This window comes from Caecibacteroides pullorum (assembly GCF_019239235.1).
GTDB lineage: Bacteria > Bacteroidota > Bacteroidia > Bacteroidales > Bacteroidaceae > Bacteroides > Bacteroides pullorum.
Window position 1 is genome coordinate 1 of the sequence record NZ_JAAZTS010000016.1, and the last position, 57,671, is coordinate 57,671.

General features: G+C 44.8%; 55 protein-coding genes and 1 rRNA gene (1 of these 56 running past the window's edge). 52 read left to right on the forward strand and 4 right to left on the reverse strand.

From position 1 onward, the window contains the following. From rrf to HF894_RS10830, 45 genes are all read left to right on the forward strand, one after another. Positions 1–108: ribosomal RNA gene (rrf, locus tag HF894_RS10610) — 5S ribosomal RNA — on the forward strand; the annotation flags it as partial. Between the two features lie 196 nt (positions 109–304). Continuing rightward, positions 305–895, forward strand: coding sequence for a hypothetical protein (locus tag HF894_RS10615; RefSeq protein ID WP_204972256.1), 591 nt, complete (start codon positions 305–307; stop codon positions 893–895). A 14-nt stretch (positions 896–909) separates the two neighbouring features. Then, positions 910–1,752 (forward strand): DUF2764 family protein, encoded by an 843-nt coding sequence (locus tag HF894_RS10620; protein WP_204969757.1) that lies wholly within the window; start codon positions 910–912, stop codon positions 1,750–1,752. 19 nt (positions 1,753–1,771) lie between these two features. Beyond that, positions 1,772–3,526, forward strand: a complete 1,755-nt coding sequence (locus tag HF894_RS10625) for a V-type ATP synthase subunit A (RefSeq protein ID WP_075316677.1) — start codon at positions 1,772–1,774, stop codon at positions 3,524–3,526. A gap of 45 nt (positions 3,527–3,571) precedes the next feature. Continuing rightward, complete coding sequence (locus HF894_RS10630) at positions 3,572–4,903, forward strand: V-type ATP synthase subunit B (protein ID WP_021848156.1); 1,332 nt, start codon at positions 3,572–3,574, stop codon at positions 4,901–4,903. 13 nt (positions 4,904–4,916) lie between these two features. Then, positions 4,917–5,522, forward strand: a complete 606-nt coding sequence (locus HF894_RS10635; RefSeq protein ID WP_204969756.1) for a V-type ATP synthase subunit D — start codon at positions 4,917–4,919, stop codon at positions 5,520–5,522. After that, positions 5,519–7,351, forward strand: coding sequence for a V-type ATP synthase subunit I (locus HF894_RS10640; RefSeq protein ID WP_204972258.1), 1,833 nt, complete (start codon positions 5,519–5,521; stop codon positions 7,349–7,351). Before HF894_RS10635 ends, HF894_RS10640 begins: the two co-directional genes overlap by 4 nt. 29 nt (positions 7,352–7,380) lie before the next feature. Further along, positions 7,381–7,800, forward strand: a complete 420-nt coding sequence (locus tag HF894_RS10645; RefSeq protein ID WP_021848159.1) for a hypothetical protein — start codon at positions 7,381–7,383, stop codon at positions 7,798–7,800. A 257-nt stretch (positions 7,801–8,057) separates the two neighbouring features. Further along, positions 8,058–9,725, forward strand: coding sequence for a glycogen/starch synthase (locus HF894_RS10650; protein WP_204972260.1), 1,668 nt, complete (start codon positions 8,058–8,060; stop codon positions 9,723–9,725). A 42-nt stretch (positions 9,726–9,767) separates the two neighbouring features. Further along, complete coding sequence (locus tag HF894_RS10655; RefSeq protein WP_021848161.1) at positions 9,768–12,332, forward strand: glycosyltransferase family 1 protein; 2,565 nt, start codon at positions 9,768–9,770, stop codon at positions 12,330–12,332. 965 nt (positions 12,333–13,297) lie between these two features. Then, positions 13,298–14,032, forward strand: a complete 735-nt coding sequence (gene fabG, locus HF894_RS10660; protein ID WP_021848164.1) for a 3-oxoacyl-ACP reductase FabG — start codon at positions 13,298–13,300, stop codon at positions 14,030–14,032. Between the two features lie 9 nt (positions 14,033–14,041). After that, on the forward strand, positions 14,042–15,265 hold the full coding sequence (locus tag HF894_RS10665) for a beta-ketoacyl-[acyl-carrier-protein] synthase family protein (protein ID WP_021848165.1): 1,224 nt from the start codon (positions 14,042–14,044) through the stop codon (positions 15,263–15,265). A gap of 4 nt (positions 15,266–15,269) precedes the next feature. Then, positions 15,270–16,571 carry a hypothetical protein gene (locus HF894_RS10670; RefSeq protein WP_204972263.1) on the forward strand — a complete coding sequence of 434 codons (1,302 nt, stop codon included), beginning with the start codon at positions 15,270–15,272 and terminating at the stop codon, positions 16,569–16,571. A gap of 27 nt (positions 16,572–16,598) precedes the next feature. Then, positions 16,599–17,159, forward strand: coding sequence for a porin family protein (locus HF894_RS10675; RefSeq protein ID WP_204972265.1), 561 nt, complete (start codon positions 16,599–16,601; stop codon positions 17,157–17,159). A gap of 103 nt (positions 17,160–17,262) precedes the next feature. After that, complete coding sequence (locus tag HF894_RS10680; protein ID WP_204972268.1) at positions 17,263–18,369, forward strand: methyltransferase; 1,107 nt, start codon at positions 17,263–17,265, stop codon at positions 18,367–18,369. A gap of 5 nt (positions 18,370–18,374) precedes the next feature. Next, positions 18,375–18,617 carry an acyl carrier protein gene (locus tag HF894_RS10685; RefSeq protein ID WP_021848170.1) on the forward strand — a complete coding sequence of 81 codons (243 nt, stop codon included), beginning with the start codon at positions 18,375–18,377 and terminating at the stop codon, positions 18,615–18,617. Positions 18,618–18,644: 27 nt separating this feature from the next. After that, complete coding sequence (locus tag HF894_RS10690) at positions 18,645–19,535, forward strand: LpxL/LpxP family acyltransferase (protein ID WP_204969750.1); 891 nt, start codon at positions 18,645–18,647, stop codon at positions 19,533–19,535. Then, the gene (locus HF894_RS10695) at positions 19,523–19,969 is read left to right on the forward strand and encodes a pseudouridylate synthase (RefSeq protein WP_394369844.1); all 447 of its coding nucleotides are present in this window, start codon (positions 19,523–19,525) and stop codon (positions 19,967–19,969) included. Before HF894_RS10690 ends, HF894_RS10695 begins: the two co-directional genes overlap by 13 nt. 28 nt (positions 19,970–19,997) lie before the next feature. Continuing rightward, entirely contained in the window at positions 19,998–20,417 is a 420-nt protein-coding gene (locus tag HF894_RS10700; RefSeq protein ID WP_021848173.1) for an acyl-CoA thioesterase, read from the forward strand. Next, positions 20,390–21,547, forward strand: coding sequence for a beta-ketoacyl synthase N-terminal-like domain-containing protein (locus HF894_RS10705; RefSeq protein WP_246593220.1), 1,158 nt, complete (start codon positions 20,390–20,392; stop codon positions 21,545–21,547). The genes HF894_RS10700 and HF894_RS10705 overlap by 28 nt, the downstream gene beginning before the upstream one ends. Positions 21,548–21,579: 32 nt before the next feature. Next, entirely contained in the window at positions 21,580–22,098 is a 519-nt protein-coding gene (locus HF894_RS10710; RefSeq protein WP_204972270.1) for a hypothetical protein, read from the forward strand. 33 nt (positions 22,099–22,131) lie between these two features. Then, positions 22,132–22,389, forward strand: coding sequence for a phosphopantetheine-binding protein (locus HF894_RS10715; protein ID WP_021848176.1), 258 nt, complete (start codon positions 22,132–22,134; stop codon positions 22,387–22,389). 2 nt (positions 22,390–22,391) lie between these two features. After that, the gene (locus tag HF894_RS10720; RefSeq protein ID WP_204972271.1) at positions 22,392–24,209 is read left to right on the forward strand and encodes a beta-ketoacyl-[acyl-carrier-protein] synthase family protein; all 1,818 of its coding nucleotides are present in this window, start codon (positions 22,392–22,394) and stop codon (positions 24,207–24,209) included. 11 nt (positions 24,210–24,220) lie between these two features. Next, positions 24,221–24,574, forward strand: a complete 354-nt coding sequence (locus HF894_RS10725) for an EamA family transporter (protein ID WP_204969747.1) — start codon at positions 24,221–24,223, stop codon at positions 24,572–24,574. A gap of 13 nt (positions 24,575–24,587) precedes the next feature. Then, a complete protein-coding gene (locus tag HF894_RS10730) occupies positions 24,588–25,220 on the forward strand; it encodes a LolA family protein (protein ID WP_204972273.1) in 633 nt (210 codons plus the stop codon). After that, the gene (locus tag HF894_RS10735) at positions 25,195–25,638 is read left to right on the forward strand and encodes a hypothetical protein (protein ID WP_204972275.1); all 444 of its coding nucleotides are present in this window, start codon (positions 25,195–25,197) and stop codon (positions 25,636–25,638) included. Before HF894_RS10730 ends, HF894_RS10735 begins: the two co-directional genes overlap by 26 nt. Beyond that, positions 25,625–26,002 (forward strand): hotdog family protein, encoded by a 378-nt coding sequence (locus HF894_RS10740; protein WP_021848182.1) that lies wholly within the window; start codon positions 25,625–25,627, stop codon positions 26,000–26,002. Before HF894_RS10735 ends, HF894_RS10740 begins: the two co-directional genes overlap by 14 nt. Positions 26,003–26,004: 2 nt before the next feature. Then, complete coding sequence (locus tag HF894_RS10745; RefSeq protein ID WP_021848183.1) at positions 26,005–26,769, forward strand: glycosyltransferase family 2 protein; 765 nt, start codon at positions 26,005–26,007, stop codon at positions 26,767–26,769. A gap of 5 nt (positions 26,770–26,774) precedes the next feature. Further along, the gene (locus tag HF894_RS10750; protein WP_204972277.1) at positions 26,775–30,266 is read left to right on the forward strand and encodes a 1-acyl-sn-glycerol-3-phosphate acyltransferase; all 3,492 of its coding nucleotides are present in this window, start codon (positions 26,775–26,777) and stop codon (positions 30,264–30,266) included. Then, entirely contained in the window at positions 30,263–31,765 is a 1,503-nt protein-coding gene (locus tag HF894_RS10755) for a phytoene desaturase family protein (protein ID WP_204969742.1), read from the forward strand. Before HF894_RS10750 ends, HF894_RS10755 begins: the two co-directional genes overlap by 4 nt. Before the next feature lie 28 nt (positions 31,766–31,793). Then, positions 31,794–33,296, forward strand: a complete 1,503-nt coding sequence (locus tag HF894_RS10760; RefSeq protein ID WP_204972279.1) for a phytoene desaturase family protein — start codon at positions 31,794–31,796, stop codon at positions 33,294–33,296. Between the two features lie 8 nt (positions 33,297–33,304). Next, the gene (locus tag HF894_RS10765; protein ID WP_246593221.1) at positions 33,305–34,606 is read left to right on the forward strand and encodes a B12-binding domain-containing radical SAM protein; all 1,302 of its coding nucleotides are present in this window, start codon (positions 33,305–33,307) and stop codon (positions 34,604–34,606) included. A gap of 13 nt (positions 34,607–34,619) precedes the next feature. Continuing rightward, complete coding sequence (locus tag HF894_RS10770) at positions 34,620–34,997, forward strand: hypothetical protein (RefSeq protein ID WP_021848188.1); 378 nt, start codon at positions 34,620–34,622, stop codon at positions 34,995–34,997. A gap of 46 nt (positions 34,998–35,043) precedes the next feature. Continuing rightward, positions 35,044–35,901 carry an alpha/beta hydrolase gene (locus HF894_RS10775; RefSeq protein WP_317196547.1) on the forward strand — a complete coding sequence of 286 codons (858 nt, stop codon included), beginning with the start codon at positions 35,044–35,046 and terminating at the stop codon, positions 35,899–35,901. Between the two features lie 14 nt (positions 35,902–35,915). Beyond that, on the forward strand, positions 35,916–37,073 hold the full coding sequence (locus HF894_RS10780) for a 1-acyl-sn-glycerol-3-phosphate acyltransferase (RefSeq protein WP_204972283.1): 1,158 nt from the start codon (positions 35,916–35,918) through the stop codon (positions 37,071–37,073). After that, complete coding sequence (locus tag HF894_RS10785; RefSeq protein ID WP_204972285.1) at positions 37,054–38,232, forward strand: lysophospholipid acyltransferase family protein; 1,179 nt, start codon at positions 37,054–37,056, stop codon at positions 38,230–38,232. The genes HF894_RS10780 and HF894_RS10785 overlap by 20 nt, the downstream gene beginning before the upstream one ends. After that, entirely contained in the window at positions 38,213–38,440 is a 228-nt protein-coding gene (locus tag HF894_RS10790; RefSeq protein ID WP_021848192.1) for an acyl carrier protein, read from the forward strand. The genes HF894_RS10785 and HF894_RS10790 overlap by 20 nt, the downstream gene beginning before the upstream one ends. Beyond that, positions 38,437–39,753, forward strand: coding sequence for a class I adenylate-forming enzyme family protein (locus tag HF894_RS10795; protein ID WP_204972287.1), 1,317 nt, complete (start codon positions 38,437–38,439; stop codon positions 39,751–39,753). Before HF894_RS10790 ends, HF894_RS10795 begins: the two co-directional genes overlap by 4 nt. A gap of 79 nt (positions 39,754–39,832) precedes the next feature. Beyond that, a complete protein-coding gene (locus HF894_RS10800) occupies positions 39,833–41,632 on the forward strand; it encodes a C10 family peptidase (RefSeq protein ID WP_204972290.1) in 1,800 nt (599 codons plus the stop codon). Positions 41,633–41,667: 35 nt separating this feature from the next. Beyond that, positions 41,668–43,080, forward strand: coding sequence for a BACON domain-containing protein (locus tag HF894_RS10805; RefSeq protein WP_204972292.1), 1,413 nt, complete (start codon positions 41,668–41,670; stop codon positions 43,078–43,080). A gap of 110 nt (positions 43,081–43,190) precedes the next feature. Next, complete coding sequence (locus HF894_RS10810; protein WP_075318808.1) at positions 43,191–44,537, forward strand: threonine/serine exporter family protein; 1,347 nt, start codon at positions 43,191–43,193, stop codon at positions 44,535–44,537. A gap of 68 nt (positions 44,538–44,605) precedes the next feature. Then, the gene (locus HF894_RS10815) at positions 44,606–45,577 is read left to right on the forward strand and encodes a tyrosine-type recombinase/integrase (protein ID WP_204972295.1); all 972 of its coding nucleotides are present in this window, start codon (positions 44,606–44,608) and stop codon (positions 45,575–45,577) included. A 570-nt stretch (positions 45,578–46,147) separates the two neighbouring features. Beyond that, complete coding sequence (locus HF894_RS10820) at positions 46,148–47,224, forward strand: transcriptional regulator (protein ID WP_204972297.1); 1,077 nt, start codon at positions 46,148–46,150, stop codon at positions 47,222–47,224. An 84-nt stretch (positions 47,225–47,308) separates the two neighbouring features. Then, positions 47,309–47,677 carry a hypothetical protein gene (locus tag HF894_RS10825; protein ID WP_204972298.1) on the forward strand — a complete coding sequence of 123 codons (369 nt, stop codon included), beginning with the start codon at positions 47,309–47,311 and terminating at the stop codon, positions 47,675–47,677. A 214-nt stretch (positions 47,678–47,891) separates the two neighbouring features. Further along, positions 47,892–48,536, forward strand: coding sequence for a sugar transferase (locus tag HF894_RS10830; protein WP_204972300.1), 645 nt, complete (start codon positions 47,892–47,894; stop codon positions 48,534–48,536). A gap of 146 nt (positions 48,537–48,682) precedes the next feature. On the opposite strand, the gene HF894_RS10835 is transcribed toward HF894_RS10830, so the two are convergent. From HF894_RS10835 to HF894_RS10845, 3 genes are all read right to left on the reverse strand, one after another. After that, positions 48,683–49,093 (reverse strand): N-acetylmuramoyl-L-alanine amidase, encoded by a 411-nt coding sequence (locus tag HF894_RS10835; RefSeq protein WP_204972303.1) that lies wholly within the window; start codon positions 49,091–49,093, stop codon positions 48,683–48,685. Continuing rightward, complete coding sequence (locus HF894_RS10840) at positions 49,090–49,191, reverse strand: smalltalk protein (RefSeq protein ID WP_159436178.1); 102 nt, start codon at positions 49,189–49,191, stop codon at positions 49,090–49,092. Before HF894_RS10840 ends, HF894_RS10835 begins: the two co-directional genes overlap by 4 nt. A gap of 95 nt (positions 49,192–49,286) precedes the next feature. Next, positions 49,287–49,763: an HU family DNA-binding protein gene (locus HF894_RS10845; protein ID WP_204972305.1), complete on the reverse strand. Its 477-nt coding sequence runs from the start codon at positions 49,761–49,763 to the stop codon at positions 49,287–49,289. Between the two features lie 306 nt (positions 49,764–50,069). On the opposite strand from HF894_RS10845, the gene HF894_RS10850 reads away from it, so the two are divergent. Then, entirely contained in the window at positions 50,070–50,288 is a 219-nt protein-coding gene (locus HF894_RS10850; RefSeq protein WP_021848213.1) for a DUF4248 domain-containing protein, read from the forward strand. Positions 50,289–50,471: 183 nt separating this feature from the next. Here the strand turns inward: HF894_RS10850 and HF894_RS10855 are convergent, their stop codons facing one another. Further along, positions 50,472–52,556, reverse strand: a complete 2,085-nt coding sequence (locus HF894_RS10855; RefSeq protein ID WP_204972307.1) for a BT4734/BF3469 family protein — start codon at positions 52,554–52,556, stop codon at positions 50,472–50,474. Between the two features lie 224 nt (positions 52,557–52,780). Here HF894_RS10855 and HF894_RS10860 point away from each other — a divergent pair, with 224 nt between their 5' ends. The 6 genes from HF894_RS10860 to HF894_RS10885 form a co-directional block, all read left to right on the forward strand. Further along, the gene (locus tag HF894_RS10860; RefSeq protein WP_021848211.1) at positions 52,781–52,936 is read left to right on the forward strand and encodes a hypothetical protein; all 156 of its coding nucleotides are present in this window, start codon (positions 52,781–52,783) and stop codon (positions 52,934–52,936) included. Between the two features lie 460 nt (positions 52,937–53,396). Next, complete coding sequence (locus HF894_RS10865; RefSeq protein WP_075316699.1) at positions 53,397–53,780, forward strand: hypothetical protein; 384 nt, start codon at positions 53,397–53,399, stop codon at positions 53,778–53,780. Between the two features lie 237 nt (positions 53,781–54,017). Continuing rightward, entirely contained in the window at positions 54,018–55,454 is a 1,437-nt protein-coding gene (locus HF894_RS10870; RefSeq protein WP_204972309.1) for a flippase, read from the forward strand. A gap of 32 nt (positions 55,455–55,486) precedes the next feature. Next, entirely contained in the window at positions 55,487–56,614 is a 1,128-nt protein-coding gene (locus HF894_RS10875; protein ID WP_204972311.1) for an EpsG family protein, read from the forward strand. Between the two features lie 8 nt (positions 56,615–56,622). Next, entirely contained in the window at positions 56,623–57,510 is an 888-nt protein-coding gene (locus tag HF894_RS10880; RefSeq protein ID WP_204972313.1) for a glycosyltransferase family 2 protein, read from the forward strand. A 2-nt stretch (positions 57,511–57,512) separates the two neighbouring features. Then, positions 57,513–57,671 carry the start of a glycosyltransferase family 4 protein gene (locus HF894_RS10885; protein ID WP_204972315.1) on the forward strand. 900 nt of this gene lie beyond the right edge of the window, so only the first 159 of its 1,059 coding nucleotides appear in the window; it begins with the start codon at positions 57,513–57,515; its stop codon lies beyond the right edge, outside the window.

Sequence of the window (57,671 nt, forward strand, 5' to 3'; positions counted from 1 at the left end):
GGTGGCTATAGCACCGGGGTTCCACCTCTTCCCATTCCGAACAGAGAAGTTAAGCCCGGTCACGCCGATGGTACTGCGTAACAGTGGGAGAGTAGGTCGCCGCCGTTTTTCTTCAGAAGTCCTCCGCAACAATTCTGTTGTGGGGGACTCTTTTTTTGTTCATTATCCCCCTTTTTTAAACCTCTCTGCATTTTTCTTTCATTCTTTTTATTTTATATCCAAGCAAATTTTGTAATTTTGGCCAAAATCTAATGAGGAGAAAAATCACGTATAGAAAATAAATTAACATATAACTCCTATAAATATGGAAAACAAAATTCAAGAGCTGACCGACAAGATTTATCGTGAAGGGGTCGAGAAAGGGAATGAAGAAGCCCGTAAATTAGTATTGGAGGCCCAAGCGGAAGCGAAGAAAATTGTAGACGAAGCTCATAAAGAGGCCGAGCAGATTTTGGCCAATGCTCGTAAGTCTGCTGATGAATTGTCAGAGAATACGAAGTCTGAATTGAAGCTGTTTGCAGGACAGGCTGTAAATGCTTTGAAGTCTGAAATCACTTCCGTCGTAAGTGGATCAATTGTTGATACAGACGTAAAAGCTTTTGCTGCAAATAAGGACTATCTGAATGCCTTTATTGTTGCATTAGCTGAAAAATGGAGCGTGGACGAGCCTATTGTCATCTCTACGGCAGATGCAGAAGGACTAAAGAAATATTTCGCATCAAAAGCTAAAGCTTTTTTGGACAAAGGCGTCAGAATTGAGCAAGTGAACGGTATCAAGACGTTGTTCACTGTGTCACCGGCAAGTGGTGCCTATAAGGTGAACTTTGGCGAGGAAGAGTTTATGAACTACTTCAAGGAATTTTTGCGTCCACAACTGGTGGAAATGTTATTTTAAATCCCTGTCAGGATATGAGTAAATACTATTACTTGGTAGCTGGTTTGCCCGATTTGGCTTTGGATGACAGCAAACTGAGTTATACGGTAGCAGATTTCAAGACAGAGTTTTATCCTTATTTGTCAGATGCGGATAAAAAGTTAATAGACCTGTTCTATTTGAAGTTTGATAATGCGAATGTATTGAAACTTTTGAAAGACAGGGATGCGGTGATTGATACCTGCGGATTGTATTCAGTAGACGAACTGTCTGGTTTTATAGCTATGCTGAAGGACGGTGACGAGGTACCTGACCGTGTATTTCCTTCTTACCTTTCTGCGTTTATCTCCGACTATTTCAATCAACCAACCGAGGAGATGAATTCTTTGCCAGAGAATCGTCTGGCCGGATTGTATTATGCTTATGCAATGAAGTGTAAGAATCGGTTCGTTTCCGATTGGTTTAGCTTCAATCTCACAGTCAACAATATTTTGGTTGCACTTACAGCCCGTAAGTATAAGTTTGAAGTCGCTCCTCTGATTGTGGGCGACACCAGTATCTGCGAAGCATTGCGTACGTCGACTGCACGCGATTTCGGTTTGGGTACTGAGGTCGATTATTTGGATCAGCTGATGAAGATCAGTGAGGTAGAAGAGTTGGTTGAACGTGAGAAAAAGATAGATCAGTTGCGTTGGAACTGGATGGAAGAAGCTACTTTCTTCAATTATTTTACCATTGAACGTTTGTTTGTATTTCTGTTGCAGCTTGAGATGATTGAACGTTGGCTTTCTTTGGACAAAGAACGTGGAAGTCAGTTGTTCCGCAGTATGATTGATGCATTGAAAAACGAAGTACAGATACCCGCGGAATTCAGATAAATAAAATTGTTAATATTATATGGCAACAAAAGGAACTGTTAGTGGCGTAATCGCCAACATGGTGACGCTTGTCGTTGACGGCCCGGTGGCACAGAATGAGATTTGTTACATCTCTACCGGGGGCGACCGTCTGATGGCAGAGGTTATCAAGGTTGTAGGTGCCCAAGTATATGTTCAGGTGTTCGAAAGTACGCGTGGACTGAAGGTAGGTGCTGAAGCCGAATTTACCGGACACATGCTCGAAGTGACGTTAGGACCGGGTATGTTGTCCAAAAACTACGATGGTTTGCAGAACGACCTGGACAAGATGGAGGGTGTTTTCCTGAAGCGAGGTCAGTATACTTATCCTTTGGACAAGGAAAAGAAGTGGCATTTTGTTCCCTTGGTAAAGCCCGGTGATAAGGTGGAAGCCGCTGCCTGGCTTGGAAAGGTGGAAGAGAATTTTCAGCCGCTTAAAATCATGGTGCCTTTCGCACAGAAGGGCATTTGTACTGTGAAGTCGATAGTTTCGGAAGGTGATTATACCATCGAGGATACTGTCGCTGTGCTGACAGCAGAAGATGGTAGTGAAGTGGAAGTCAACATGATTCAGAAATGGCCGGTGAAGCGTGCCATGACCAACTACAAGGAGAAACCCCGTCCTTTCAAATTGCTGGAAACGGGTGTTCGTGTGATTGATACGGTGAACCCCATTGTAGAAGGTGGTACAGGATTTATTCCTGGTCCGTTTGGTACCGGTAAGACGGTGCTTCAGCATGCCATTTCCAAGCAGGCGGAAGCAGATATCGTAATCATAGCTGCCTGTGGTGAACGTGCTAATGAGGTCGTGGAAATCTTTACAGAATTCCCTGAACTGGTAGACCCGCATACAGGTCGTAAATTGATGGAACGTACCATCATCATTGCCAATACTTCAAACATGCCGGTGGCTGCCCGTGAAGCTTCTGTATACACGGCTATGACCATTGCCGAATACTATCGCAGTATGGGCTTGAAGGTATTGTTGATGGCCGACTCTACTTCCCGTTGGGCACAGGCTTTGCGTGAGATGTCCAACCGTATGGAGGAACTGCCGGGTCCCGATGCATTCCCTATGGATTTGTCTTCCATTATCTCCAACTTCTATGGTCGTGCCGGTTATGTCGTATTGAACAATGGTGAGACCGGTTCTATTACCTTTATTGGTACCGTATCTCCTGCCGGTGGTAACCTGAAGGAACCTGTAACTGAAAATACGAAGAAGGTGGCCCGTTGCTTCTATGCCCTTGAGCAGGACCGTGCAGACAAGAAGCGTTACCCTGCCGTAAATCCTATTGATTCATATTCCAAATATATTGAATATCCTGAATTTGAAGATTATATCAGCAAACGTATCAATGGAGAGTGGATCGGAAAGGTAAATGAAATCAAAACTCGTCTCCAGCGTGGTAAGGAAATTGCCGAACAGATCAATATCTTGGGTGATGACGGTGTACCCGTAGATTACCACGTCATTTTCTGGAAATCGGAATTGATTGACTTTGTGATTTTGCAGCAGGATGCTTTCGACGAAATTGATGCCGTGACTCCGATGGAACGTCAGGAAGAAATTCTGAATATGGTTATCGAAATCTGCCATACGGACTTCACTTTCGACAACTTCAACGAAGTAATGGATTACTTTAAGAAAATGATCAATATCTGCAAGCAGATGAACTACTCGAAGTTCAAATCTCCCGAATACGAAGCATTCCGTCAGCAATTGCAGGCGTTGATCGAAGAGCGGAAGGCATGATTGAATTTTGAGAACACGAATATTAAATTGCTAAGTATTTGAACAATGGCAACAAAAGCATTTCAAAAAATATATACCAAAATAACTCAGATTACGAAGGCTACCTGTTCGTTGAAAGCTACGGGAGTAGGGTATGACGAGTTGGCAACCGTAAACGGCAAGCTTGCACAGGTAGTGAAGATTGCCGGGGATGAAGTGACCTTGCAGGTATTCGAAGGTACCGAAGGTATTCCCACCAATGCCGAAGTGGTATTCTTGGGTAAGGCACCTACGTTGAAGGTGAGCGAGCAGCTTGCCGGACGTTTCTTTAACGCTTTCGGTGATCCCATTGACGGAGGACCGGAAATTGAAGGACAGGAAGTGGAAATCGGCGGTCCGTCGGTAAATCCCGTTCGTCGTAAGCAACCGTCTGAATTGATTGCGACCGGTATTGCTGGTATCGACTTGAATAATACGCTGGTGTCCGGTCAGAAGATTCCTTTCTTTGCTGATCCTGACCAGCCTTTCAATCAGGTAATGGCCAATGTGGCCCTCCGTGCCGAGACCGATAAGATTATCTTGGGTGGTATGGGTATGACGAACGATGACTACCTTTATTTTAAAAATGTATTCTCCAATGCTGGTGCTCTTAGCCGAATTGTCAGCTTTGTGAATACGACAGAAAATCCGCCGGTAGAACGTCTGCTTGTTCCTGATATGGCTCTGACAGCTGCCGAATATTTTGCTGTGCAGCACAACGAGAAGGTGTTGGTACTTCTGACTGATATGACTTCTTATTCCGACGCGTTGGCCATTGTGTCCAATCGTATGGACCAGATTCCGTCGAAGGACTCTATGCCGGGTTCGCTGTATTCTGACTTGGCCAAGATCTATGAGAAGGCCGTACAGTTCCCTAGTGGAGGTTCCATCACGATTATCGCAGTGACCACCCTTTCGGGAGGTGACATTACGCACGCTGTGCCCGATAATACCGGTTATATCACTGAAGGTCAGCTTTTCCTGCGTCGTGACAGTGATATTGGTAAGGTTATCGTAGACCCCTTCCGTTCTTTGTCTCGTCTGAAACAGTTGGTTACCGGTAAGAAGACTCGTAAGGACCATCCGCAAGTGATGAATGCTGCTGTCCGTCTGTATGCCGATGCTGCCAACGCCAAGACCAAGTTGGAGAATGGTTTCGACCTGACAAACTATGATGAGCGTACGCTTGCTTTCGCCAAGGATTACTCCAACCAGTTGCTGGCCATCGATGTCAATCTCGATACGACCGAGATGCTTGATGTGGCCTGGAGCTTGTTCGGCAAGTATTTCAAGCCGGAAGAAGTGAACATAAAGAAGGAACTGGTCGATCAGTATTGGCCGGCCGGCAAGGCAAATTAAAGAATCATAAAGAATGGCTATTAAGTTTCAATATAACAAGACCTCGCTCCAGCAGCTTGAAAAGCAACTGAAAGTGCGGGTGCGTACCCTTCCTATTATTAAGAATAAGGAGAGTGCACTGCGCATGGAGGTGAAGCGTTGCAAGACCGACGCTCAGGCACTGGAACAACGGTTGGAAAAGGAAATACAAGCTTACGAAGCCATGTTCGCTCTATGGAATGAGTTCGACAGCTCGCTGATTAAGGTCAGTGATGTACATTTGGGAGTTCGCAAGATTGCCGGTGTACGGGTGCCCCAGTTAGAGAATATCGATTTTGATATCCGTCCGTACAGTCTGTTCAATGCCCCCAAATGGTATGCTGACGGTCTGAATCTGCTGAAAGAGCTGGCTCATACTGCTATTGAGCGTGAGTTCACGGTTGCCAAGCTGAACTTGCTCGAACATGCCCGTAAGAAGACTACACAGAAAGTGAACCTTTTCGAAAAAGTACAAATTCCCGGCTATCAGGATGCCCTGCGTAAGATCAAACGGTTCATGGAAGATGAAGAGAACCTGTCCAAGTCTTCGCAGAAGATCATGAAGTCCCATCAGGAAAAAAGGAAGGAGGCAGAGGCATGATTACAAAAATGAAGAAGCTCACATTCCTTATTTATCATAAGGAGTATGAACAGTTCCTTGAGCAGATCCGTGGGTTGGGAGTCGTACACATTGTAGAGAAGCAGTGTGGCGAGATGGACGATCGGTTGCAGCGTTTCATGCAGAAGCGTGCGCTGTACAAGAATACGCTGAATGCCATGAATAATCTGGCCGGTAAAGACCTGTCTGCAACGGTGCGTACAGGTGTTTCAGCCGACGAAGTGGTCAGCGCATACGAAGATTTGCAGTCCCATATTCAGGAACTGGGGCAGAAACTTCCCCAGCTTGACAAGGATATTGCACAGATGCAGGTTTGGGGTGATTTCGACTGGACCGCTGTCCGTAAACTTCGTGATGCTGGCTGGTACGTTCAGTTTTATTCCTGTACAGAGAAAGAATACGACGAAGCTTGGGAGTCCGATTATAACGCCGTTCGTATTCAGGAACAGGGTGGACACATTTATTTTGTGACCGTTACGCCTGGTCCGTTGGAAGGGCTGGATATGGAACCCCTCCGTCTGCCTTCTGCCAGCTTGTCTGAGTTATTAGCTCGGAAAGCCGATACAGAATTGCAGATAGAACAGGCACAAGCCGATTTGAAAGCATTTTGTCAGGCCAACTGCAAGACGCTCGAGCATGGCAACCTATTGCTTCAAGGGGATATAGACCTGCTGAAGGTAAAACTCAACAGCGAACACATGGCTGATGGTGCTGTTGTCCTGTTGGAAGGATGGATTCCTGTCGATAATGAACCCGAAGTAAAGCAGCTGCTGGACAACAGTGGTGTCTATTATGAGATCCGGAATGCTACGAAAGAAGACAATGCGCCCATCAAGTTGCGTAACAACGCTTTTGCCCGCATGTACGAGGTGCTTACCAAGATGTACGGTATGCCCGACTATGCTGAGTTCGATCCGACTCCCATTTTGGCTCCCTTCTTCTCTCTGTTTTTCGCCTTTTGTATGGGTGATGCAGGTTATGGAGTTGTGCTGATTATTCTGGGTTTTATTCTGAAGAAGAAACTTTCCAAGTCGCTGAGCGGTATGATGAATTTGGTCATTACGTTGGGTGTCTTTACGACAGTCATCGGTACGATTCTTGGTACTTGTTTCGGCGTTAGTCTGTTCGACCTCGAACTGCCTGAGTTTATCAAGCAATTTATGATTGTCGGTAAGATAGGTGAAACCACTTACGATAAGCAGATGTTGCTTGCTCTCATCATCGGTGTGGTACATATCAGTATTGCCATGACGGTGAAGGCTATAGGCGAAACTGTCCGTTACGGTTTCAAGGAGTCGCTCAGCTCGTGGGGCTGGCTGCTGTTGGTTGTCGGTGGTGTATGCGTCGGTAGCCTTTCGTTCTTCGAAGTCATTTCGGAGCACGTATCTACTTGGGCATTCATCATTATCGGTGGTGTATCGGCCATAGGTATTTATCTGTTGAACAATCTTCATCGCAATGTGCTGGTCAACATTGGTGCTGGCATCTGGGATACGTACAATATGGCTACAGGCCTTATGGGTGATATACTTTCCTATATTCGTTTGTATGCTCTTGGATTGGCCGGTGGTATGCTGGGTGGTGTGTTCAACCAGCTTGCTTTTATGGTCAACGATGCAGCCGGACCTGCTTTAGGATGGTTGTTCTGTGGTCTCATTCTGGTGTTCGGTCATACACTGAACATTGCGATGTCCTGTTTGAGTGCGTTTGTTCATCCACTCCGCCTGACATTCGTCGAATATTTCAAAAATTCCGGTTACAATGGAAAAGGAGAGGAATATGCTCCTTTTACTACGGTTGAAAACAAATAAAATTAGAAACAAATAAAAACAAAAACATTATGAATGAAATTTTAGGTTATCTCGGTTTGGGCCTGATGTTGGCCCTGGCAGGTATTGGTAGTTGCTTTGGTACGACAATCGCAGGAAATGCGGCAGAAGGTGCATTGAAGAAAGATCCTTCCAAGTCTGCCAGCTACATGATTTTGTCAGCTCTTCCTGCCACGCAGGGTTTGTATGGTTTCGTGGCATTTTTGATGTCCATGGGACGTGATTTTACGACAGAAGGTCCTTTGATGCTGGGTATTGGTTTGGGTGTCGGTCTGGTATGTTTGTTCTCTGCCATCCGTCAGGGACAGATTTGTGCCAATGGTATCGTGGGTATTTCCCAGGGTCATGACGTGCAAACCAATACCATGATTTATGCGGCTTTGCCTGAATTCTATGCAATTCTTGCTTTGGTAGCTGCTTTGATGGTATAATCGACGTTTTTTTTCAAAAAACAGGCTACCCCTGCCTCTGTTGTCTTCCCAGGACAGCATGGAGGCGGGGGTTGTCTTTTTGCATACGTTTGCTTGTTTCCTTTTCTTCATTTTTTTCGGTTAAAAGGTTATTTTTCAAAGAATAATATGTACTTTTGCATCCGTTTTTGAGAGCAACGTAATTATGTTACTGGAGTTGCGTCAGTCGATTTGTTTATTACAGGGAGGCTGTACGCTATCAGAATAATATTAGAGATATGAGTAAAGAATTGTTGACCCCCGACTATATTTTCGAAGCAAGTTGGGAAGTTTGTAATAAAGTGGGGGGCATATACACGGTGTTATCTACACGGGCCAAAACATTGCAGGAGCAATTCCGTGATAGAATATTCTTTATAGGACCGGATTTCTGGAAGGGGAAAGAAAATCCTCTTTTCACAGAATACGATAACCTTTGTGCAGCGTGGAAGGAATATGCTGCTTCACACGATAATTTGTCTGTCAGAGTAGGCCGTTGGAATGTTCCGGGTGAACCGATTGTCATTCTGGTTGATTTCCAGCCTTTCTTCGCGCAGAAGAACGACATTTATACAGAAATGTGGAATCGTTATCAGGTTGATTCGTTGCATGCTTACGGCGACTACGATGAAGCTTCCATGTTTGCTTTTGCTGCTGGAAAAGTGGTTGAAAGTTTCTATCGCTACAATCTGACAGATACGGACAAGGTCGTTTTTCAGGCACACGAATGGATGACGGGCATGGGAGCTCTTTATTTGCAGGCAGCTGTACCCGAAATCGCAACTATTTTCACCACACATGCCACGTCGATTGGACGTTCCATTGCCGGTAATGGGAAACCTTTGTATGACTATCTTTTTGCATACAATGGAGATCAGATGGCTCAGGAACTGAATATGCAGTCCAAGCATTCCATCGAAAAGCAGACAGCTCACTATGTAGACTGCTTCACAACGGTGAGTGAAATTACCAATAATGAATGTAAGGAATTACTCGACAAACCTGCCGATGTCATTTTGGTCAATGGTTTTGAGGATGGATTCGTTCCGAAAGGATCCACGTATACAGGTAAGCGTAAGCGTGCTCGTGCTTTGAAGCTCCGCTTGGCCAGTTGCCTGGTCGGCGAGATTTTTTCTGACGAAGATACGCTTATCATTTCTACCAGTGGTCGCTATGAGTTTAAAAACAAGGGTATCAATGTCTTCTTGGAGGCCCTGAACCGTTTGAACCGCGATAAAAACCTGAAGAAAAAAGTGCTGGCTTTTGTCAATGTACCCAGTTGGGTGGGAGAGCCTCGTGAGGAATTGCAGCAGCGAATGAAAAGTAAGGAAACTTTCGATACGCCTTTGCAATGTCCTTTCATTACCCACTGGCTTCATAATATGACTCACGACCAGGTACTCGACATGCTGAAATATCTGGGTATGGGCAACCGCCCCGAGGATAAGGTGAAGGTCATCTTCGTTCCTTGTTACTTGGATGGTAAGGATGGTATCCTTAACAAGCTCTACTACGATCTTGTGTTGGGTAGCGACCTTAGTGTCTATCCGTCCTATTACGAACCTTGGGGATATACTCCGTTGGAGAGCATTGCTTTCCATGTACCTACTATTACGACAGATTTGGCCGGCTTTGGCCTCTGGATCAAGAGCCTGAAGAATGTCCATGGCATCGACGATGGTGTGGAAGTGCTTCACCGTTCGGACTACAACTATTCCGAAGTGGCTGACGGCATCAAGGACACTATCACAGCTTTCTCGGCCAAGACTCCTGCCGAAGTTCGTGAGATCCGCAAGCGGGCTGCTGCCGTATCCGAACTGGCATTGTGGAAGCATTTTATCACGCACTATTACGAAGCCTACGATTTCGCTTTGCGTCGTGCAAAAGAGCGTCTGTTGAACCTGTAAACTGAATTGAATAGAAATTATTAATCAAACTTATCATATACAATGAAGATTAAAGTTAGTAATGTAAACACTCCGAACTGGAAAGATGTGAATGTAAAGTCGCACATTCCGGCTGAGTTGGAGAAATTGTCTGAATTGGCACGCAACATCTGGTGGTCTTGGAATTATGAGGCTACCGAACTGTTCAGAGACCTTGACCCTGCTTTGTGGAAAGAGGTAGGACAGAATCCCGTGCTTTTGTTGGAACGTATGAGCTATGCTAAACTTGAAGCGCTTGCGAATGATAAGGTTATCCTGCGCAGAATGGATGATGTATACTCTAAGTTCCGTACATATATGGATGTGGAGCCCGACAAGAAGCGTCCCTCCGTGGCCTATTTCAGTATGGAATATGGTTTGAATCACGTTCTGAAAATATATTCTGGTGGTCTGGGCGTATTGGCCGGCGATTACCTGAAGGAAGCTTCGGACAGCAATGTTGACTTGTGTGCGGTAGGTTTCCTCTATCGTTACGGTTACTTCACGCAAACCCTGTCGATGGATGGTCAGCAGATTGCCAACTACGAAGCTCAGAACTTCGGCCAGTTGCCTATCGACCGTGTACTCGACGAGAACGGCAATCAGGTGATCGTGGATGTTCCCTATCTGGACTACTATGTACATGCTTATATATGGAGAGTCAATGTAGGCCGTATCTCTCTCTATTTGCTCGATACGGATAATGAGCTGAACAGCGAATTTGACCGTTCTATTACCCATGTTCTTTACGGTGGTGACTGGGAAAACCGTCTGAAGCAGGAGATTCTGCTCGGTATCGGTGGTATGTTGACTCTGAAGAAACTGGGCATCAAGAAAGATGTTTATCACTGCAATGAAGGACACGCAGCCCTCATCAACGTACAGCGTATCTGCGATTACGTAGCTGAAGGCCTTACTTACGATCAGGCCATTGAGTTGGTTCGTGCCTCTTCACTTTATACTGTACACACTCCTGTACCTGCCGGTCACGACTACTTCGACGAAGGTCTTTTCGGTAAATACATGGGCGGTTATCCTTCTCGTATGGGTATTTCCTGGGATGATCTGATGGACTTGGGTCGTAACAATCCGGGTGACAAGGGCGAACGCTTCTGTATGTCAGTGTTTGCTTGCAACACATCTCAGGAAGTCAACGGTGTAAGCTGGCTGCACGGTAAAGTATCTCAGGAAATGTTCTCCAGCATTTGGAAGGGTTATTTCCCTGAAGAAAACCACGTAGGCTACGTTACCAATGGTGTACACTTCCCTACTTGGAGCGCTACCGAGTGGAAACAGCTTTATGCTCAGTATTTCGATGAGAACTTCTGGTATGACCAGTCAAACGAGAAGATTTGGAAGGCTATCTACGATGTGCCCGATGAAGTGATTTGGAAGACTCGCATGGCGTTGAAGAACAAACTTATCGACTATGTACGCAAGCAGTATCGCGAAACTTGGTTGAAGAATCAGGGTGATCCTTCTCGCATTGTGTCTTTGCTTGACAAGATCAATCCTAATGCACTGCTTATCGGTTTCGGTCGTCGTTTTGCTACTTACAAGCGTGCCCACCTGCTGTTCACCGACCTTGATCGTCTGTCCAAGATCGTGAACAACCCCGACTATCCGGTACAGTTCCTCTTCACCGGTAAGGCTCACCCGCACGATGGTGCCGGTCAGGGACTTATCAAGAAGATCATTGAGATCTCACGTCGTCCCGAGTTCCTCGGCAAGATTATCTTCCTCGAGAATTACGACATGCAGCTCGCACGCCGTCTTGTTTCCGGTGTAGATATCTGGTTGAACACGCCGACCCGTCCGCTCGAAGCTTCCGGTACGTCCGGCGAAAAAGCTTTGATGAACGGTGTTGTCAACTTCTCCGTACTCGACGGCTGGTGGCTCGAAGGCTACCGTGAAGGTGCCGGTTGGGCTTTGACTGAGAAACGTACTTATCAGAATCAGGAACATCAGGATCAGCTGGATGCTGCTACTATCTATAGCATCCTTGAGACCGAGATCCTGCCGCTCTACTATGCACGCAACAAGAAGGGCTATTCCGAAGGCTGGATCAAGACGATCAAGAATTCTATCGCCCAGATTGCTCCTCACTATACGATGAAGCGTCAGCTTGACGACTACTTCGAGAAGTTCTACAACAAGGAAGCCAAGCGTTTCCATCTGTTGGCTGCCAACAACTACGCCAAGGCCAAAGAAATTGCCGCTTGGAAGGAACAGGTAGTTGAAAAGTGGGATAGTATCGAAATCGTATCCTGCGAGAAGACCGAAGAGCTTGTTAAGGGTTCTATCGAGAGCGGTAAGGAATATACCATTACTTACGTTATCGACGAGAAAGGTCTGAACGATGCCATCGGACTCGAACTGGTGACTACTTACACTTCTGCCGACGGTAAGCAGCATGTTTACTCTGTCGAGCCGTTCGAAGTAGTGAAGAAAGAGGGTAATCTTTATACTTTCCAGGCTAAGCACAAGCTGGAGAATGCCGGTAGCTTTAAAGTTTCCTACCGTATGTTCCCCAAGAATTCCGACTTGCCTCATCGTCAGGACTTCTGCTATGTGCGTTGGTTCGTGTAATAAGGTTTTGTCTTATTCATTATTATATAAATAAAAAAGAGAGTGTACTCTGTAGTGCACTCTCTTTTTTTATGCCTTTCATCTGGTTTATTAAATGGTTGCAAACTTCTATGCTGATTCATAGGAAATGCTGATTTTTTTATATTCTTTCAGCTTTTGTCGTTGTTTGTTTTTTTAAAATATTTCTTTAGGCAAATTTGTCGTGTAATGTCTGTTCTGAAATGCCTATCTGTGATACCTTGATTTCTTTCTGTTTCTTTGTTAATGCCTTTCATCTTTTATTTCGTGGAAAAATAATGTGACTTCTCGTAAAGTCCCTCTTTATGCCCGTAAAGTGCCTCTTTATACTCGTAAAGTGCCACTTTGTGAGTGTAAAGAGCCTATTGGCGTTTGGTAAATCCTTATTTTAGTAGTATGAAAAAATTATAAATATGATGATTCTGATTTGGTATAATTATTTTTTGCATATATTCAATATTCTCAAAAAATATTGTATCTTTGCCAATGAAATATTATTGATTGTTTGATGTAAATATATCTATTTTTTACTAGTTGTTACATTGAATTTTGATAATAAAGATATGATGATAATATGGCTTAAAAGTAGAATAAGATATATTAGATGGATAAAAAAAGTGCTTATTCAGTTTTTGCTATTAAGGTGTGGATAGTGTTTTGAAGAATAGAAAGTTTGTATTTGTGGCTTTTTGTTGGTTGAAATTTGATATAATTAAAATTTTCTATTGCTGGTGAAAATGCTTCTAAAAGTGTAGATGGTGTATAAATATGGTATATATATCGATTATTGATTTGGAAGCAAAGTGTGGTGCTTGTAAATGATGCGAAGGAATTTTTGCAAGATATTAGTAAGATTGGCGCGGGTAATTCTAACTAAAGGATAGTCCGCTCGATTTAAATTTGCTGAGGATTTCATTCATGGATATAATAAAATATAAAATGGATTTATGAAGAAATATGCTTTAGTAACAGGTGGCTCCAGAGGATTGGGACGCGCAATTTGTCAGATGTTTGCGCAAAGGAATATCCCAGTGCTTATCAATTATCAAACGAATCAGCAAGCAGCTGAAGAAGTTCGTGATTCGATTATTGCTTGTGGAGGAGAGGCTGATTTGTTACAATTCAATGTTGGTAATGAAGAAGAGGTGAGCAGGGCTCTTGATGCATGGGAACAGGCTCATCCAGATGACTATATTGCGTACCTTGTCAACAATGCCGGTATTCGTCGAGACAACGTGTTGTTTATGATGCCTGAGCAAGATTGGCACGATGTAATAAATACCTCTTTGAACGGCTTTTATTACGTTACGCGTAAATTGTTGCCTAAAATGATGATGCGTAAACATGGTGGACGTATTGTGAATATGGCTTCACTTTCCGGTATAAAGGGAATGCCTGGGCAAACTAATTATAGTGCGGCTAAGGCTGCTTTAATTGGTGCAACAAAAGCTTTAGCACAAGAAGTCGCTTCAAGAAATGTAACAGTGAATGCAGTGGCACCGGGATTTATTGAAACAGATATGACAAAAGATCTCCCTCAAGAACAGTTGAAAGATCTTGTGCCCATGAAACGTTTTGGTAAACCGGCAGAAGTTGCTGCTCTCGTAGGTTTTATTTGTTCGGAAGAGGCCAGTTATATTACAGGCGAGGTGATTTCAATTAATGGAGGACTATATACATAATTTATACATATGTCAAGAAGAGTAGTTATTACTGGCATGGGCATTTGGTCATGCATAGGAACAAGTATTGAAGCAGTAAAAGAATCTTTATATCAAGGAAAATCAGGGATTGGTCTGGATCCTCAAAGATTGGAATATGGTTATCGGTCTGGTCTGAAAGGGATTGTTGAGAAGCCTGTTTTGACAAAGAAAGATTTGGATAGACATATACGTGCGGGATTGTCCGAAGAAGCAGAATACGCCTTTATGGCAAGTCGCCAGGCTTTTAAGCAGGCAGGCATCGATGACCAATATTTATTGAATAATGAAGTTGGTTGTATTTTTGGAAACGATTCTTCTGCAAAGCCTGTTGTTGAGTCGGCTAAAATCATGGAGGAAAAACATGATACCGCAATGTTAGGCTATGGATTGATTTTTCAGTCCATGAATTCTACCGTTAATATGAATTTGAGTACAATATTTCATCTTCGCGGTGTGAATTTTACAATAAGTGCAGCATGTGCTAGTGGAAGTCATTCTATAGGTTTGGGATATATGCTGATAAAGCAAGGACTTCAAGATATGGTGTTGTGTGGAGGCGCACAAGAAACGAATTATTATTCAATGGCTTCTTTTGACGCTTTGTCTGCTTTCTCAGTGCGGATGGATAGTCCTACGGAAGCTTCTCGTCCATTTGATCGCGATCGTGATGGCTTGATTCCTAGTGGAGGTGCAGCGGCTTTGGTTCTTGAAGATTATGATCATGCATTGGCTCGTGGAGCAAATATATTATGTGAAGTAGTGGGGTATGGATTTTCTAGCAATGGCGGTGGCATTTCACAGCCTAGTGATGATGGATGTGCGATTGCTATGAGTCGGGCGATGAGTGATGCTGGCGTAGGACCTGATGATATTGATTATATCAATGCGCATGCGACATCAACTCTGCAAGGGGATATGTATGAAGCAAAAGCTCTGACACGTCTGTTTGATGGAAAGCATGCTCTGATTTCGAGTACAAAATCAATGACAGGACATGAATGCTGGATGGCGGGTGCGAGTGAAATCGTTTATTCCATTATTATGATGCAAAATAATTTTGTGGCACCTAATATTAATTTGCAAACTCCTGATGAGCATGCTGCATCGCTTAATCTTGTTAGGAATACGGTTGATGTGGAAATTAATACGGTGTTATCAAATTCTTTCGGTTTCGGGGGAACTAATAGTGCATTGGTAATTAAAAAAATATAAGGACATGAAAGAGAGAGTTTTTATTGTTGTTTTGATGGCATTAATGTCGATGCCGATAATGGCTCGCGATGCTATAAAGGTTGTTAATGGCGATTTGTCTGTATTCAATAATCCGAGCATTGTTGCTACAGTAAAATTTGATTATACTGATTTGCAGATAGAAGGAAAGCCTTACATGGAACATTTGAAATCACGGGGTAGTGATTTTGTGAGAGACTGGCCTTCGGAATCACAGACTAGTGAGAATTATTTTGTGAAGTGCTGGAATCATGATAATGAGGATGGTATGCAGCTGACCACTGCTAGTGGTAAAGAATATACGATGGTGTTTGTGGTAACAGAAATGGATATGGGTAGCGGTGCCGCTTCCATGTTGGTAGGCTTTGGCGCTGGTGGTGCGAAGATGTCTGGCATGATGTACATTCTGAAAGGGAACAGTGACGTACCAGTATTAACAGTCAGCATTGATGGACAAAGCGGTAGGAGTGGCATGACTGAAATAGCCCGTCGTGTTGATCTTTATGGTGAATTGGCGGAGGACATGGTAGAAAAATTGCAAAAAACGAAGCAATCGAAAGTGCCGGCATCAACTGAAGCTGTAGTAATACCTTCGAAAGGAGGAAAAAGTACAACTAAGGCGACAGCATCGTCTTCAAAATCTGTTTCAAAAGTTGAAGCAAAGAAGAGTGAAACCAGCAACGGGAAACAAAAGAAGGCTGTTAGCGCATCCAAAAAAAATGCAGCAGTGTCAAAAAGCAGTAATGCTCGTCTCAAAATATTGAAAGAAGCTAAAGGCGAAATAATACCTCGCAGAAGGAAACCGATCTTGGGAGATTTTGAGTTGTTTGAGAAGGAAGACAAGATTGGACTCTATTTTGATTTTTCGGCTGCTCAGATTATGGAACGCTCAGAAGAAGAATTTATTAGCTATATGTCGTCGCCTGCCAGTGGAAAAGATCGTGATCCTCAGTTCTCTGAAACATGGGAAAATACGATAAAGCCAGAGCTGGAATCTCTATTCTGCGAGATTGTAAACAGCGAATTGCGGGAAGAAGATTGCGGCATACGATTTGTTTCGGATATAAATTGTGATTATGTACTTAAGGTAGAAGTTTTGGAATTGGATGATGACGCGAATAATATCATTAATTTCTTGTTTGTCAATATGCAGACAGGAAATGTTGACGCTCAAATCAAGTGTGAATCAAAAGGTGGCCGTATGGGGCGCTATGTAGGACTTCTGAATCAAGGATTTGAGAGTGCTGGAGAAAATTTTGCAGAGATGTTTTTAGACCAGATAGATTAATGAATTGTTAATTTAAATGATGTTATTATGAAAAAAGTTATTTTAGCTTCGTTGTTGTGCTTTTTCTCTTTATTATCGCAAGCACAGATCGTGGAGAATTTAGAGTATCCCAGTTTCCACTTTGGTATTAGAGGTGCCTATACATCTAATCGGGCCTTTTTTAGTGGAGATGGAACTTCCGATTCTAAGATCTTCGGTTCTTTAGGTTTGGCAATGGATTTTCGTATTGCCTCTATTCCACTTTATTTGGAGACTGGTTGGTATTATATGAATAAAGGATGGGAGGGTTCTGAAGATTGTGATTATGATGGAGGATATGATACAGACAACCATTCAGTTATAATGCCTATGTTGGCAAGCTATCATTTGTATTTGACAGATAATATGTCTATTCAACCCTTTGCAGGTCCTTATATCGGCTATGGAGTTGATCGAGAACGTTTTGATTATGGACTTCGTACTGGTATAGGATGGAATTTGGGTCGTCTTTACGTAAATACAGGATATGATTTCGGATTTGAAAGAGAAGGTTATAGAACTGGAACATACTTCTGCACGGTTGGATTTAATTTTTGTGGAGGTTATTGATATTTTGATATAATTTAAGTAGTTCATATAGAATAAGGAAATAGGAAGAAAAAGGCTCCTGAAAGCCTTATTCTATATGATTTTTGTTATTTAATTGAAAGTTATGAAGTTATTTCCCGATTTGGAGAAACTGTATACTCGAGAACGCTTTACGGCGCGTGAAGCTCAAGATAGGGCAGAGTTTATAGCGTGGGGACCTATTGTGTTTCAGGTGTCACGTCTGATGATAAAGTTCGGTATATTGGAAATGCTTCGAGAATCGGACGAAGGAATGACACGTGAAGAAATCTGTCAAGCAACAGGTTTGTCTGATTATGCTGTGAAATGTATGACTGAAGCTTCGTTGTGCATAGGTACGATACTTGTTGATACAGAAACTGATCGCTTTACTTTGTCTAAGACTGGTTGGTTTTTATTAAATGATCATGCCACGAGGGTAAATGTCGATTTTAATCATGATGTGAATTATGAAGGCTGGTTCCGTTTGGAAGAGTCGTTCAAGGAAAACAGACCTGTAGGACTTGAACATTTTGGTAATTGGCCAACTGTTTATGAGGGTTTGTCGGAATTGCCGTCACAAGTTCAGAAGTCGTGGTTCGGCTTTGATCATTTTTATAGCGATTCATCTTTCCCGGAAGCATTAGAAATAATCTTTAAAAAGCATAACACCCGCTCTTTGTATGATGTTGGTGGAAATACGGGTAAATGGGCATTGCAATGTGTGAATTATGACAAGGATGTTGAAGTGACCATTTTGGATCTTCCTCAACAAATTCAGATGATGGAGGAAAATGTGAAAGGAAAGAATGGATGCGAACGAATAAAAGGGTTCGGTATAGATCTTCTTGACAAAAATCGTAATTTTCCACAACGTGTAGGGGGGATCGATGCAATATGGATGTCGCAGTTCTTGGATTGTTTTTCGATGGATGAGATTGTAAGCATCCTTACGAGAGCAAAAACTGCCATGACTGACTCGACCCGGCTTTATATAATGGAAACCTTATGGGATAGACAGAGATTTGGTACAGCAGCTTTCTGCCTTACAATGACTTCGTTATATTTTACTGCTATAGCCAATGGCAATAGTAAAATGTATAATACAGAAGATATGGAGAAATGCATTCATGATGCAGGACTCACTATAGAGCAAATCTATGACGGACTCGGACAAGGACATAGTATAATTGTTTGTAAATTAATAAATTAATTAAAATGGAAAGAAGCGAAATTGAAGAAAAAGTGAGAAATTTTCTTATTGAGGATTTGGAAATTGATGAAGACAAGATTGCAGATGATGCCCGTTTAAAGGATGATATGGGGATTGATAGTTTGGACTTTGTTGATATCGTAGTGATAGTGGAGAAGACTTTTGGCTTTAAAATAAAGCCCGAAGAAATGCAAGGTGTGCAAACATTGCGTCAGTTTTGTGATTATATTGAGAGCAAGGTAGCGTAATTTATATATAAGCAAGGGGCTGGAATATTGGAAGGACTAAATCATAAGGATTGGAAAGGCGTCACAGGAGGAACACCATGGATGCAACGTATGCTTGTTGCATGGTTTCGTTTTTCACCACTTATTATACCATATTTCTGTATGGCGTGGGTTGTGCCTTTCTATATGATATTTAATCATAATGGTTATTTAGCAATCTATCGCTATTTTCGTAATCGTCATGGTTATGGCAGGTTGAAAGCCTTTATATACGTATATATTAATCATTTTCGATTTGGGCAAATTATCATTGACCGTTTTACCATGTATGCTGGAAAGCATTTTGAAATGGAGATTGAGGGACAAGATATGTTTGACGAATTGGATAATTCAGACGATGGCTTCATTCAGCTCAGTTCCCATGTCGGTAATTATGAATTGGCGGGATATTCATTGAAACCACAAAAAAAATCATTCAATGTGTTAGTGTTTGCCGGTGAAACTAAACAAGTTATGAATGGAAGACATTCAATGTTTGCAGGTAAACGTATACAAATGATACCTATATCAGAGGACATGTCACATATTTTTCTGATAAATAACGCATTGTCTGAGAGAAATATTGTTAGTATTCCTGGGGATAGAGTATTTGGATCTCCTCGCTCTGTGAAATGTAATTTTATGGGAGGAGAAGCCTCTTTCCCATTGGGCCCTTTTGCTATGGCTACTCAACGTGGTATAAATATGCTGGCCGTATTTGTCATGAAAAAGAGTATTCATAAGTATTGTATTTATGTAAAAAGAATATCCGTGCCAGCTGACGTTGATAGAAAGATGAAAGCGCACGCTTTAGCTCAGGTTTATGCAGACGAACTGGAGATGATGATGCGAAAATATCCTGCGCAATGGTTTAACTATTTTGACTTTTGGAAGCAATGAGTTGTAGTGATATAAGCAGTGTAAATGTCTTGGATTTAATACCGCAACGACCTCCATTTATTATGATTGATTGTTTGACGCATTTTGATCCGGTTATAACATCTTCTAGGTTTACGGTGCGTGACAACAATCTTTTTTTTAGTGAAGGTCGTCTATTGGCTTCGGGATTAATTGAAAATATAGCTCAAACATGTGCAGCACGCATTGGCTACATTAATAGGTTGAGTAATGAAGTTATAAAATTAGGTTTTATTGGGGCTGTTCGTAATTTGAAGATCTATAAAACCCCACTTGCTGGTGATACCATATATACAACAATTACGGTAAAGGAAGAGGTCTTCCAAATGACTTTGGTAGATGCAGTTGTGAAATTAAACGACGAAACGATTGCGGAAGCTGAGATGAAGATTGCTTTGAGTGATATTGAATCTTAAAGATATGGATTGTAAAAGATTAGAGGATATGAATGAATTGACTGCAGAGTTGGAATTTGATGTTCGTTTTAGTGAAGTTGATTCGATGAACGTAGTATGGCATGGATCATATCCACTATATTTTGAAGATGCGCGTGAAGCCTTTGGCAAAAAATACGATTTTGGATATTTGCTTATTTTTGGAAATGGTTATTATGCTCCATTAGTAGACTTGGAGTTTCATTATCGAAAACCGATAGTCTATGGTATGCATCCAAAGATTAAAATAACTTATCGACCTACAGATGCAGCCAAAATAATTTTTGATTATGAAATACGGGATACTTTAGATGGGAGTTTACTTGCATCGGGGCGTTCTACGCAAGTCTTTATGGATAAGCAGTATCAATTGGTATTATATAATCCTCCTTTTTACGAAGAATGGAAGCAAAAATGGTTGTCAAAGTAGCAGATAGTATTCTTTCTCCTTTAGGACTTGGTTCCACAGAAAATTATAATGCTGTGAAATCAGGTCGTAGTGCTTTGAAGAGATATGAGGGTAAGTGGGGATTAGCAGAACCTTTTGTTGCCTCATGTTTTGATGAAGATGTGCTGGCTAATATATTTGATCGATCAGGTTTGGGAGAGGACTATACTCGTTTTGAGAAAATGGCAATAGTTGCTACGGCTCATGCTTTGGGACAAAAAGCAATTGATGTTTCCGGTTGTGATACGAAGTTTATTATTGCTTCAACCAAGGGGAATGTACATTTGCTTGCTGATACTCAAAAGAAGCATACTGATGATGATCGTTTATCTTTATTGACTGCAGCTCGTAAGATTGCAAAGTGGTTTGGAAATAGTACTACTCCTCTTGTGATAAGCAATGCTTGTGTTTCAGGGCTTTATGCCCAAATAGAGGCGATGAGAATTTTACAGGCAGGCAGAGCAGAGACTGTTGTTGTGATAGCTGCAGACATGTTGTCTCCTTTTATTGTTAGCGGTTTTCAGGCTTTTAAATCTGTCAGTGATGAGTGTTGCAGGCCTTTTGATTGTGAGCGTCTAGGATTAAACCTGGGAGAGGCTGCAGCCTGCATGGTTTTTCAGAACAAATCCAAGAGTGAAGTAGGAGAATCAGATTGGGTAGCGGTGTCGAGTGCCGTATTTAATGATGCGTATCATATTTCACATCCTTCTAAAAGCGCAGAAGGCAGTTATCGGGCATTGACTAAGGTAATGGAAGGAATCGATCCGGAGCTGATTTCCATGGTGAATCTGCATGGAACGGCAACGATGTTCAATGATGAGATGGAGGCTGTGGCACTAGAACGTGCAGGTTTGTCGAATATACCTGTTAACTCATTGAAAGGTTATTTGGGGCATACTTTAGGTGCAGCAGGATTGTTAGAAACTTTGGTGACAATGTCTGCTTTGGAAGATGGTATTGTTTTAGGAACTAGGGGATTTTCTGAACTTGGTGTAAGTCGTAAAATAAATATTTCTGCGGAAAACCGAAAAGCTGTAGGGAAAAGGTTTATAAAATTGATTTCAGGATTTGGTGGCTGTAATGCTGCAATGATGTATGAAATGATAGGATGATGAGAAAAACGCATGAAGTTATAATTAGCCCTATGGGTATAGAAGTAGATAGCCAGAAATTGGAACTGTCTAATACAGGCATTAAACTTCTGAAAGAAGTGTATTGTACTGCTATAGGGAATTATCCTAAATTTTATAAGATGGATATTTTATCTCAATTGGGGTTTGTTGCATCAGAACTGCTTCTTATGGCTGAGGGGAAAGAGAGATTTGTGGCCTGTGATGACCGTGCAATTATTTTGTTCGGGCGCAATTCATCAATTTGTGCAGATATTGATTATCAGGAAACTATTTCTAAGGTAGAGGAGTTTTTCCCTAGTCCGTCCTTATTTGTTTACACGTTGCCCAATATTGTGACAGGGGAAATAGCTCTTAGAAATAAGTACCACGGTGAGACTTCTTATATGCTTGTCGATAACATAATGTTGGCGGAAGAGCAGATTGAGATAATTTTGCAAACATCTGTGCATCTGAAGAGTGCTTTATGTGGTTGGATTGATGCAAAAAGTGATGATGATTTTGAAGCGAAGATTTGGATTGTAGAGAAATGAATATATAACTTAAATAATAAATAATTATTGATTATGGAAGAATTGGTTTTGAAACTGAAAAAAGAAATTATTGAAGTTCTTAATTTGGAAGAAGTTAAGCCTGAGGATATTGATAATGATGCTCCTCTTTTTGGCGACGGACTTGGTCTGGATTCCATTGATGCATTGGAGCTGATTGTTCTTATCGAGAAAAACTATGGCATTAAGCTTAAAGATCCTGCAAAAGGAAAGGAAATTTTTAAGTCTATTAATGTGATGGCTGATTATATTGCAAAGAACCGTACAAAGTAAGAATGGACGAACCAATCTACATCACGGGAGCGGGTATTATATCTGCAATTGGGAACGATAAGCAGGAAGTCTTGTGTTCACTACAAAATAAATGTAGCGGAATAGGAACTATGCGCTATTTGCAGAGTGAACACACAGAACTGCCTGTTGGCGAGGTGAAGCTTAGTGACGACCAAATGCGTAAAAAACTATCATTGGGTAGTAATATTCCGGCCAATCGTACTTCTCTCATGGGGACTATTGCCATGAAAGAAGCTTTGTCCGATGCAGGTCTTTTATCTCCCGATACAAATCTTTTGGCTGATGCATCAAATCTTTTGCTATTGTCCGGTACAACGGTCGGAGGCATGGACTATACAGAGCGTTGTTTCTTAGATTTGCAACGGAGTGATGAGAACTTGCAGATACTTGCAACTCATGATTGTGGGTCGACTACATTACTGCAGGCTGATTATTTTGGCATTCCCCATGATAATGTAATGACTATTTCTACAGCCTGTTCATCGGCTGCGAATGCGATGATTGTGGGTGCAAATCTTATAAAGACAGGTAAGGCGGATATTGTTATAGCAGGTGGAAGTGAGGCTATTACAAAATTTCATTTAAATGGTTTTAATAGCCTGCTCATCCTGGATCATGATCAATGCCGCCCATTCGATGCTACACGTGTTGGCTTAAATCTAGGGGAAGGTGCAGCATATCTGATTTTGGAAAGTGCCCGGTCTGTTTGCAGACGTGGTGTTACACCTATCGGTGAACTTTTAGGGTATGGTAACGCTTGTGATGCATTTCATCAGACAGCATCATCACCCAATGGAGAAGGAGCGTATCTTGCCATGGCTGAAGCGCTGAAGATGGCAGGTTTGACAGCCGATGATATTCAGTATGTGAATGCTCATGGAACGGGAACACCAAACAATGATGTGTCGGAGAGTGTTGCATTAACACGTATATTTAATGATCGGTTGCCACTGGTTTCGAGTACGAAATCGTTTACAGGACACACCACGAGTGCTTCAGGAGCTGTAGAAGCGGTGATCTGTTTGCTGGCTTTAAATCATCAGTTCGTTCCCGGAAATTTAGGGTGGAAGCATCAGATGCCAGATGGGATCACGCCTACTCTTGGAGAAAGCCATTTTGAGCTTACCAATGTAATGTGCAATAGCTTTGGATTTGGAGGAAATGATTCCTCTATAATCTTGACGCGTTATTGCGGCAATTTGGCTCCTGCATATGAACGAAAGTTACGACCTGTATATATTCGTGCTGTTTGTAAATATACCCCTGATGGTGTATTGGAAGATCTGCGTAACTTTATTTCTCCAATAGAAGCACGTAGAATGTGTCGTTTGCTTAAAACAGCATTGGTTACATCCATGTCTGTGCTTCGAGATGCAGAAATAGAAACGCCTGATGGTATTTTTATCGGTACAAAATTTGGAATGCTTAGCAATAGTGAGAAGTTTCTACAGCAAATGTGTGCTGAGGGTGAAAATTCATTAGGCCCCACTTTGTTTATGCAGAGCACTCATAATACGATTGCGGGCATGCTGGCTTTGCGCACAAAATGTCATGGGTATAACATTACTTATACACAGGGGGATAAATCACTTTCTTGTTCATTGCGTGATGCTGCTATGCAGATTGCTCTTGGCAATATCGACAATGCACTTGTCGGTTGTCATGATGAATCAACGCCCTTGTTTAGTGATATGTTTAAGCGTCTTACCGGGGAGTATATTGTGCCGGGCGAATATTCGACAAGCATAGTGCTTACTTCTTCAGCAGATGGTGCAATTGAAGAATTTAAAGATTTCTAAATGTTAGTGGAATGTTTAATTTGATAGGATTAGCTGTTTTACAAAGTGCATTGCTTGCGATAGGGCAGGTCCTGTTGAAATTTGGGCTTGCCAGGATGCTTCCATTTGATTGGAGTTTTGCATTTTGGCGTTCTGTGTTTTGGAATTGGCAATTTGCATTCTGTGGCGTTTGCTTTGGATTGAGCAGTTTATTATGGATGTACATAATAAAAAAATATCCTTTAAGCATGGCCTATCCAATGATATCTTTAAGTTACGTTTTTGGACTTATTGCAGCTGTTGTCTTTTTCCACGAACAGGTCGGATTGAGCAAATGGTTAGGTACCTTATTGATAATAACAGGATGTTGTATAATCGCGAAATAATATATTTAATAATATGAAAAGGCTGATTTGGATTCTGTCGGCATTCGTTTATAGTTTATATGCGATGCCTCAAAAAGGAGTAGATGCAGTAGAACAATCTTCTATGATTCAAAAATTTGAGAAGGTTGCGGGGGAAGTACGATCTATGCAATGTTCCTTTCGGCAAGTAAAGACATTGAATATGCTCAATGAAGAGCTCATTAGTACTGGTGTTATGTTTTATCACCAACCGGCACTTTTACGATGGCAGTATTTGAAACCCTATGAATATACATTCGTCATAAGCGATTCGCAGGTGATGATTAAGAATACTGATCGTCTGGATGTTATAGATATCAATCAAAGTAAGATCTTTAAGGAAATAACACAAATAATGGTAAACAGTGTAACCGGACGGTGTTTGACTGAAAAGAAAGATTTTGATGTGACGATGTACAACGATAAAGATGAATGGATTGCTGATTTACGTCCTTTAAAAAAAGAACTCAAATCGCTGTTTAAGACTATCAAGCTGCATATAAATCCTCAAAAGTGTATGATATCACAAGTAGAGCTGATAGAACAAACGGGTGATATGACACATATTTATTTGTATGATTATAAGATAAATGTGGATATCGATGAGAAAATGTTTACTGTTGATTAGCGTTTTATTCTTTTCTGTAGTTTGTCAGGCACAAGCATTGCAAGCCCAGTCTGTTCAATCTCAGAAATATAGCGTCAGCATTGATATGGACCGTGCTCATATAACGGGTATATGTGTGTTGCGTGATAAGGGTGATGAGATTGTTGGTAGCTTGATAAATGAATTTGGAATTAAGGCATTCGATTTTGTTTATGATAAGAGAAAAGATAAGACAAAGTTGAAGAATGTTATAAAAATGCTGAATAAATGGTATATAAAAAAGGTTTTATGTACAGATTTGTCTGTCTTGTTTCGGGAAAAGAATAACTCCAAGCAACTTCGCAAACGCAGGTTGTCTTGCGAAGATGCAATCGTGGAATTGGAAAATATAAAATATAATATAACCTATAAATTTCAATCGATCAATGCTATTGAGTGACGGTTTTTTTTCTGTTGATGGTGTGAAATGTGAAAATGATTTGCTTACATTCTTGATAAGATTAAATCCTGATCATACAATTTTTAAAGCTCATTTTCCAGGTTCACCTATTTTGCCTGGAGTATGCCAGGTTCAGATTCTTACAGAATTGTTGGAACAGCATTTGGATAGAAAACTGTATCTTAGTGAAATAAAAAATCTAAAGTTTCTATCAGTGCTGAACCCGATGGAAAATACAACGCTTGAAGTTTCAATTCAAAAGTTGTCGATTAGTGAATGTAATTTGAAAGTGACAGCTCTTTTGTTAACATCGGAAAAGTTATTTGCTAAGATTTCGTTGACCTATATATATACGCCGATATAAAAATGCAAGTCAAGGAGCAAATGAAGAATTTAGGAATTTGTGTGATTGTACCAACATACAATAATTCCGGAACATTGCAGTCTGTTATTGATAGTTGTTTGGAATGGACTCCCTTTCTTGTGATTGTTAATGACGGGAGTACAGACAATACAGGCCACTTGTTATCCTTTTATGCTGATAATGAAGCTGTGGAAGTTGTAGGCTATAGTCAGAATAAAGGTAAAGGACATGCTCTGAGAGTAGGCTTTGCTTATGCTCGATCAAAGGGCTTTCGGTATGCAATCACTATTGATGCAGACGGACAACATTTTGCTTCAGATATTCCGGTTTTTGTAAAGGCTATTATGGATACCCCTGATGCACTTGTTATCGGGAGTCGCGATATAACTGCTAAAAACATGCCTGCGGGCAATACTTTTGCGAATAAGTTTTCCAATTTCTGGTTTAAGGTACAGACATGTAAGTCGCTTCCCGATACTCAGACTGGATATCGATTATACCCCCTTAAGCAGATGGGGACCATGTGGTGGGTTACCTCTCGTTATGAGGCTGAATTGGAGATGTTGGTTTTTGCCGCATGGCATGGCATTAAACTGGTACCGGTGTCCATCAATGTCTATTATCCTCCAGTTGGTGAACGGGTAAGCCATTTCAGGCCAGGAATGGATTTTTTTCGTATAAGTGTATTGAATACGGTATTGTGTGTGCTTGCCGTTTTATATGGGGGGCCTCGAATGCTAATAAGTAGGATTTTCTTTAAGAAATAATAGATATGATTCGGTTCTTTCTTCGGATATATGATAAAATGACTCGTCATCGTTGGGTGCCTGTCATGCTCTTATTGGTCTTGTTGACGCTAAGTTTGGTTTTTGCTTCTCAGATAAAGTATCAGGAGGATATATCTGCATTCCTTCCTGTTGATCCAGAAACTGAAGAGTATACAACTGTATATACAAAATTGGGAGGACAAGATCGAGTTGCGATAATATTCAGGGGCGACACGACTCAATTGATATCTGCAATGGACTACTATGAGGAGGTTCTTACAGCTTCCGATACGGTAGGCATGGTAAAAGATCTGTTGGTGACGGTCGATGAAGAACGCATGTTGGGCGTTTTCAAGTATGTCTGGCAGATGTATCCTTTATTGCTTTCAGATAAAGACTTGTGTCATCTTGACAGCATGGTCACTTCCGAAGGGTTTGTCCAGCGACAAATGGAAGAGAACCGGCGTTTGCTGATGTTGCCTTTGGGGAGCATGCTGACCCAATCGTTACCTTTTGATCCGTTGCATTTGAGTGCTTTCGTGACAAAAGACTTGCAGAGCAATGAAGTGAGTGACCATTATAAAATTGTTGATGCACATATTTTCAGTAAGGATGGCAAGTGTGGAATAGCGTTGCTGTCCAGTCCCTATGGCATAAGCGAATCTAAACAGAACGAGAAGCTGGTTTCTTTGATAGATGAAGTTGCCAATAAAGTGATGGACCGTTATCCCGATATTAAAGTTTCAAGCATTGGTGCGCCGGTTATTGCAGTAGGCAACGCTTCTCAAATTAAGAACGATAGTTTATTGGCTGTCAGCTTGAGCGTCCTGTTGATATTTGCTGTCTTGTTTTACTCTTTCCGCCGTTGGAGTGATATTTTCTGGATAGGGATTTCCATAGTCTTTGGATGGCTGGTCGCATTGGGAGTCATATCTGTTTTTTACGACAATATATCCATTATTGTATTGGGCATCGGCTCGGTGATTATCGGCATTGCAGTAAACTATCCTCTTCATTTTTTAGATCATTTACGGCATGAAGTCAATTGTCGGAATGCATTAAAGGAAATGGTTACGCCGTTGCTTATAGGAAATGTGACGACGGTGAGTGCTTTCCTTTGTCTGGTTTTCATTGATGCGGATGCAATGCGGGATTTGGGCATATTCGGTTCGTTGATGCTGATAGCGACAATTGCCTTTGTATTGATAATTCTTCCGGCTCTTGTTTCCCGTCGGACAGAGGGTGGTAAGGTTTACTTCATCCTCCCTGACGTAAAGTTTAGGATGCCTCATGCATTCCGGAAATTGCTGTTGCCTGTGGTAATAGTGCTTACTATTATCTTGGGCTATCTTAGTTTGGGCACTTCCTTTGATTCCAATGTTCAGCATATCAACTATATGACGCCGGAACAACAGGAAAACTTGAAACTTTTATTTACCAGTGTCCAGTCGAATGATTCCCTTACAAGTGTTTTTGCTGTTTCGAAAGGTGAAAATCTGGATGAAGCCTTGCACGCCAACGAAAGATTACAAGCATTGATAGACGACGTTCCTCATGTTCATAAGGTTTATGGAATAAATGGTCTGGTTCCATCCTCCGAGAGGCTACACGATCGTATGGATAAATGGACAGCCTTTTGGGAATGTCATTCCGATGTTATCGATCATACCAAACAAGAGGCTGAACGGCTTGGATTTTCTTCTGTAGCTTTTTCTCCATTTTTTGATTTATGTGAAGGTAAAGTTCAAGACCTTGATAGTCAAAATCCATTATTGGATCTTATAGGACGTAACTATATTCTGCACAATGCAGACGGTAGTGTACGTATTGTGAATATCCTGCAAATAGAAAAGAACCAGGTAGACGCTGTCAAACAATTGCTGAGAACGGACATAAAAGAAAAATCGATGGATGCATTTGTGTTTGACAGCACGGATGTAAGCAGTAGTTTGGTAACTGTCCTTTCCGATTCGTTCAACTACATTGGGTTTGTGTGTGGATTTGTCGTATTCGCTTTCTTATGGTTGTCTTTTGGCCGGTTAGAATTGAGTATTATCTCGTTTTTACCCTTGGCTGTAAGTTGGCTGTGGATATTGGGCTTTATGGATATATTCAGCATACAGTTCAATATCGTAAACATTATTCTTGCCACCTTCATTTTCGGTCAGGGAGATGATTATTCGATATTTATTACAGAAGGGTTGACCTACGAATATGCATATGGGAGAGCTCGTTTGAAATCCTATAAAAACAGTGTGATGCTTTCTGCCGTACTGATGTTTATTGGTATTGGTACTTTGATTTTGGCTCAGCATCCTGCATTGCGCAGTTTGGCGGAGGTCGCCATTATAGGCATGGTAACGGTAGTGCTTATGACGTTCTATTTGCCTCCGCTTGTTTTCCGATGGTTGACGACTAAACGTGGCGTCTTCCGTGAAATCCCGATAACCATTGACAGACTTTTATGCTCCATTTGGGCTATGTCTTTCTTCCTGGTGTTTAGTTTGCTGGTGTTTGAGCCTTATGCGTTGTTCCAGCGTTATGTTTTGTATCGTTCCAAACGTTGTCGGGAGTTTTTCCATAAAGTGTTGCAGGCTATTTCCCGTTACGTGATATATCGTGTGCCAGGTGTTAAATTCCAGTATATAAATGAGGTGAAGGAGACTTTTGACAAGCCGGCCGTTATTATATGCAATCATCAGTCTCATCTGGATGTCATGTGCCTGCTCATGATGTCTCCCAAGATAGTCATTCTTACCAATGATTGGGTTTGGCATAATCCGTTTTATGGCGCTATCATCCGTGCAGCGGAGTTCTACCCGATTTCCGATGGTGTAGATAAGAATTTGCCCCGGTTGGCCGATTTGGTCAGTCGCGGATATTCAGTCGTGGTTTTCCCGGAAGGGACTCGCGAAACCGGGCATGAGATAATGCGTTTCCACAAGGGGGCTTTCTTCTTGGCAAAGACGTTGAAAGTAGACATCTTGCCCGTTATGCTACATGGACTTTCAGATGTTCTGCCCAAGCGCGATTTCATGCTTCGCCGTGGCAAGATAACTGTCGAAGTCCATAAGCGGATGACGTTTGACGAAATGGCGGGTTACGACGATCGTGCTTTAAGGACTCATTGGTACAACTGGTATGTCGAACATTATCGTGCAATGAGAAACAAGTGTGAAGATGTAGAATATTGTCTTCCTTTGGTAAAATATAAATATGTGTATAAGGGAGTTGATGTGGAGCACCGTTGCAAGCGGATGTTGAAGACTGTTGCAGACAATCCGGCCATCATCCGGCAATATGTAGCTGGTGATAAGACAATTGTGATACCGGATAGCGGTCAGGGTGAAATTGCGTGGATAGCTGCGCTTACCCATCCGGATCATGAAGTATACGCATATGAATCCGATGAAGATTTGCATGCAATAGCGATAAATACCTATGGCATACCTTCTAATTTGCATTTCATTAATCAGCAATATATAGCAAAGGGATGAACGGGAAAGATGTGATCATAATAGGAAGCGGATTGGGTGGACTTTCGTCTGGCGTTTTTCTTGCGAAAGCGGGTTACCGTGTTGTCGTATTGGAGCAATCTACCCAAATAGGAGGTTGCTTGCAGTGCTTTAAGCGGAAAGGCGTAAAGTTCGAAACCGGAATGCATTTCATTGGGAGTGCTGACAAGGGGCAGATTCTCTATAAACTGATGCGAAATCTGGAGATTGAGGATAAGGTTCAGTTGTCCCGGCTCGATCCCGACGGTTATGATGTCATATCCCTTTGTGGAAAGAAGTATAAGTTTGCCAATGGAAGGGAAGCTTTCATTAAGCAGATGGCGGACTATTTTCCTGACCAACAAACGAATCTGGAGCGCTATTGGGATCTGATTGAAAATGTAGCCAATTCCTCGTCTGTACATACGCTCAGGCTGGAAGAAGATAATACCGTCACCAATCTGGAGTACCAGATGCGCTCTATGGATGAAGTGATAGACAGCGTGATAACAGATCCGTTGTTGGCCAAGGTCCTGGCGGGTAATTTGCCTCTTTATGGTGCTGAAAAAGGGAAAACTCCATTTAGCATGCATGCCTTTATCATGGATTTCTATAATCAGAGTGCTTTCCGTGTGGTTGGAGGAAGCGATTCGATAGCCCAGGCATTGCAGACTGTATTAAATAAATATGGAGGTCGTGTTTTGCTGCGTCATAAGGTGACTGAGATTATGTGCGATGACCAGAATGCCGTGGGAGTTTTATGTGAAAATGGAGAGGTTTATCGTGCCGATATCGTCATCTCCAGTGCCCATCCATTCCGTACCCTTGAGATGCTGGGTAATACCCCTCTTATCCGTAATGCCTATCGCAGAAGGATCTTGAATATTGGTCAGACAATAGGTGGTTTTGCTGTTTATTTCCATTTCAAGAAAGATACAGTCCCCTATATGAACTATAACTATTATGTTTACAATCAGGATACTCCATGGGATTGCGAACACTATTCGTGTGAGGATTGGCCTAAGGGATATTTGTATATGCATTTTTGCCATGAACCCAATCCGCAGTATGCTAAAGCTGGAGTTGTGCTTTCGTATATGAGGATGGAGGATGTGAACCAATGGCAAGGGACCCAAATAGGCAAGCGGGGTGCCGATTATGAAGCATTTAAAAAGAAGCATGCCGAGACCTTGATCAACTCTTTGGAAAAGGAATTTCCGGGTATCCGTTCGTGTATAGAGGATTATTATACGTCCACTCCTTTGACCTATTTGGATTATACAGGGACTGAAGCCGGTTCGATGTATGGTGTGGCCAAAGATGTGAATAAAGGTATTGGTGGGCGTGTGTCGCATCGGACACGCATTCCTAATTTGCTGCTGGCAGGACAAAATGTCAACTCACATGGAATGTTGGGCACGTTGGTCGGCTCAATCATAACCTGTAGCGAGATTTTGGATAAGCAGCAACTTTACAATGATATATCAAACGCTGATTTATAAGAGTACTCACTAATTTAATTGCAGGAAGATGAAACAAAAAGCGGTTATTATAGGTGGAGGATTAGGCGGACTGTTTACCGGTGCTTTTCTTAGTAAGGAAGGCGTGGAAGTGACAGTCCTCGAAAAGAACAATGTCATTGGAGGAGGTTTACAGTGTTTTAAGCGTAACGGGACATGTTTCGAAACGGGTATGCATATACTGGGTGGCTTTCATCCCGGTGGCAGTCTGAATCGTATTTGCGCCTATCTGGGTATCTTGGACAAGCTTGAAATACGGCATACGGATGCGGACGCCATGGATGCCATTTTGTATGGAGAGGATGGTTCCTTCTATACTTTGCCTACCGGTAAGGATGCATTTACGCGTTACCTTCAGCAGCAGTTTCCTGCCGACTCAGAGGGTATAAAGCGCTATATGGATGCGATGTATGCTTTGTCTTATGAGGTCGATGCCTTTTATTTGCGCAGTAGTGAGATGAGTTTATTTTCACACAGCGATGATTTCTTCATGCCGGCCGATGAGTTCATTGCACAATATGTTTCCGATCGTAGATTGCGCGACCTGTTGGCATATATGAGTCCGATGTATGGAGGTATTGCTGGTCATACTCCCGCTTATGTTCATGCGTTGATAAATGTATTGTATATAAACGGTTCAAGCCAGTTTGTAGATGGAAGCCAGCAGCTGGCCGATCGGTTGGCAGAGGTTATCGAATCTTGCGGCGGACATGTGATTGCCGGTGATGCGGTAGAGTCTGTAAAAGTGGTCGACCGAGTTGTCGAATCTGTCATGACCAAGAGCAAAAAGCAATATGTTGGCGACTGGTACATCAGCGATGTCCATCCTGCTACACTTTTTGCGTTGACGGGTGATGGGGCATTTCCCCGTATTTATGTGAATCGGATAAAAGAGATTCCCAACAGCTATTCGGCTTTTAGTGTTTACATAAAGTTCAAGCCGGAGTCCTATCCTTATGTCAATCATCCCTGTTATTTCCAGGAGAACTACGAAACCGTTTGGAACCTGGGCGAGTATACCGAAGACAGTTTTCCTCAAGGGTTTATGTTTATCACTCCTCCTACCCACAATCAGGGCCCGTGGGCGAACCGCATGATTATAAATTGTGTCATGCCTTTCGATGCCGTTCGTCAATGGGAACATACGACCATCGGTCACCGGGGAAATGATTATGTGGAGTGGAAAGAACGTTTGACAAACAAGGTGATTGCTAAAATGGACATGCTGAAACCGGGATTCAGGGATGCCATTGATGTTTCCTTTGCTTCCTCTCCACTGACCATTCGCGATTATTATGGAGTAAAGGAAGGTAGTTTGTACGGTCATCGGTGTGATTGTAAAAACATGCTTCAGTCCCAGATGCCCATTGCGACCAAAGTTCGCAACCTTTTGCTTACAGGTCAGAATGTGAATCTCCATGGCATTTGTGGGGTCCCTTTGACAGCGATTGAAACGGCCGAGGCGATTGTTGGCCGTGGAGTAATATTGGATAAGATAAATAATCATAAATAAACACAGTTATGGACACTAGTACTATTAAATTAAAATTGATTTATCCGAAATGGAAGAAATTACCGGGGCAAACAACGTTCAACTTACCGCCTCACGGTCCGGTTGCTTTTGCGGCTACGTTACCGGAGTATGTGGATATTTCTTTTACAGACGAGAACGTCGAAGATATTGATTTCGACGAGCCTTGCGATCTTGTTGCTTTGTCTATGATGCTTTCTACCCAGGTAAAACGTGGGTGGGAAATTGCGGCCGAGTATCAGAAACGTGGTAAGAAAGTGCTTGCCGGAGGTATTGCAACCATGCTCCATGCCGATGAGATGGTGGAACATCTTGATAGCGTTTTCTTAGGCGAGGCCGAGGGACGCAGTGAGCAGATGCTGCAAGACTGGCGTAATGGTTGCCTTAAGAAAGTCTATAATTACATGCTTCAATTTCCTCCCATCGAGGATGTAGGTCCTTGTCGTAGAGATCTCTATAAGCGCGAACTTTACAACCATAAAGGTGTGCCTATGGTCGATCTGTTCCATGCTTCGCGTGGCTGCCGTTTCTCATGCTATCCCTGTGCGGTCAGCTACCTTGGTGGACGTGTCTTCCGCCCCAGACCCATAGATAAGGTTGTGGAGGATATGGCAAGCATCGACAATAACAGATTGTTTATTGTAGATAATTCCTTGGCTCAGAACAAACAGTGGGAGAAGGAATTGTTTACAGCAATAGCTCCTCTTAAGAAGAAGTGGATCAGCCATACGATCGAAGACGATCCCGAGATTCTTGATCTTGCGGCTAAGGCTGGTGCATGGTACGTATACCAGGCTGTATACGATACGTCCGATTATATTAAGGAACGTGTAAAGCGTTATCACGATTATGGCATCGGTGTAGAGGGTACCATCCTTTTGGGACTCGACAATCAGACGGAGGACGATTGTAAACGTTTGATCGATTTCTTGGGAGAAATTGATTTGGATTTAGCTGAATTTACCGTAATGACTCCTTTCCCTCATACCAAGGGTTATGACGATCTGTTGCGTCAAGGTCGAATTTTTGATTTTGACTGGAATCATTACAATGCCGGACAAGTGGTATTCCAACCCAAGCACATGTCGCCGGAGAAATTGCAGGATCTGTACGATTATGCTTGGAAGACATTCTATAAGGATGAAAGCCAGGAGCAGAAGATGTTCCGTTTGTTCTGCAATGTAGCTTTGCGCGAAATGGAAGAGGGAACTTATCGTCCGCGTGACAGACGTCTCATAAATAAGTCTTTTGGACGTGATGTCGATAGAAAAGTAAGGAATGTGAATAAATGAGATAATAGCAATTATGAAAGTATCACCCAATTATTACGATGAAATCTTTAATTATAAAGGTGAGTGGGATATGCCTTCCCTTTGCGGTTTGAAGATCCGTCAGGTGGAAGGCCATACCTATATTATTGTGACAGAGTTGTATCAGGACAATCCTGGTACAAGTGTGACATATGCCGGCGAGAAGCTTGCCAAACAGATCTGTGAGGCAAAAGGGCTTGTGCTCGATGAGTGTACCTATATAGAATGTACTCCCGATACAAACTCGAAATTGTCATTTTACGATGAAGAATATTTTGTCGTCGATTTCAAGGCAGATCTGCAGCATCGGTACCGTCAGTTGAGTCTGGAGGAAATAAAACATATACTGGATCATAAGGTAGTCGAAAGATAAGAAGTTGAAACGTATTATTTTTATTGTTGCTCTTCTTGTTGGTTGCGTGCGGCAGTTGGTGTTGGCACAGGAGATCATTCATATTTGGGATGGGACCGATGTCGGCAGTAGTCGTGTGACCCTTCAGTCGTTTCTCCCTCAGACGAATCAGTATGCCGGTTTGGCGGTGATCGTCTGCCCGGGTGGCAGCTATTGCTGGCACGATTATGAGGTCGAAGGAACGGATGTAGCCCGTTGGCTTCAGAAAGAAGGCATTGCGGCGTTCGTGTTGAAATACAGGGTTCAAGGCATATTCCCCTATATTTTCCACAGCCGGGCGATATTTGGAGGCCATAAGCATCCCGATATGATTGAGGATCTCCAACGCACCATTCAGTTGCTCCGTGAGCAGGCCGACCGCTATGACATCGATCCCTCCAGGATAGGAGCGATGGGCTTTTCGGCGGGTGGTCATTTGGTCATGTCCGCAGCCTGTTTTCATGCGACAGACTTTCTGGCAAGCCAGGGCATTTCCCATGCCGAGTCGTTGCGTCCCGATTTTGTGGCGCCCATCTATCCTGTGGTTTCCATGTCCCATCCGGTCACGCATAAGCGTTCGCGCAGGGCGTTGCTTGGAGAATGGGGAAAGTTCAGTCGCAGGATGCGCGATTCCTTGTCGGTCGAGCGTCATATTCCGGAAGACTGTCCTCCTGTATTTCTGGTGAACTGCAAGGACGATCCAGTCGTGAAGTACCATAATTCAGAGCTGCTTGATTCGGCTTTGACGAGTAAAGGTATCCCTCACCGATACATCCAGTATCAGACAGGGGGGCATGGATTTGGAGCATCCAATGTTCGGGGAACGGCAGAGTGCAGGCAGTGGCGCAGTGAGTTTATGAAATGGATAAAAGAATTGTATAAATAAAACGAGTAAGAAATATGGTTGAAAGAGATGCTAAGTTTGACGATATCCGTCCCTATTATGAAGAGGAGATACCGGCAGCGATGCAGCGCATTGCCGATAGCGGGTCCTTTCCGTTGCTGGCCTCTTATGTTTATCCGCATGAGCATATCGAAGATATTCGCGATCAGATACGTTCCTATCGCACCGTGCGCGATTTTCAGCTCGAGGTTATGCGTTGTGTCAACGAGCAGGTGATTGCCCGCAGCATTACTGAGTTTTCTTATGGTGGAATCGAGAAGCTGGATCCGGCCAAGAAATATCTTTTTGTGTCAAACCATCGTGATATCATGCTCGATGCCTGTCTGTTGCAGTATATTCTTTACATGAACGGGCACGAGACTTCCGAGATTACGTTTGGCGCGAATCTCATGCAGGGCCAGTTGGTTACCGATATCGGTAAGTCGAACAAGATGTTCAAGGTAGAACGTCCGGGCAACAATCCGCGCGATTTTTATCGTGCTTCGCTTCATTTGAGCGAATATATTCGTTATACGCTGACGCAAAAGAAAGAGTCTGTATGGATTGCCCAGCGCAATGGACGTACCAAAGACGGGATCGACCGTACCGATCAGGGCATCATTAAGATGTTTGGCATGAGCCGGACGGATAATAAGGTCGATTCGTTGGCCGAGCTGAACATCGTGCCGGTTGCTGTCAGCTACGAGTGGGAGTCATGCGACATTTTGAAGACGCTCGAATTGTATGCTTCTCAGAATACCAAGTATGTGAAGAAGCCGGGTGAAGATCTGAACAGTATCTTGACAGGCATCATGCAGCCCAAAGGCCGGGTACATATTGAGTTTTGCGATATGGTGACGAAAGACGATTTGATGCAGTTCAGCGAGGCTACGACCAGCGACTTCAACCGTCAGGTAGCTTCTCTTCTCGATGAACGCATCTGTCGTGCCTATCGCCTTACTCCCAATAACTACATTGCCCACGACTTGAGGTTTGGCAATACGATGTATGGTTCATATTATACCAGTGAACAGAAAGATGCCTACATGAAGCATTTGCTCAAGCTTCAGAATTACGCTGAATCGTGCGAGATGGATTTGCTTTATGACATTTTCTTGGGAATATATTCCAATCCTGTAGATTCAAAGAATAAATATGGTAAACAATCGGTGTAACCCGTTTCTTGATGCACCGTTGACCGTTCGTCGGGTGGTACTGATGGCGATAGCTGCCGTCGTATTTATCCTGGGAGTGATTTATGGTACGGTAAGAGGGGCGTTTTGGACTTGGTGTGGAAGAACGCGCGAAAGGAGGCTTGATGACTTTCATCGGATCATGCATAAGGTCTTCAAGCTCGATCTGCGCCTTCATCCGTGGTTGTTTTGTGACATCCATAATCCATACAACGAGACTTTCGAGCGTGGCTCTATTGCCATTTGCAATCATCAGTCTCTGATCGATCCGTTGTGCCTGCTCATTCTTTCTCCTAAACTGCTGATCGTTACGGGCAAGCGGGTATGGGAGAACCCGATCGTCAAGCCGGTATTGCGTTTGGCGGAGTTTACCTGTACCAGCTATACGATGGACGAAATGATAGAATATTGCAGGTATCATATCGACCGTGGCTATACAGTCGTTTTTTTCCCGGAAGGCGAGCGTTCGCAGAATGGGCGCATCTTGCGTTTCCATTCCGGAGCATTCCATATTGCCAAAATATTGCAGGCAGACATCCTTCCTTTGTACATTCATGGGACAGGCCATGTGCTGCCTACACATAAGGCTTTCCAGAATCGGGCCAAGTTGTATGTCGAGATCGGTCAGCGCGTATTGTGTGATGACAAGTCCATATATACAGATACCCGTAAACAGGCCAATGCGTTCCGCCGCCATTACCGGTTGTACTACGAAGAGTTATGCCGGAAACTGGAGGATACGGACTACTTTGCCGAGCTTGTAGCCGGCTTGTTTGGCCGGGTCGGGAAAAGAGGATATGCCTTGGATTTGTTGAGGCGTTACCACAATTTCTCAGCTTGGATTGACACCTCTTTCGATGACTATTCGTATGTCCTGATAGACGATCATACCGAAGGCGTTTTTACGTTGCTGTTTGCATTGGTCCATCCCTATGTGCCGGTCTATGCCATTGGTGCCGATAGTCTGAAGATGCTTTATCAGCAATGTACGAACTTGCCTGTCAATATTAATTTTGTAGCTGGAGCCAATGCTGCGAAGGTCAGTGCATACAAGCCTTTGTTCAGTGTGGAAGATGTGGTGAAGGTGCAAGTTTCAACTGTAAATAATAAAAAGAACAATTATGAAACAGCGTATTCGTGAACTTCTTGAGGGGATTCTTCCTCTTATCGATTTGGATTCTGATTTTTTGTTTAGTGAGCTGGACTCGCTGGGTGTTACCCTCATTTTGATGACATTGTCCCAGGAGTATGACATCGAGTTGGAAGCCCGGGATGCTACTCCCAAAAATCTCAAGAATCTGGATGCAATTGTCAAGATGGTAGAAGATAAACTGGCGGCGAAACAATGAGACGGATTGAGGATTATCTGTTACAGCATGCCACGACGGCTGGCGATCGTCTGGCTGTGGTCTGTGGTAGCGAGCATATCACGTATGCCCGGCTCTGTACGCTGGTCCAGGAGCGTGCCCGGACGTTGGCCGGTTGTGGACAGAAGGGGCTGGTGCTCAGGTCTTCCCAGTCGATCGATTTTCTCGTTACGTATTTTGCGGCTCACATGGCCGACAGGGCGATTGTTCCTTTGGAAAAAGACATTCCGGAAATCCGTTTCTCCGAGATCGAGTCTGTGGTTGCCGGGAATCCCATCCCCGACGACATTGCCGATATCCTGTTCACCACAGGCACTACCGGAAACCAGAAGGGAGTGATGCTGAGCCACACTGCCATCTTGGCCAATGCCGAGAATTTGATAGGTGCTCAGGGTTTTGACCAGGATGTAACGTTTGTCATCAGCGGTCCGCTCAATCATATCGGAAGTCTTTCCAAAATATGGCCTATGATTGTAGTGGGCGGAACCATCCTTATCACCGAAGGCATCAAGGATATCAACGCCTTTTTCTCTGCGCTCGATTATCCGTGTCGTAAGTTTGCTACCTTTTTGGTTCCCGCAAGTCTGCGTATACTGATGCAGTTTGGAAAGAACAAGTTGCATGAGTATGCTTCCAAAATCGATTTTATTGAGACGGGAGCGGCTCCGATGGCACAGAGCGACATGGAGCAGCTGTGCGGCATCCTGCCTTCGACCCGGCTTTACAACACCTATGCGTCTACCGAGACAGGCATTATTTCGACGCACGATTATTGCCATGACGGGTGCATACCCGGCTGTTTGGGAAAGCCCATGCGCCATGCATCTGTTGTCATTACGCCGGAGGGGACGATTGCCTGTCGCGGTCCGATGCTGATGAGCGGATACTTGGGCGATCCGTCGCTGACGGGTACCGTCTTGCGCGATCATACGCTCTATACCTCCGATTTAGGATACGTGGACGAGCAGGGTCGTCTCAGGCTGGAAGGTCGTGCAGACGATGTCATCAATGTGGGTGGTTACAAGATCTCGCCGATTGAAGTCGAAAATGTGGCGATGGCCTATCCGGATATTACCGATTGCATTTGTGTCTGTGCCTACCATCCTGTGGTGGGCAATGTATTAAAGCTCATCTATGTCACACAGGCCGGTCGCCCTCTCGATCAGAAAGCCCTGGTCAAGTATCTGAAAACCCGTTTGGAATCCTATAAAATTCCCTTTTTGTATGCGCAGGCCGATCGGGTAGAACGCACCTATAACGGAAAATTAAACAGGAAGTTCTACAAAAACAAATAGTTTCCTGGGAATTTCCAGATTTTTTACTACCTTTGTAGTAAGGATATTTTTGTGAAACCTTATTAATACAAGTCATTCTATGAAACGCTTTTTTTTCTTGTGGTTCCTATTCTTCTCAGGGATCGTGCTGGCCGGGAATGTCTCCGAAGACCAGGCCCGGCAGATAGCTGTTTCGTTCTGGCAGTCGGCGCCCGTTACCCGTGGCGGCATTCCGTCGTTGCAGATGGTTTTTCATAGCGAAGACCTGGTTACCCGGTCGTCTGTCCAGAGTCCGGCGTACTATGTTTTCGACAATACCGGAGGCCCTGGTTTTGTCATTGTGGCGGGCGACGATGTAGCCATGCCTGTCTTGGGCTATTCTTTCGAACACGAGTTTTCGAAAGACAATCTTCCGGCCAACCTGAAGGCATGGCTGGAGTACATGCGTGACGAGGTGAACGAAGCGCGGCGTAGCGGAGCAAAGGCCGAGTCTGTTGTTACCCGTGCCTGGAGCCAGGTTGAAGCTGGCACTCCGGTGGTCGAATTGGGGACTGCCAAGTGGAATCAGACCGATCCTTACAATATGTTGTGTCCCAAAGTAAATATGCAGTTCGCTTATACCGGATGTACGATAACGGCTCTTGCCATCGTGATGCGCTATCATCAGTGGCCCGAAAAAGGGGTAGGAACTTTGCCCGGATACCAGACCGATACGTATAGAGTAACCGTACCCGATCTGCCGTTGGGCCACACTTACGATTGGAAGAACATGTTGTTGGAATATCCATATTTCGGCTATTCACAGGCTGAAGCCACTGCCGTAGCTACGCTGATGCGCGATTGTGGTGTCATGCTGCAAGCCGATTTTGGCCCTGTCGGCAGTTCCGGGACTGGTGCTTTTACTCATCTTATTCCTGATAAACTGACAAACTATATGGGATATAGTAAGAAGGCGCGTTCTATTTCGCGCAACGGTTATAGTACGTCTGAGTGGAATACCCTGATGCAAGGTGAACTGGACAGCAACCGGCCGGTCATCTATTCGGGATTCAATGATAATGCCGGACATGCTTTCGTACTGGATGGCTATACCGATCAGAACTACTACCGTGTCAACTGGGGTTGGGGCGGCTATTGCGACGGATATTTTCTTTTGACGGCTCTCGATCCCGAAGGACAGGGGTCTGGTGGCTCAGAAGGCGGTTACAACATGTCTCAGGATGCAGTGATTGGCATTCAAAAAGATGACGGAGGCGCATGTCTTGAGGAGTTGCGATATGGTGAAAGATTTTACGAATACGAAGTCTATGGGTTGTCTGTAGATGAACCTGTTGTGTCGGGTAAACCTTTTGAACTATATGTAGGAAATTTGAAAAATACGGGCTCAGGGACGTTTACGGGTGAACTTCTTTTTGCAGTAGTGGACAAGGAGGGAAATATCGTAGAAGAGTTGTATGTCGTAAGTCTTTCTGATTTGTTGTCATCATATTATTATTATCCTTATGTGGGAACTGTCACCATCAACACCCCCATTCTCCCCGGTTACCGCATCCGGGGCTACTATCGCAGTGCGAACACTCCCGAATGGACGCTCATCAAGGGAAACGAAGAAGATGGTTGCGTATGGGATCTGCTGATTGCCGATGAATACTCCATCGAGGAGACCACCCAGCTCACCTATAACAAGAAGAGCCGTCTGTTGAGGCTTCTGGTAAAAGACGGTGTCTCTGTTTCCTTGCGTTCCTCCGGTGGCAGCGACTGTAGCGACAAGTGCCAGATCCAGGGAAATGAAATAACCGTCGACACCTCCTTGCTTCGCGACGGTACCTATTCCCTGACGCTGCAGAAGGGAGACGACCGTAAGACGCTGAATTTCTCTGTTGCCAATGCAGCCGAATAAATCAAAGAAAACGAACATACATAAATCTAAGGAATATGAAACTGAACATACATCTGATTATAGCGATCCTCTGGTCGGCAGTCTTTCTGCTGTCGGCTTGTTCGGACGATCCTGAGAACGGGCAGCCCGAAGTTCCCGTCCTCACCTTCGACAAGGACCAGCAACTTGTGTTCGAAACGGCCGGTGGCCAGGCCGATGTACATTTTACTTCCACGGCGGCATGGACAGCCGAGGTCGATCAGGACTGGTGCAGTGTCACTCCCGCCCGGGGCGATGCCACGTCTTCGGTGGTCACGCTGACCGTCACTGCCAACGAAACGCCGGACGAACGGAATGCCACGCTGATTCTGAAGTCGGGAACGACAACGGCCCGCATGACCTTTGTGCAGAAACAGAAAGACGCTCTGACCGTCACTTCCAACCGTGTGGAAGTGGGTGCGGAAGGTGGAGAAGTGACGGTCGAAGTCAAGGCGAATATCGCTTTCGACTGTGAGGTAGACGAGGCAGCTGCCGAATGGCTGAGTGCTGTCCAGACGCGTTCGATGACGTCCACTCAGCTCCGCTTCACGGCTGCCGCCAACGAGTCGTTCGACAAGCGCGAAGGGAAGATCGTGATCCGCAGTGGCGAGCTGTCCGAAACCGTTACTGTCTATCAGGCCGGCGAGCAACCCGGAGTAATGCTTACGCAAGACGAATATACGGTGGGCAGCGAAGGAGGCATCGTGGCTGTAGAGCTTCGCAGCAATGTGCCTTTCCAGATGCGTATGCTCGACGATGTCGCTTGGCTGAGCGAGGCGGTTACCCGTTCGTTCTCTACCTATACGCGGCGGTTCGAAGTTGCTCCGAACGAAGATTATGATTATCGTTCGGCACGGGTCGCCTTCTTCAACGAAGAGCTGGGACTGGCCGATACGGTGACCATCACGCAGGTACAGAAAAATGCCATCCTGGTGGCGCAGGAAGAATATACGGTCGACGCCTTGGGAGGCACGCTCGATTTCTCGGTCAATACGAATGTCGATTTCCAGGTTTCGCTTTCTGCCGAATGGATCCGTCAGGCTGCTTCCACCCGTGGACTTGCGGAAGTGCCTTTGCGCTTCGTCATCGATACCAATCCCGGCCTGGAGCCGCGCGAAGCCGTCATTTCGTTTACGGCGGGTGAGCTGTCCCAGTCCGTCAAGGTCATCCAGCCCGGACGTCAGGACAAGGGTTGGCTGCGCATTGTTCACACCAACCGGACGTTCAGCATCCCGTCCATCACCGGTTCCTATTTCAACTATGGACACATCTCGTGGGGCGACGGACAGGAAGAGGTCTATCAGGAAGAAGCCGTTCATACCTATCAGACCGAAGGTTCCCACACCGTGTCTGTCGAACTGTTGGGAGCGGAAGAAGTTTCTTTGCCCAATCTGGTCGGAGTGACCGATCTGGATTTGACGCAGTTCTGATGATGTATTGCAAACCGGGCGCATATCAAAAGGATAAGCTTGCTTATTTTTTTGATATGCGCCCGGTTTGCACTATCTTTGTACCCTCAAAAATCAACTGTTACTGGAAGATGGCTAAAGCGTTAACTGATCAAGAAGTGGCCTTGTTGAGACGAAAGCTCGACTTGTTGCTCCGTACCGGAAAATTATTAGTAGAGAGTGCTGCCGATACCAACCGTATCGTGCGTAACATGAACCGTGTGGCTGCCTACTTGGGCCTCCCCGAAGAGAAGCTCCACATCGACGTGAGCTACACCATGCTGATGGTCAACGTCAGCGACGGCTCCCATTCGTTCTCCAAGTTTCAGAAGTGCGAGAAGCATGGCATCAACATGACCGCCATCTCCGAGATCAGCAAGCTTTCCTGGCGTGCCATCGAGAACGACTATTCGCTCGACCGCTACGAGGAAGAGTTGGAACGCATCCGCACCAAGAAGCGCAACTACTTGCCTTATGTCGTGGCCATCGGCGCCGGCTTTGCCTGCGGCGGTTTCTGCAAGCTGTTCGGTGGCGATTGGATTGCCTTCCTGTTTGCCTCCATCTGTGCCTTTGCCGGTTTCCGCGTGCGTGCCCGTTGCATCGAGTTCGGCATCAATCTGTACATGAGTATTGCCATTGCGGCCTTTATCTCCACCTGTCTGGCCTACGTCACCACGTTCACCGGCCTTTCGCAGACTCCCTATCATCCCTTGCTGGCCTGTGCCCTGTTCATCGTGCCCGGCGTTCCGCTCATCAATTTTGTGGACGACATGATCGACAATTATATCCAGGTCGGCATCGTCCGTGCCGTCAACACTGCCCTGATGGTAGTGGCCATGGCTTTCGGCATCGTGCTGGCCATGCGGCTCCTGGTGATGGAAGACGTGGTCATCGACCGCAAGTTCAGCGAGCTGAGCATCGTGCCCCACGATTCCTATTGGGTCTATGCCGTTGCCGCCGCTATTTCGGCCATGGGCTTCTCCATGATCTTCAACATCCAGCGCCGCCTGCTCTGGGTGGTGGCTATCGGTGGCATGCTGGCCGTCTGCACGCGCAATTTCGTCAACTTCGAGCTGGGCTTCGGTCCGGTAGTCGGCTCCTTTATGGGCGCTCTGGTGGTTAGCCTGGTGGCCGTGAAGGCCGTCCACTGGTTCCATGTCCCCAACCACGTGCTCACCATTCCTTCCGTCATCCCTATGATCCCCGGTGTGCTGATGTACCGTTCGCTGGTGGCGCTCATCAATATGAACGGCATCGTGGGCGAGGTCACCACCGTCGTTTCCAACGGCATCAACGCTTCGCTCATCATCCTCTGCATCTCCCTGGGTGTAGCCGTCCCCAATATTTTCGCCCGCCGCTACATCGCCAAGGACCGCCAGCGCTTCCTCAAGGCCGAGCTCCAGAAGCGTCGTGAGCGCGGTAAGTTCATTGAGTGGTAAGAAACTGATGGTTTACGTGGAATAAATTAATAATTTAAGCTTCCGTTTCTAACTTGAATTATTGATTTATGACAATTGTAAAACTAAAAATCCATCCGTCCTCTCCCCGGATCGGGAAGGGGACGCCTCTTTCCGAAAGCTTCAGGGACTATACGTTGGGCCTGATCGGCCGTCTGCGTCTTTCGGACCGTTGCCGCACGGCCGAGTCCTACCTTACGTCGTTCAACAGCTTCATGCGTTTCCGCGACGATGTCGACGTGTCTTTGGACAAGATAGACGCCGACCTCATGACGGCCTACGAAGGCTACCTGCGCCGGGAGGGCATCTGTCCCAACACCTCTTCCTACTACATGCGCAACCTGCGCGCCATCTACAACCGTGCTGTCGAAGACGGCCTGGCAGTCCAGTGCTATCCCTTCCGCCGTGTCTATACCGGCATCGACCGCACGGTCAAGCGTGCCGTCCCCTTGCAGGTCATCGGCCGCATCCGCAACCTGGACCTCAGTCTCGATCCCCGTCTCGACTATGCCCGCGACCTCTTCATGTTCAGCTTCTACACCCGTGGCATGTCCTTCGTCGACATGGCCTACCTGAAGAAGAAAAACCTGCGCGGCGGTTTCCTTTCCTACTACCGCCACAAGACCCGCCAGTTCCTGTCCGTCCGGTGGGAGCGCCCCATGCAGGACATTGTCGACAAGTACGACACGGCCGACACTCCCTACCTGCTCCCCATCATCCGCGATGTCTCGCGCGACGACCGCAACCAGTATCTCAGCGCCTCCCATCAGGTCAACCTCCGCCTCAAGGAGCTGGGCACCCGTCTGGGGCTCGACATGCCGCTCACCACCTATGTGGCGCGCCATGCCTGGGCCAGCATTGCCTGGGACAAGCGTGTCTCCATGTCTGTCATCAGCCGTGCCCTGGGCCATCATTCCGAGCATACCACCCGCATCTACCTGGCTTCACTGGATACGTCGGCGGTCGACTGTGCCAACCGCGACATCCTTAAAGCACTGGATGTAACTGGATGTAAGCGGTAGGAACCTCTGATTTCCGTCTTTCCGGCCGAGTCTTTGGGTGGTGCGGATTGCACGGTGTTTGGCAGACTCATTCCCGCCGTGCCATTCCGTGCCCCGAAACAGCTTGTCACATTTTTCCTTGTGATAAGAGCGGAATTTTGACAAAATAAGTGAGGTGGATTTGTAGAGTAGGGGGTCTTTCTCTTCCTAAGAGAAGGATTCATTGTGCAAAGATGGGGATAATTCCCCAAACAGCCAAACAAATAAAAGAATATAAATGTTTAAAATTTCGGAATTTACTACACACATTTTGCTGATTTGTTGAGCGAAACAGATTGAAAAAGGGGCAACAGATACTTGGAGCGCCAAGGTCTGAACATGCCTTCCTTCTCTTAGGAAGAGAAGTGCCTGAAAAAAGGGCGTTGTGCGAGGAAAAAGCGGCGTTGAAAAGCCCTGTCGGTGAATGAAAATCTTTGAATGATAACGAAGAGAACCATTGCCCGAAAATTTTCAGTAATGCACGGAGGTAAACGTGTAAATTGTTGTTTTTCAGCAAGATATAAATCTTGTTGATATGGCCGAGGAACACCTATGAGCGAAGTGAAGCCCCTGATTGCTACCCCCGAAATGTTGGACGGCATGCGCAACGGACGCCAGGTCCGCTGGTATGTGCTTTCGCTTCCTTCCTGCCATCGCGGGCCGGCCTGCGGACTTCAGGAAGAACTCGACCGCCGTGTGCAGGAGGGCGAACCCGTGTTCGAATTTTTTGCCCCTTCCTACGTGGAAGTGCGCGAGTCTCGTGGTGAGCTGGTCAGCACCGAGCGTCCGCTGCTCTACAACTACGTGTTCATCCATGCTTCCGAAGTCGAGATTTTTCGTCTCAAGCGGCAGCTGCCCCAATACAACTTCCTGCCCCGTGTGCGCGACAGCCGCGGCAGCCACTATCCCTACTTGTCCGATGCCGCCATGGCCAACCTCCGTTGGGTGGCACGTTCCTACAGCGACGTGCTTCCCGTCTACGTGCCCCAGCCGGACAAGCTGCGCAAGGGCGACCGCGTGCGCATCACCGAAGGACGTTTCCAGGGCGCCGAAGCCGAAGTGGTCATCCAGCCCGGTGCCGGCCGTAAGGATGTCGTGGTCTGTGTGGACAACTGGATGTGGGTGCCTCTGCTTCATGTCCGTCCCGGCCAGTACGAAGTCATCAGCCTGAACGCCGACGGCAAGCATGTCTACACCCGCCTGGACAACGACCGCTACAGTGCCGGCCTTCACCAGGCCCTCTGTCGCTATCACAGCCCCCAGGGCGTCACCGATGCCGACCGTGCCCTGGCTGCCGAGGTTCTGCGGCTCTACGCCGGCCTCCGTCTGGACACCGACGTCATGCGTTGCAAGCTCTACGCCCTTCTGCTGCCGGCCCGTGTTATTCTGGGCCAGGTGGACGAGTGCCGTGAGCTGCTGAGCGTGGCCCGCACCTTTCTGCCCCTCATCAAGGCGGAACAGTCGCGCGCCCTCTTGCTCGTCACCCTCTACGGCTGCACCGACAGCAGCATCTACTACGAACAGGCCCACGAACTCCTGGCTCCCTGGCGCCAGCAGTCCGGCCTCAAGAAAAGCAAACTCCGTCTTCTCCAGTGCCTCGACGACTACGATCGGGTGCTGGGGCACTAAATTTAATTGATAATTGAGAATTGAAAATTGATAATGAACATCTGTCATTCCTTCATTCTCCATTCTCCATTTTCCATTAATTAAATGTCTTCCGCCCATCCCCTGGCAGCCCTGCTGACCGGCCATTTCGACGCCATCATGGAGCGCGAGCGTACCAACCGCAGCTCCGTCCACCTCTACGGTGCAGGCGACTATTGGGTCGCTTTCGAACAGTCGGCCTACCAGTTGTGCCAGCTCATGCCCTCGTGCGAGACCACCCTTTTCCGGTTTGCGGTCTATCCCTTCCCGGTGGTCATGGCGTCCGTTACCGATGCCCAGCTGCAATCTTTTGTGCGGCTGCACATCCTGCGTACCGACCAGCCTGCCTACAAGGTGTTCTCCGTCCGGCCCTATTCGGCGGACCGCTACCGGTCGTGGCACCGGACGCTGGAGCGTGGTTCTGCCACTTCCTAGGTCCGGCAGAACCGAACCGAAAGACTCCTCCGACAAACAAACAGACAAATTCTTCTAACAGGGCATCTATTTTTAGTTATTGAAAACAAACTTAACTTAACGTATCACCTATTCTGTGGCAACTATTCCGATGAGATGTGAATTATTTCTCCATGGTATCAGCTTTCTTACTAGTTTGTACTGTATGGATGTTGCCCATTAAACAATTAGTATTATGGTAGATTTTGAAAAAATTGAGAAGGATGACCATTTCATCCCCGACGGAATGAATGGCTTCGAGCGTAACACGAAGCGTGTTATTGACTGTCTGACCGCCCTGGTCGCCATGATTGTCTTTTCCCCTTTATTTTTGTTCTGCTACATTGCCGTCAAGCGCGAAGACGGCGGTCCCGCCATTTTCAAGCAAGAGCGCATCGGCCGTTTCGGTCGTCCGTTCTACATCTACAAGTTCCGCAGCATGAAGCTCGATGCCGAAAAGGCAGGTCCCGCCCTGTATTCCGGCGGCAAGGACAAACGCATGACCAAGATCGGCAAGTTCCTGCGTGAGCACCACCTCGACGAGCTTCCCCAGCTTTGGAACGTCTTCTGCGGGCAGATGGCCTTTATCGGCCCTCGTCCCGAGCGCAAGTTCTACATCGACCAGATTATGGAACGTGATCCCCGTTATCGCTACCTTTACCAGATCCGTCCGGGTGTCACCTCCTACGCCACCCTCTACAACGGCTACACCGACACTATTGAGAAGATGCTCCGCCGCCTACGTTACGATCTCTTCTATTTGGAGCATCGTTCTTGGGGATTTGATTTCAAAATTCTTTGGATGACATTCTTCAAAATCGTATTTGGTAAGAAATTTTGAGAGAGTTTTGTGTTGGTGGAACTATCTCATCAAGAAGCGGAAGGCAATTGATAATTGATAATTGAAAATTGAGAATTGAAAATTGGGAATGGAAAATTAAATTCGTCTGCACAGATCATTTTCAATTTTCCATTCTCCATTCTCCATTAAAATAAGTATTCCTTCGCCGCCTCGAAACACGGGCATGCCTTCATCGGATTCAGGTCGCGATGCCCCACGATGAGCGCCTGCGGAAACATCCGCTTCAGCTCGCGCAGCAGCGCCACGAGGCTTGCCTTCTGTTCCAGCGTCCGCGTGTCCTTCGGTTGTCCCTGGCGGTCCAGTCCGCCTTCGTAGCAGACGCCTATGCTGTGCCGATTGTGGTTCCGGCAGTGGGCTCCCACCTGTTCCAGCGGCCGTCCGCGGTGTATCTCGCCGTCGCGCGTCAGGTAGAAGTGGTAGCCGATGTCGCGGAAGCGCCGGTGCCGGATGTGGTCGCGGCGGCACTGTTCAAAGTCAAAGCTCTGCCCCTCGCGGGTGGCAGAGCAATGAACGACGATTAGGGTCACGGTTCTCATCCGCCTATACACGATGAGATTCCGAATACGCCGGCCAGGGCAGTAGCCACGGCCACAATTGCTTTGAGCACAATGCTCCAGACTGATTTCTTCTTCATAATTGAGAATTGAAAATTGAAAATTGATAATTGATAATTGAGAATGGATAATTAGTGTATTTCATTTTCCATTATCCATTCTCCATTTTCCATTATTACAGCGGACTTCCTCCTTCTTCCTCGTCCTCACCTCCGCCGCCGGGGGTAGGAGTCACCGCGGTGCCGTCGCCCAGGTAGTACTCGTTCTGTTCGCGCAGCGTCGCCTCCAGGTTGATTTTCGCGTTGCTCAGTTCGCCGGTGGCACGTGCGCGCAGCTTCAGTCCTGCCACGTGTTCCGATACCTTGAACTCTGCCGCGCTCGCGGCCCCGTGGTCGCTGATGATGCCCACCGAGAAGATAGCCAGGTCGTCCAGCTTCACGTTCTTGCCGTCCAGGATCAGCTCCTTGATGCAGGTCACCATGTCTGCCAGGACGCCTTTGATCACGCCCGGCGAGAACGGCGTGTTGTGTTTCGACATGTGGCGGGACAGCAAATCGATGTCCAGTGTCTCGTTAATCACCGGGCGTGCATACCACAGTCCGTTGCACGGATGGTTCTCGCCCACAATTTGAATTTTTCTGTAAGTAATCATTTCTTTAATTGATTAATAATTAGTAAATAATAATAGAGGATTGTAGGGACACACCATGGTGTGTCCGCCTTGTCCGCAATATAGGATGACTCAGTAACCGGACACACCGTGGTGTGTCCCTACAATTTCCTGACAATACAAAGATACCACCTCCGCCACGCGAAAAATCCATAACTGTAGGTTAGGGTAGGTAAGTGTAGGTAAATGTTGATTATCGTAGATTATTGTTGATTATTGCCGCTTTTGTGCATGGCGTTTCCGCTGATTTTCAGTATCTTTACGTCCGTAAAGACCAACACGAAATCTATGGAAACATTCACCATCCGCGCATACGGCCGCACCGAGCTGGCCCAGTTCTATTTCCCCGGCCTCAATCCGCAGACGGCCTACCGCAAACTGCAGGAGTGGATCGACTTCTATCCCCACCTGCGCGAACGTCTGCAAGCCGCCGGTTGCCATCCTCGCAGCCGTGTCTACATGCCCGTGCATGTCCGCATGATTGTCGAGGCGATCGGGGAACCTTAGGGAAATGAAGAACGAAGAATGAAGAATTGGACTTGGGCTTCGTAACTATGGACTTTAGCGCGCTAACCATGGACTTTAGCGTGCTAACTATGGACTTTAGCGTGCTAACTATGGACTTTAGGAATATGATAATGGATAATGGAAAATTAAAAAATTCTTCATTCTTCATTCTTCATTCTTCATTCAAACAAATCTTCCCATCGCCTGCTGGTTCCGGTAGATCTCGTCGCCCGTCAGCTCGACGACGCGGTAGCCCCGCTTGCCCGCCACGCGGACCTGCTGGAACCCCGCCTGCGACATCACCATCCCGATCTTCACCGTGCTCAGCCCCTGACGCAGGCCCACGTTGATGCGCGCCAGTATCTGTGCGTTCGTCACGAAGATACACGTCTCGCCCTCCATCGGGCGGCGGTAGTGCGTCAGGATCAGTTCCTGCTCCAGGCAGGGCACTTCGAACTGGCGGTTGTGCCGGTTCAGCGTCTTCACCTCCTCGTCGTCCAGCCAGTAAGCGAAGCCGTTCCGCGTCAGCGCATACGCCTGGGCGAAGATCTCCGCATAGTCCGGCACGTGGTCATAGGGGCTGTCGATGCTCTCCACCTCGAAAGGCATCCAGCGGCGGTTTCCGCTCAGGTCGTTCAGGAACTGGCGGTTGTTGCTCGTGCCGCAGAAGCTGGCAATGTGGGGCCGCATCTCCTTGTAGCGGGCATACGCCGCGCGTTCGTTCACGTGGCGCATGGTGGTGAGCGCCTTCAGCTGGTTCAGCTCCTTGCTCTCCATCTCGTCCAGCTCTTCGAGACACACCAGGGCGAATTCCGAGAGCGTCAGCAGGTCGTCGCGCGTGATGTTGCGGCTGTTCGACTTCAGGTAGAAGTAGCGGCGCAGGGCGGGCGGCAGCAGGTTGTTCAGCCAGGTAGTCTTGTAGATGCCCTGGCGGCCGATGAGCACCAGTATCTCGTGGTTCACCGTCTCCTCTTCGAGCAGGGCGGCCAGCATCGCCACGAGCCATTTCTTGAAGAAGCGGACAAAGAGCTCGCCATCCTCCTTGACGTGTACCTGCGCGGCCAGCCGTCCGATGTGGTCGGTCGTTCCGTCCCACGGGGGCAGGGCGTCCACGTATTCGCGAAAGGGGTTGTAGAGCGGCACGAAGTCCGACTCGATCACCGTCTGCACGTCCGTTTTGCGTGCCGGGCCCGACTCCTTGCACAGTCGTCGCCACATCGAGTTCACCTCGCGGTCCGTCAGGTCCTTGAATTCATTCGTTCCTTCGGGAGCGAACTCATATTTGCCGGTCACCGTGTTCTTGCGGAAGCGTCCCTGCCGGTTCAGGAACGCTTCGATGTCGTCCACCGTGACCCGCCCCTGTCCCGGGGCGGCATCCGCGTCCTTCCGCCGCGTGCCGAGGCTGCGCGTTCCGTGCTCCTCCGTGTGCTGGTAACACGAGCGCAGGATGCCCTCCACGTCGCCGTCGTAGTCGGCGAAGCGTTCCGTGGCCCATCGGGTCGCCGCCTCGCGGTCCGCCCCGTAGGCGTTCAGCAGGTAGCCCATGCGCATGATGTACTCGTTGTGGTGGTGTTCCGTGTAGGCGATGCCCTCGTCGGCGAGCAGCCTCTCCGCCGTGCGGACGATGCGGGCCAGCTGCCTGTCGGCGGCCTTCCGCTTTGCGGCGGATGCCGTCTGCTTCGGCCGGCTGATGAGGAATGTCGTCGCTTCGGGGTTGTAGAAAACGTCCGGGTCGTGCGCCACCCCGCTCAGGCGCGTCGCGTTCTTGCACTTCTCGTCGTAGGGATGGCCCGTCAGCGCCTCGTAGTGATGGTTTATGCGTCCGAAGGCCAGTACGTGCAGCTCCTGTTCCGAGCGCGGCTCGTAGTCCCTGGCTGCGTCGTAGGCCGCGACGACGCGCAGTCCCGTTCCGCTGATGGTGGTGTAGGCCAGTAGCGTGTGTCGGTCCTCCCGCACCCGCCGGATGCACTCCTCCATCTGTTCCGGCGGGATGTGGTCGAAGTCCGCCATACACAGGTGCGTCCATTCGCGGATATGCTCCTTGCATTTGCCGCCGCCGAAGCGCACCGCCACGGCGAAACACGGGCAGACACTCTTCTCGTGTCCCGCCGCCTCCTTCTGTCCCTGCGACAGGAATTCCCGGTAGCGGCGCGTGTGTTCGGCCGTATCCGCGTCGTGTCGGATCAGTTCGACGATATGTTCCAATGCGATGTCTGTGGGTTTCAGTCCCCTGTAGCCTCTGAACAGGCTGAGCGTTGTCTTTTTCATAATAAAAGAATTTTTTAGGTAAACATTCGTGTCCGTCTCGGTTTGTCCGTCGTGACAGTGTTGCGAAGTAGCAAATTACTCACGAAACCGCCAAATTCCCCGGTACCCACATGTCAGTACCGAAAACGGGCAGATTTAATGGTTTTAACGAAAATTAGTAGAGTTGTTACGCATGATATAGCGATAAATTAAAATCAAATGTTAAAACAAATACTGATAAAATTATGAAAGCAGCTTATTTTTTCAGTCCCCATTTAGGGGAATATATCATGCAATTGCAACACGTTGTTCCCGTCGACGGACGTCTGTTGAGTGAAGAAAGTCTGGCCCGTCGGGCCCGCATGTCCAAGACCACTGTCGAGCGGATAAAAAAGGGGTAGAAAAGCATCTGTATGCCTACTACGCCATCCTTCGTATCTATTGGGAAGCCTGCCAGGACAGTCAGGTTCTTCCTCCGGACCGTTTCCTCCGTGAGCTCCACCGCAGTCTGGAAGCCGATCACCGGCTCCGTCACGGCGACTGATGCCAACGTGTTGCAGGACCGGCCCGGTGCCGGTCCCTGCTTTTCGGCAGTGTGCCACCCTGGCCTCCCGAAAACGCAACTTCTCTCTATATAGATACAAGGTTATTGAATTGTTAATGGTTTTAACGGTCACTCTCCCCTGCGCGCGCGTGAGAAAGGTGTATATAGGGGGTGGAAGGGTGTCACAGAAAAGTTAAAAACGCATTTTTTGGATACGAATGTCGTGATAGATCTGCTTGATAAGAGATACATGCTACAATCCCAGTTTTAACCCCAGATGAATTTTTGACAAAACGATAAGATTAACCATTAATCCCATGTCCTACGCCGCTGACATCGAATCCATTTTCAACCCGTGCAATCTCGATGAAGATTGCAGCTATATAGCCCACCTGTTATCGCCCTACGAGAAACTCATCGTAGCGCGTATGGATGCAGGAGACTACACCTGTGCCGTCACCGTGTTTCTTGAAATCCTGGAAACTCTGACGCGTCATTTTGTAGCGGATGAGCACTATACCTATTTCGACGACATGTATAGTCCGGAGTATGTTTGCGATGGCATTATGCAGGCCATGAACCGCAGGATAGAGCAAGGCCTGTTTCCGATAGCGGAACAAGCCCGTCTGAAGGCAGGTCTCGAGCAGGTGAAGCAGTCGGAAGCCTGTCAGGATTATGGGGTGTTGCTGATGATGCTTTGAGAATCTGTGTTCATCCGTGTAATCCGTGGTGAAAAAATATTCTCCCTCTGTGGGACTCTGTGCCCTCTGTGGTGAATTACAAATCATCTTCTGAACATTTACATATACCATTTATCATTAACCATTAGCTAACTCCGGTTTTTGAGAACTTCAAGAGGAAGGCCTCCAAAAAGGGCTTTCCCGATGGTGTATTTCAAAATTGGAGGTGTAGCATTATGACTAATGTATTTAAACGAAATGGCAACAAATAACCAGTCATCAATAAAGAAGAACTTTGCATATAAAAGTGCATTGACTATTTCTACTTATATAATGAACTTTATAACCTTTCCTTATGTATCGCGCGTTCTAGGTGTTGATAAGATTGGTTTAGTAAGTTTTGTAGATAATGCGGTAAACTATTTCCTACTTTTTGCGACTATGGGGGTTGCCATATTAGGTGTTAGAGAGATTGCAACAGTTAAAGAGGATAGGAATAAATGTAATCGTGTATATTCCAATATATTAGGGATGAATATTCTATTCACGATTATTACATTAATCATTTATTTTACTTTCATAATTTTTGTTGCAGATTTTAACCGATATAAAGAGCTGTTTTATGTAGGGGGCGCGAAGATTTTGTTTACAGCTTTTTTGGTAGAATGGTATTTTACTGGTATTGAAAATTTCCGTTATATTACTATTCGTAGTTTACTTATCAAACTATTGTATGTAGTAGCTGTATTTATTCTTATACGTACAGAAGATGATTACACACTCTATTTTGTACTGACCGTCTTGGTAGTAATAATAAATGCGATTATTAATATGGTTTATATACGTAAATTTGTGAATCTAATCAAACACGAATTGTTCAGTAAAAAGTATATTAAGCAAAATCTATCTTTAGGTATTTATTCCATCATGACTTCTATGTATCTTACTTTTAACGTCATGTTTTTGGGATTTTGTTCTACAAATACAGAAGTAGGATACTATACTACGGCGTTCAAACTATACTCAGTTATCCTAGGATTTTTTACAGCGTTTACAAATGTTATGCTCCCAAGAATGAGTTCTTTATTGGCTGAAGGAGAAAAGGAAAGGTTTCAGAATTTGATAGATAAATCATTTGAGGCTATGTGCACTTTCAGCATCCCGTTAATTTTATGCAGTATTATTATGGCACCTCAAATTGTCTATATACTTTCAGGTCCAGGCTATGAAGGTGCAATTACTCCAATGCGCATAATAATGCCTGCCGTATTGTTTGTTGGTATAGCACAAGTCTTTGCATTGCAAATTTTACTTCCGATGAAAAAGGATAAGGTTCTTTTTACTGCCTCTATATTAGGCGCTTTTGTCAGTTTACTTATTAATATATTTGCTGTTCCTAGTATGCAAAGCATAGGTAGCGCAATTGTTTTGGTTAGTGCAGAAATAGTTGTTACATTAGTATATATGGTATATACATTATGGAATAAATTGGCTAAGTTTTCTATACAGGCAATAAGCAAAAATATATTTTATTCATTACCTTCTGTTCTAATATGCTATTTATGTAGATATTACATAATTAATAGCTTCTTTTCTGTTGGATTAGCCATATGTCTGTCTACATTATTCTGGCTTGGAATGAATATTGTTTTTAAGACTTGGATAGGCAATATCTGTTATAGAAGACACATGTAAATATAGTTTAAAACCGTAGATTGTTTCTAAAAATGCTAGTTTATATAATACCTGTAGTCATAACATTTTGCGCTTCTATTCAATATGACATTGGTGATCATAAAAGTATATGGAAAAAGCCTATCTGGTTTTTTTTATATTTATACTTAGTTCTTATAATAGGACTACGTTTTGAAGTAGGTGGCGATACTTTAAATTACATGGAGCTATACGCTTATCAGGAAAACTTAAGCGATTGGACTTTTAGTTTTGCAGAGCGTTTTCAGCCTTTTTATTCTCTACTATGTGCTTTAGCAAAAACTATTCATCCTGATTTTTTTGTTTTTCAGATACTTCATTCTGCTATATTGAATGCTTGTCTATTTTATTTCTTTAAGAAAAATACAGATAATTATTTTACTGCTTTGTTAGTAAGTTTTTCTTTTTATTACTTCTATTTTTCTACGGAAATCTTAAGGGAGGCATTAGCCATTATGATTTTTATACTCAATTATGACAATTATAAGAAGGGAAATTGGGTGAAATATTATTTGGGTGTTTCTATAGCAATAATGTTTCACCTTTCCGCATTGTTTCTAATTGTTCTACCATTTATAAAATGGCTTCGTTTCAATAAGTTTTTTATATTTATATTTCTACTGAGTCCAATTGTATTCTCTAAATTATCATATTTATTGGGTATTATAACAGGAGTTGAAATGCTTACACGTTTTGTTGTTGCTTATGAAGATTCATACAAATATAGTGGTGGCTTTTTAAGTACAATATATTTAATTCTTCGAATTTTTCGTTATGTTTTTTGTCCACTAATTTTACTTTTTATATATAAAGTAATACTAAAAAAGGGAATTAAATATGAGCCACTCATTTGCCTTTATATATTGTTAGGAGTTGGTGTCTATTATAATACTATCATTTTTGAGCGTTTCTCTAATTATATAACCCCTTTATATATGTTGGCTTTATCCGATGGAATTGTATATTGTTTCAAAAGGAAAATAATATCACTATACCGATCCACAGTGTTGTTCTGTTGTATGATTTTCTTTATATCATATAGTTCATATTATATGCAGTATAGATTATATAGAATTTGGATACCTTATTATTCCATTTTTAATCCACAACATGTAAAAGAAAGAAAACTATTTCAAATGTAATATTAATTATGGATGTCTCAATTATTATTGTTAATTACAATACTTGTAAAATCACATTAGATTGTATAAATAGTATATATGAAAAAACCAAAGATATTTCTTTTGAGGTTATACTAGTTGATAATGCATCATCAGATGATAGTAAAGAAATTTTTAGTAAAGATAATCGTATAACTTACATTTATAATGATAAGAATAAAGGTTTTGGTTGTGCTAATAATGACGGAATAAAAGTATCAAAAGGACGTAACATATTTTTTTTGAATTCAGATACAATACTAATTAACAACGCAATAAAAGTCTTATCTGATTTTTTAGATAATTATGATGAGGCAGGAGCATGTGGAGGAAACCTTTTTAATACAGATAACAAGCCCGCTCATTCATACAGGCGTTTTTATCCTTCAATATTTTGGGAGTTTAACAGTTTATTGTATAACATTCCAGAACGTATCTTATATGGAAAGAATGCCGAACATAATGAGACTAACAAAGTTATGGAAGTTGCTCACATAATTGGCGCCGATTTAATGGTAAAAAGAAAGGTTCTAGATGAAGTTGGTTGTTTTGATGTGAATTTTTTTATGTATAGAGAAGAAACCGAATTATGCTATAGGATTAAGCGCGCAAAATACAAAATATTTTCTGTTCCAAACGCTTTAATCATACATCTGGAAGGCATGAGTGTAAAGTCTGGATTTGAAAAAATTAATGAAAATAAGATACGCTGGATTCAAAATAACACCAAGTTGTTTTTATCGATGTATCATCATCCTATTTATGTAAAGATTGTTATTGCTATAGAATACATAAGCGTATTCTCTAAAATATTACTTTGTAGTATGTTTAAGAGATCACATTTGAGATATTGGTACACTGTTTTAAAAAATATATAATTATGCGTGTTAATATTCTTTGTAAGCAAAAAAGACAAAATACTACAGGTGGTAATATCTATGATTCATATCTTTTTGAACAGATTGAAAAAGAAGATAATATAGAAGTCCGATATATTACAGATGAACAAATCGGGTGTAAGATTTTGTTATTTTATTCT

What these genes read in the sequence shown, in the direction of transcription:
- HF894_RS10715 (WP_021848176.1), top strand. Translation starts at nt 22,132, where the DNA reads ATGGAAGAATTGGTTTTGAAACTGAAAAAAGAAATTATTGAAGTTCTT.
- HF894_RS10755 (WP_204969742.1), top strand. Translation starts at nt 30,263, where the DNA reads ATGAACGGGAAAGATGTGATCATAATAGGAAGCGGATTGGGTGGACTT.
- HF894_RS10645 (WP_021848159.1), top strand. Translation starts at nt 7,381, where the DNA reads ATGAATGAAATTTTAGGTTATCTCGGTTTGGGCCTGATGTTGGCCCTG.
- HF894_RS10700 (WP_021848173.1), top strand. Translation starts at nt 19,998, where the DNA reads ATGAATGAATTGACTGCAGAGTTGGAATTTGATGTTCGTTTTAGTGAA.
- HF894_RS10805 (WP_204972292.1), top strand. Translation starts at nt 41,668, where the DNA reads ATGAAACTGAACATACATCTGATTATAGCGATCCTCTGGTCGGCAGTC.
- HF894_RS10880 (WP_204972313.1), top strand. Translation starts at nt 56,623, where the DNA reads ATGGATGTCTCAATTATTATTGTTAATTACAATACTTGTAAAATCACA.
- HF894_RS10625 (WP_075316677.1), top strand. Translation starts at nt 1,772, where the DNA reads ATGGCAACAAAAGGAACTGTTAGTGGCGTAATCGCCAACATGGTGACG.
- HF894_RS10790 (WP_021848192.1), top strand. Translation starts at nt 38,213, where the DNA reads ATGAAACAGCGTATTCGTGAACTTCTTGAGGGGATTCTTCCTCTTATC.
- HF894_RS10875 (WP_204972311.1), top strand. Translation starts at nt 55,487, where the DNA reads ATGCTAGTTTATATAATACCTGTAGTCATAACATTTTGCGCTTCTATT.
- HF894_RS10720 (WP_204972271.1), top strand. Translation starts at nt 22,392, where the DNA reads ATGGACGAACCAATCTACATCACGGGAGCGGGTATTATATCTGCAATT.
- HF894_RS10800 (WP_204972290.1), top strand. Translation starts at nt 39,833, where the DNA reads ATGAAACGCTTTTTTTTCTTGTGGTTCCTATTCTTCTCAGGGATCGTG.
- HF894_RS10750 (WP_204972277.1), top strand. Translation starts at nt 26,775, where the DNA reads ATGATTCGGTTCTTTCTTCGGATATATGATAAAATGACTCGTCATCGT.
- HF894_RS10635 (WP_204969756.1), top strand. Translation starts at nt 4,917, where the DNA reads ATGGCTATTAAGTTTCAATATAACAAGACCTCGCTCCAGCAGCTTGAA.
- HF894_RS10810 (WP_075318808.1), top strand. Translation starts at nt 43,191, where the DNA reads ATGGCTAAAGCGTTAACTGATCAAGAAGTGGCCTTGTTGAGACGAAAG.
- HF894_RS10815 (WP_204972295.1), top strand. Translation starts at nt 44,606, where the DNA reads ATGACAATTGTAAAACTAAAAATCCATCCGTCCTCTCCCCGGATCGGG.
- HF894_RS10770 (WP_021848188.1), top strand. Translation starts at nt 34,620, where the DNA reads ATGAAAGTATCACCCAATTATTACGATGAAATCTTTAATTATAAAGGT.
- HF894_RS10860 (WP_021848211.1), top strand. Translation starts at nt 52,781, where the DNA reads ATGAAAGCAGCTTATTTTTTCAGTCCCCATTTAGGGGAATATATCATG.
- fabG (WP_021848164.1), top strand. Translation starts at nt 13,298, where the DNA reads ATGAAGAAATATGCTTTAGTAACAGGTGGCTCCAGAGGATTGGGACGC.
- HF894_RS10840 (WP_159436178.1), bottom strand. Translation starts at nt 49,191, where the DNA reads ATGAAGAAGAAATCAGTCTGGAGCATTGTGCTCAAAGCAATTGTGGCC.
- HF894_RS10705 (WP_246593220.1), top strand. Translation starts at nt 20,390, where the DNA reads ATGGAAGCAAAAATGGTTGTCAAAGTAGCAGATAGTATTCTTTCTCCT.
- HF894_RS10765 (WP_246593221.1), top strand. Translation starts at nt 33,305, where the DNA reads ATGGACACTAGTACTATTAAATTAAAATTGATTTATCCGAAATGGAAG.
- HF894_RS10725 (WP_204969747.1), top strand. Translation starts at nt 24,221, where the DNA reads ATGTTTAATTTGATAGGATTAGCTGTTTTACAAAGTGCATTGCTTGCG.
- HF894_RS10820 (WP_204972297.1), top strand. Translation starts at nt 46,148, where the DNA reads ATGAGCGAAGTGAAGCCCCTGATTGCTACCCCCGAAATGTTGGACGGC.
- HF894_RS10730 (WP_204972273.1), top strand. Translation starts at nt 24,588, where the DNA reads ATGAAAAGGCTGATTTGGATTCTGTCGGCATTCGTTTATAGTTTATAT.
- HF894_RS10740 (WP_021848182.1), top strand. Translation starts at nt 25,625, where the DNA reads ATGCTATTGAGTGACGGTTTTTTTTCTGTTGATGGTGTGAAATGTGAA.
- HF894_RS10760 (WP_204972279.1), top strand. Translation starts at nt 31,794, where the DNA reads ATGAAACAAAAAGCGGTTATTATAGGTGGAGGATTAGGCGGACTGTTT.
- HF894_RS10710 (WP_204972270.1), top strand. Translation starts at nt 21,580, where the DNA reads ATGGGTATAGAAGTAGATAGCCAGAAATTGGAACTGTCTAATACAGGC.
- HF894_RS10830 (WP_204972300.1), top strand. Translation starts at nt 47,892, where the DNA reads ATGGTAGATTTTGAAAAAATTGAGAAGGATGACCATTTCATCCCCGAC.
- HF894_RS10865 (WP_075316699.1), top strand. Translation starts at nt 53,397, where the DNA reads ATGTCCTACGCCGCTGACATCGAATCCATTTTCAACCCGTGCAATCTC.
- HF894_RS10745 (WP_021848183.1), top strand. Translation starts at nt 26,005, where the DNA reads ATGCAAGTCAAGGAGCAAATGAAGAATTTAGGAATTTGTGTGATTGTA.
- HF894_RS10795 (WP_204972287.1), top strand. Translation starts at nt 38,437, where the DNA reads ATGAGACGGATTGAGGATTATCTGTTACAGCATGCCACGACGGCTGGC.
- HF894_RS10785 (WP_204972285.1), top strand. Translation starts at nt 37,054, where the DNA reads ATGGTAAACAATCGGTGTAACCCGTTTCTTGATGCACCGTTGACCGTT.
- HF894_RS10620 (WP_204969757.1), top strand. Translation starts at nt 910, where the DNA reads ATGAGTAAATACTATTACTTGGTAGCTGGTTTGCCCGATTTGGCTTTG.
- HF894_RS10615 (WP_204972256.1), top strand. Translation starts at nt 305, where the DNA reads ATGGAAAACAAAATTCAAGAGCTGACCGACAAGATTTATCGTGAAGGG.
- HF894_RS10650 (WP_204972260.1), top strand. Translation starts at nt 8,058, where the DNA reads ATGAGTAAAGAATTGTTGACCCCCGACTATATTTTCGAAGCAAGTTGG.
- HF894_RS10630 (WP_021848156.1), top strand. Translation starts at nt 3,572, where the DNA reads ATGGCAACAAAAGCATTTCAAAAAATATATACCAAAATAACTCAGATT.
- HF894_RS10670 (WP_204972263.1), top strand. Translation starts at nt 15,270, where the DNA reads ATGAAAGAGAGAGTTTTTATTGTTGTTTTGATGGCATTAATGTCGATG.
- HF894_RS10680 (WP_204972268.1), top strand. Translation starts at nt 17,263, where the DNA reads ATGAAGTTATTTCCCGATTTGGAGAAACTGTATACTCGAGAACGCTTT.
- HF894_RS10855 (WP_204972307.1), bottom strand. Translation starts at nt 52,556, where the DNA reads ATGAAAAAGACAACGCTCAGCCTGTTCAGAGGCTACAGGGGACTGAAA.
- HF894_RS10845 (WP_204972305.1), bottom strand. Translation starts at nt 49,763, where the DNA reads ATGATTACTTACAGAAAAATTCAAATTGTGGGCGAGAACCATCCGTGC.
- HF894_RS10655 (WP_021848161.1), top strand. Translation starts at nt 9,768, where the DNA reads ATGAAGATTAAAGTTAGTAATGTAAACACTCCGAACTGGAAAGATGTG.
- HF894_RS10825 (WP_204972298.1), top strand. Translation starts at nt 47,309, where the DNA reads ATGTCTTCCGCCCATCCCCTGGCAGCCCTGCTGACCGGCCATTTCGAC.
- HF894_RS10780 (WP_204972283.1), top strand. Translation starts at nt 35,916, where the DNA reads ATGGTTGAAAGAGATGCTAAGTTTGACGATATCCGTCCCTATTATGAA.
- HF894_RS10850 (WP_021848213.1), top strand. Translation starts at nt 50,070, where the DNA reads ATGGAAACATTCACCATCCGCGCATACGGCCGCACCGAGCTGGCCCAG.
- HF894_RS10675 (WP_204972265.1), top strand. Translation starts at nt 16,599, where the DNA reads ATGAAAAAAGTTATTTTAGCTTCGTTGTTGTGCTTTTTCTCTTTATTA.
- HF894_RS10835 (WP_204972303.1), bottom strand. Translation starts at nt 49,093, where the DNA reads ATGAGAACCGTGACCCTAATCGTCGTTCATTGCTCTGCCACCCGCGAG.
- HF894_RS10685 (WP_021848170.1), top strand. Translation starts at nt 18,375, where the DNA reads ATGGAAAGAAGCGAAATTGAAGAAAAAGTGAGAAATTTTCTTATTGAG.
- HF894_RS10870 (WP_204972309.1), top strand. Translation starts at nt 54,018, where the DNA reads ATGGCAACAAATAACCAGTCATCAATAAAGAAGAACTTTGCATATAAA.
- HF894_RS10665 (WP_021848165.1), top strand. Translation starts at nt 14,042, where the DNA reads ATGTCAAGAAGAGTAGTTATTACTGGCATGGGCATTTGGTCATGCATA.
- HF894_RS10735 (WP_204972275.1), top strand. Translation starts at nt 25,195, where the DNA reads ATGAGAAAATGTTTACTGTTGATTAGCGTTTTATTCTTTTCTGTAGTT.
- HF894_RS10640 (WP_204972258.1), top strand. Translation starts at nt 5,519, where the DNA reads ATGATTACAAAAATGAAGAAGCTCACATTCCTTATTTATCATAAGGAG.